Genomic DNA, 56,622 nt, shown 5'->3' with positions numbered 1-56,622 from the left:
GCGCCCGTAGCTCAACGGATAGAGCATCTGACTACGGATCAGAAGGTTAGGGGTTCGAATCCCTTCGGGCGCACCCGGTCGCCACGGCGACCACGCACTCTGAGTTGAGACAGACGGTGGGGCCCCCGCTCGCGGAAACGCGGACGGGGGCCTTACTCGTGCCCGGCCCGGCTGCGGAGCCGACTGAGCTGCCGCACGCCGGATGAAGCGCTGGGCGCTCAGTGAGCGTCAACCCACTCTCCGCCGGGCCCGGACAGTCGGTTGGCGCTCACTCAGCTGCCGGACCCGGAGTCCAGCGCTCCATGCGGGCCGCAGGGGGGAGAAGCGCGGGGTCTGCGGCCGGCCAGTGGGCCGGGTCGGGACCGAGCTGTACCAGCTGCTCGACCTGCTCGCGACACCAGGACGACACGACCCGGCGCCCGTCGAGGACCTCGTCCGCGAAGGTCGCCCACGGCACCCACTCGGCGCCGCCGACCTCGGTCGGGTCGAGCCCCAGCTCACGACCGGGCAGCATCCCCACGAACACCGGGCACCGCTCGTTCTCCACCACACCGTCCTGCTCGGCGACGTACGCGAACTCCGGCAGCACCAGCTGCAGCTCGCCCACCGTCACGCCCAGCTCGTCGAGCGCCCGGCGCCCGGCCGCCGCGTCGAGCGCCTCGCCCGGCCCGGGGTGGCCGCAGACCGAGTTGGTCCACACGCCGGGAAAGGTCGCCTTCGTCGGCGCCCGTTGCGTGACGAGCAGCATCCCGTCGGGGTCGACGAGGTATGCCGAGAAGGCCAGGTGCAGGGGCGTCGCGCCGTGGTGGACGGTCGCCTTGTCCTGGGTGCCCACCGCGCTGCCGTGGTCGTCGAGCAGGACGACCAGCTCGGTCATGCCGACCGTCCCAGCTCGTTGACGGCTGCCGAGAACACCCAGGGCGCGCGCGCCGCCAGGGGCACCAGAGCGCGCCGAGCGACCTGCGGACGGGTGGCCGCGAGCAACCCGTGGGTCAGCGCCGAGCACCGCCACGTGGCGGCCAGCCACCCGCGCTCGTAGTCACTCGGCCGGTCGGCAGCCACTGCGGCGACCGCCGCCCGTGCCTGGGCCAGCCCGAGCGAGATGCCTTCCCCCGTCAGCGCGTCGACGTAGCCGCTGGCGTCGCCGACGAGCAGCACCCGTCCGGCGACGCGGTGGCGGCTGCGTTGGCGGAGCGGGCCGGCCCCCTGCACGCCGGAGGCCGGCTCGGCCCCGGCGAGGCGCTCGGCCAGCGGCGGGAAGTGGGCCAGGTGCTGGGCGAACGAGCGGCGCTCGCGGCTGAGGACCGCCACCCCCACCAGGTCGTCGGCGACCGGGGTGACGTAGGCCTCGGCATCCGCGGCCCAGAGGACGTCGACGCGGCTCGACCACGGCGCGGTCGCGAAGTGCTGGCGCAGCCCGTACCTGCCGGGCCCGGACGAAGGCCGGTCGAGCCCGAGGTGTCGACGGGCCCACGAGTGCAGCCCGTCGGCGGCGACCACGTGCCGGGCCCGCAGGACTGGTCCGTCCGCACCACCGGACCGCCGGGTGGCCACGTCGACGCCGTCGTCGTCCTGGTGCAGGCCGGTCGCGGACAGGTGCTGCACCGGGACGCCGGCCTCCGCAGCCGCCGTGGCCAGCCTGCTGTGCAGCTCCGTGCGACGGACGCCGAGCCCGGGTCCCTGGGTGAAGTCCGCCACCGCGCTCGCGTGGGGGGACAGGTAGCGGATCCCGTTGAAGGAGTGGCCCTTCGGGTGCACGCCGAGGCCGGCGAGGGCGGCCAGGCCGCCGGGCATCAGGCCCTCACCGCAGGCCTTGTCCACGGGACCGCTGCGTGGTTCGAGCACCTCGACCGTGAGGCCACGCCGCACGGCATACAGGGCTGTCGCCAGCCCCACCGGGCCACCGCCGACGACGAGGAGGTCGACGCTCACGCGGCACCCGCGCGCAGCCCGAGGGCCTGCTCCTCGACGCGGATCCGGACCGACAGCAGGAGGAGGTTGAGGACCGTGAAGGCGGCTGCGGTCACCCACGCGGTGTGGACCAGGGGAAGGGCGAGGCCCTCGACGACGACGGCGACGTAGTTGGGGTGGCGCATGAGGCGGTAGGGACCGGCGGCGACCAAGGAGGCGCCCGGCACCACGATGACGCGGGTGTTCCACTGCTGACCCAGGGTCGAAATGCACCACCAGCGCAGGCCCTGGGCGAGGAGCACCAGGACGAGCATCGGCCAGCCCAGCCCGGGGACGAACGGCCGGTCGGCGACCACCACCTCGACGACCGCGCCGACGAGGAGGGCGGTGTGCAGCAGCACCATGACCGGGAAGTGGCCGCGTCCCGACTCCACCCCACCGCGCGCGAAGGCCCAGGCGGCATGCCGCTTCGACACGACCATCTCGGCAAGGCGTTCGAGCCCCACGGCGGCGACGAGCACGGTGAACAGGAGCTGGGAGGTGGTCATCGTCAGCCAGCCGCTCGGAGCAGCACCATCTCGAGGCAGAACCCGGGGCCCATGGCCATCAGGACGCCGTAGGAGCCCACCGCCGGTGGCCGGTCGCGCACCGTGTCGGCGAGGACGTGCAGCACGGACGCCGACGACAGGTTGCCGATCTGGTCGAGGGAGTCCCAGGTCACGCCGAGGGCGTCGCGCTCGACCTCCAGGGCGTCGGCCATCGCCTCCAGCACCTTGGGGCCACCCGGGTGGGCCACCCAGAACCCGATGTCGGCGCGAGTGAGGCCGTGCGCACCGAGGAAGCCGTCGACGTCCTCGCCGAGGTTGGCCCGCACCAGCTCCGGCACCTCGACACCGAGGACGATCCGCAGCCCGGACGCGCCGACGTCCCAGCCCATCGCGCGCTCGCTGTCGGGGTACATCCGGCTGCGGGTCGCCAGCACCTGCAGGTCGTGCCCGGTGTCGGGACCGAGCTCCGCAGCCCGGTCCGCGCCGACCATGACCACCGCAGCGGCCCCGTCGCCGAACAACCCGCTGGCGACGAGGTTGGCGGTGGACGTGTCGTCGCGCTGGACCGTCAGGCTGCACAGCTCGGCCGAGAGCAGGACCGCCACGTCACCGGGGTGGCCGAGCAGGTGGTCGTGGACGCGGGCCACGCCGGCCGCCCCCGCGACACAGCCCAGACCCACCATCGGCACCCGCTTCACGTCGGGGCGCAGGCCGATGCGGGCCGCGATCCGGGCCTCCAGCGAGGGGACCGCCAGCCCCGTCACGGTCGTCGAGACGATGAGGTCGACGTCGGTGGGGGTCAGGCCGACTGCCTTGAGCGCGTCGACGACCGCCTCCGACCCGAGGTTCACGGCGACCGCGATGAACTCGTCGTTGGCCTCGCCGAAGTCGCGCAAGGCGGCATACCTCTCGAGGGGCAACGCGAGGTGACGGTGGCCCACCCCGGCGTTCGCGTGGATCCGCTCGAGCAGCAGCCGGTCGACGCCGTGCGCGCCGAGCACCTCCGCGAACGCAGCGGTCACCTCGCCCTGGGCGTAGCGGTGCTCGGGCAGGACCCCGGCGACGGACACGATGCGGCTCACGAAGAGAGCCTAGGCACACCGACGGCGGTCCTGCCTCGCCGGGACCATCCGGGCCGGCCGGAGGCCGCCTAGGGTGGGGCCGTGTCCAGCGACCCGGTGTCCGCGTCGTCGACGTCGCGCACCGCGTTGGTGCGGGCCTGCCACCCCGGCCCGACGCTCGCCGTCACCGTGCTGGTGGCGCTGCTCTCGGTGGCGCTCGGCCTCGCCGTGACGAGGGGCCTGTTGGTCACCGCCGCGGTCTTCACCGGACAGCTGACCATCGGGTGGTCGAACGACCTCATCGACGCGGCGCGTGACCGGGCCGTCGCCCGGGACGACAAACCCCTGGCTCGCGGCGAGCTCTCGGAAGACCTGGTGCGCAAGGCCATCGGCCTCGCCGCTGCCCTGTGTGTCGTCCTCTCGCTCGCCTGTGGCTGGCGCTCGGCCGCGGTCCACCTGTTGCTCGGGGTGGCGAGCGGCTGGGCGTACAACCTCGGCCTCAAGCGCACCGCCTGGTCGGCGTTGCCGTATGCCGTCGCGTTCGGCGTGCTCCCCGGGGTGGTGTCGCTCGCGGGGCCCGACCGTGCCTGGCCGCCCGCGTGGATGATGGTCACGGGAGCGGTCCTCGGGGTGGGTGCCCACCTGCTCAACGCCTTGCCCGACCTGGCCGACGACGACGCCACGGGGGTCCGTGGCCTGCCGCAGCGACTGGGCGCCGGTCGGGTGCGGGTGCTCGCCCCGGTGGTGCTGCTGCTCGGCTCGGTGGTGGCGACGTTCGGGCCCGGTGGGGGAGTGCCCGTGGGTGCCTGGGTCGGGCTCGGCGCCTGCGTCGCGCTCGCGGTCGTGGCATTGCTCGGTCGGGGCAAGGCTCCCTTCGTCGCGGCCATCGGCATCGCGCTCGTCGACGTGGCCGTGCTCGTCCTGCGCTGAGTCCCACGGGCGGGGCGACTTCATGCGGCCGAGTGGGTGGTCTCGCTCGTGGCCGGTCGGGGTGGCTCGGCACGTGGATCGGCAGCACCCTGGGCATGGTCCTGGCCGACGCCCTCGCGATCATCGTCGGCGCCTACCTCGGCAAGAAGCTCCCGGAGCGCGTCATCAAGCTGGGTGCGACGGTGGCCTTCGTCGTCTTCGGCGTCGTCCTGATCGTGCAGGGCCTCTCGATGCGCTGACCCGGGTGGAAGGGCGGCCATCGGATCTTGCGGGCAAACGGCGCAAGCGCGACAACGAACCTTGACCGGCGGCATACGCAAGAGGACTCTCGCAAATGGACCCTCTGCGCGGTCCGGACGGAGGTCGCATCATGAGCTCGCCGGTGCTCGAGAACATCCTGCTGTTCGCCAACCCGGACGTCCCCGACCTGGGGTGCTTCGTGCGCCGGAAGCACGAGCTCGAGGTCAACGAATTCGACCGGAACATCCACGTCGAGCTGAACCCGTCGATCGACTTCCACCCCGCCCACCACCAGGTGTACTTCCGGGTGCAGTGCGGTCATGCCGGCCACTTCCAGCGCGCCCTGGTCAAGATGACCCCCGACCTGTCGATCCCGGGCCCGGTGCTCGAGCACTTCCCACCCGACTTCGTCCTGGGCGGCGACTTCCACCCGCAGCCCAGCAACTGGTTCAAGTTCCCGACCCAGTCGGGCCAACGGTTCTACTGGTTCTTCGGGCAGCACCGCGACCCGGCCGGCGGCGACTGGCTGTCCGACAAGCTCGTCGGTCACACCTACGACCTGTACGAGAACGGCACCCTGTCGACGGTCAAGTACGACGACACCGGCGGCGACCGGGACTTCGACGACTTCGTGCTCGAGGCGGCGGTCGTCGGGCGGCGGTCGTGGCGCGACATCCTGCAGGCGGTCGACCAGGCGAAGGTCAGCGAGCTCGTCGCCAAGGAGGGCCTCGCCGGGGTCCGCGAGCGGATGTATGACGAGAAGGCCGACTGAGCGCCATCCTGACGCGCCGCCCCTGACGCGCCGCCCCTGACGCGCCGCCCCTGACGCGCCGGTTCTGACGCGCCGGCCCGTCTGGCGTCGCTGGCCTCGGCGCCCGGCGGTCAGCGCTTGCGGCGTGCTCCGAGGGCGACGATGACGCCGACCAGGGCGACGAACGGCCCGATGACCGCCCAGATCGCGACGCCGCTCATGCTGCTGCCGCCCACGATGTCGAGCCCCTGCAGGGTCCAGAGGAGCCCGACGAGGACGAGCAGGATGCCGATGCCGAGCGCGAGGCGTGGGTTCACGTCGCGAGCCTATGCCCGCGGCCGGGCACCCGGCACGGACGCCCCGGTGCTGCCGGACCGGCCTCAGGCGGCGCGGTCGGCCGCGAGGTGGGCGCGGAGGGCGACGTAGACCTTGCGGACCCCGATGGCGCGTTGCAGGTCGTCCTGGATGCGCGTGAAGAACTCGCGGCGGTAGTTCTGGTCGATGACGGCCTGCACGGTGAAGTAGAGGCCGGCGAACGCCGACAGGAAGACCGCGACCGAGAACAGCTCGTCGCTGACCAGGTGCAAGGGCCCGGTGTAGTGCGGAGGGGAGCCGACCCACGTCTCGATCACGCTGGGGCGGATGGCGATCGAGCCGAAGACGACGAAGAACCCGAACACGATCAGCACCAGCGACAACATCTGGATCGCCTGGGCGATGAAGAGCATGAGCATCAGGTTGCGGCGCTGCAGAGGAGGAAGACGTATGCCGGCCACCTCGGTGGCGAGGTGCGGCTCGGCGAGGATCTCGCGCGCGGCCGAGGCCAGCGGGGTGCCGACGCAGGTGGCCGCGAGCATCTCGCCCTCCACCTCGGCGCCGACCCGCTCGATCTCGCTGCGGAACGACGGCGCGAGGAAGGCGACTGCGAGCAGGGCGAAGATCCCGACGCAGACCCACAGCAACGGCCGGGGCAGCGCAGCCGACACCTGCCAGACCTCCGTGTTGATGAAGAGGAAGGTGATGAACAGGAGCAGGAAGGGCAGGGCACGGGTCGCGAGGGGGCCGATCAGCGACCGGTTCTCCCAGGCGTGGGCCAGCGCCCAGCGGCCGATCCGCCCCACCCGGAACACCCTGACCGCCCGGCCGAGGGCGACGACTGCCGCGGTGAGCAGACCGGCTGCGACCGCTTCGCCGGGGCCGGCCTCGAGGTTGAGGGCGACCACCGTCACGAGCACGGCCGGGGCTGAGGCGAGCGCGGCCCAGAGGCCCACGGTCCGCGGCACGAGGGATCGCTGGATCGCCTCGTGCCCCGACTCGACGAAGTAGGGCAACCCGTGGGAGTCGAACCAGGCCTCGCACTTGGCGACGTCGTTCGTGGTGAGCACGACGTCAGCCTCTCAGGTGTCTGCGGCTGGGTCGTCACCCGACACCACAGTCACGCCACAAAGCCCTCACGCCACAACAGCTGTCACACCACGCAGAACTCGTTGCCCTCGGGGTCGCGCAACGTGACCGCGTAGTAGTCGGCTCCCTCGGGGGCGTTGACGTACGCGATGCTCGCGCCGAGGGCGACCAGGCGCTCGACCTCGGCGTCGACGCTGGCCCGCCGCGCGGCATACGGCATCGCCTCGCGGCCAGGGGTGTGCCTGAGGTCGAGGTGCAGGCGGTTCTTCACCGACTTGGGCTCCGGCACCTCCTGGAACCAGATGCGCGGCCGCACGCCCTCGGGGTCGACGATCGCGCCGCTGCCCTCCTCGGCACCCTCCAGCTCCTCGGCGGGCAGGCCGGCCGCGCGCCAGTAGGAGAGCCAGGAGTCCCAGCCGTCGGGGGCCGGCTCCGGCACGTAACCCAGCGCCTCGCACCAGAACCGCACGAGGCGGGAGGTGTCGGCGCAGTCGACGGTGAGGTGCCAGTTCGCAGTCATGCGGGGAGTGTCGCACCGCGGTGTGTCAGCCGGGCCCTCCCGCACGTCACGCGCCGTCGGCCGCGGCGGTGAACCGCGCCGACCACTGGCGCAACACCTCGAGCACCTCCGGCGTGGCTTCCTCGAGCGTGAACGGCGCGTCGATGACGCCGAGCCCGAACGCCGCCCAGCCCGGGTGCACGGCGTCCATCTCCAGCAGGCAGGACGTGTCGTCGATCGGCGTGACCTGCGCCCACCGACCGGTGCGGCGCTCGACGAGCGCGGCCGGAGCAGCGACCCGAGCGCGCACGACGACGCGGGTCTCGTTGCGGGACAGGCCCTTTCGCACGTATGCCGCCGCATCACCACCCGGCACCTCGCGGGGCCGGAAGCGTGACCGGGTGCCGAACGGCTCACTGAGGCGGTCGAGCCGGAACGAGCGCCAGTCCTGGCGGTCGAGGTCGTAGGCGAGCAGGTACCAGCGCCGGCCGACCGTCACCAGGCGATGCGGCTCGACGTGCCGCCGCACGGCTTCGCCGGCGCCCTGGCCCCCACGCGCGAGGTAGGTGAACCGGATCCGCTCGGTGTCACGGGTCGCTTGTGCCACCGCGGCCAGGACGTCGGCGTGCACGGCCGGCGCCTCGGAGAAGGGGGAGTCGTCGGTCACCGCTCGCAGCGCCTCGGCCCGCCGCCGCAGCTTGGGCGGGAGCACCTGCACGACCTTCGAGAGCGCGCTGACCGACGCCTCCGACAGTGCGCCGGCGGTGAGCTGGGCTGCTCCGTTGAGCGCCACCACCATCGCGATCGCCTCGTCCTCGTCGACGGTCAGTGGTGGCATCGTCGCGCCGGCCCCGAGCTGGTAGCCGCCCTCGATCCCGCGGACCGAGTCGACGGGGTAGCCGAGCTCGCGCAGCCGCTCGACATCTCGGCGCAGGGTGCGTTCGGACACCTCGAGCCGACCCGCGAGCTCGGGTCCGGCCCAGAACCGGTGGGTCTGGAGCAGCGACAGCAGTCGCAAGGTGCGGGAGCTGGTGTTGGCCATGGCTTCAGGATGCCCGACCTAGCGGTCAGAAAGTGGCCGGAAGTCTCCCTAGCGTCGGTCGTGACAGGAATCCCGAGAGTCCAGGCAGTGAGGAGAAGGACATGACCACCACCCTCGAGCTCCCCCACGAAGGTGAGCCCACGGCATACCCGCCGGTCGACAGCGCGCCCGGCGCGGCCGGTGCGGTCGCGACGCAGCCCGAGACCCGGGCGGTGGCCCGCGGGGCGCTCCCGCTGGGCCGGGCCCGCACGATCGCGCTGCTCAGCCTCTTCCTCGCGTCCACGATGGAGCTGCTCGACACCACGATCGTCAACGTCGCCCTGCCGACCATCGAGTCGGGTCTGCACGCGAGCGCCGCACAGCTGCAGTGGATGGTGGCCGCCTACCCGCTGGCGTTCGCTGTCGGGCTCATCACGGGCTCGCGACTCGGCGACCTGTGGGGTCGCAAGCGGGTCTTCCTCGGAGGCCTGGTCGGCTTCACCCTCATGTCGGCGGCCTGCGGCTTCGCCCCGAACGCCGAGGCGCTGGTCGGTTTCCGCGCCCTCCAGGGCCTGGCCGCCGCGGCGATGATCCCGCAGGTGCTCTCGAGCCTGCAGGTGATGTACACGCCGCACGAGCGCGCCAAGGCGATGGGGCTGTTCACCGGGCTGGCCGGGCTGTCGGCGGTCCTCGGGCCGGTCATCGGTGCCGTCCTGACCGAGGCCGACCTCGGTGGCCTGGGCTGGCGCTCGATCTTCCTCGTCAACGTGCCGTTCGGTGTGCTGGCGATCGTGGCGGCGCTGCGGTGGGTGCCGGAATCCGTTGCCACGCAACGCCCGCGCATCGACCTGCGCGGGGTCAGCGTGCTCGCCATCGGTCTCCTCGCGGTGCTCTACCCGCTCACGATGGGACGCGAGCTGGGTTGGCCAGCCTGGGTGTATGCCGCGATGACCGCCGGTGTCGTCGTGCTCGGCTTCTTCGCCCGGTCGCAGGTGCGGGCCGAGCGCGCGGGTGGCGAGCCGCTGGTCGCGCTCAGCCTCTACCGGGGTCGCGGCTTCGCAGCCGGCTCGGCGATGAACTCGCTGCTGTTCATGGCGATGGCCTCCTACTTCCTCTGCCAGACGATCTACCTCCAGGCCGGTCTGGGCTGGTCGGTGCTGAAGGCCGGGCTCGCGGCGATGCCGTTCGCCCTGACGACCACGGTCTTCGCCGGGGTCGGCGTGGCCGTGCTGGCACCGAAGATCGGCCGACGGGTGCTGCAGATCGGGGCGCTGACCTGGGCGGCGGGAGCGGTCGTCCTCGCCGTCACGGTCCACTCCGCCGCTGCCTCGACCTCGGTCTGGACGTTCCTGCCCGGGTTCGTGGTGGCGGGTGCCGGGTTCGGGCTGATGGTGTCGCCGATCGGCGTCTTCACCCTCGCGGACGTGCCGGTCGAGCAGGCCGGGTCGGCGTCGGGGCTGTTCAGCACGACGGGTCAGCTCTCCGGCGCGGCCGGGGTGGCAGTGCTGGGTTCGCTGTTCTTCTCCGTGGTCGACGCCCACGGGTCTGCCCTGGCGGTGGGAGCGGGGCGGGTGGCGGCGCCGGTCGAGATGTTCCGGCCCGCGATGGAGGTGGCGCTCGCGGTCCTGGTCGCGCTGATGGTGGTGGCGGCCGTCGTGGCCCGGCAGCTGCCCGCGGTGCCGAGCCGGCCCACGGAGCACTGAGCGGACGGTCGGGGGGCCGGGTCGGCGCCTCGCGTCCGGCTCAGTGAGCGCCAACCCACTCTCCCACCGCAGTCGTGAGTGGGTTGGCGCTCACTCGCGGCGGCCTCTCCGCGTCAGGAGGTGAGCAGGTAGCCGAGCCAGACGGCTGGCAGCCCCAGGCCGAGGGTGAGCGCGAGGTTGGTGACGAACGGCCGCCAGGCCCGCTCCTCCAGGAAGACCCACGTCTCGAAGGCCAGCGTGGAGAAGGTCGTCAGCGCCCCACAGAAACCGATGCCCACCAACGGCATCAACCAGTCCGCGGTGTGCGGGACCCCCGAGACCACGCCGAGGACGAACGACCCCACGACGTTCACGACCAGGGTGCCGAGGATGGTCCCCGCGCGGGTGTGCTCGCGCGCCCACCGGTCCACGAGGAACCGCAGCGGCGCCCCCACGGCAGCCCCCGCGAGCACCAGCAGGGCGTCACTCGCCCTCACGGTCGCCGCCCGAACAGCCGCTCGCCGAGCGTGATCCCGAGCCCCACGGCCACGAGGCCGACCACGAGCGACCCCACGAGGTATGCCGCGGCGACCAGTCCGTGCCCGGCCTGCACCATCGCGTGGAAGTCCAGTGCGTACGACGAGAAGGTCGTCCACCCGCCCAGCACCCCGACGCCGAGGAAGGGCCGCAGCCACGGGTGGGGGCGGGCCATCGAGAGCACCCACACCACGAGCACGCCCATGGCGAGCGACCCCGAGACGTTGACGAGGAAGGTCGCCCACGCGAACGTCCCGGAGGTGTGGGGAAGCGCCAGCCCCACGGCATACCGGCCGAGGGAGCCGAGCACCCCACCCGCGGCGACGGCCGCGAGCAGGCCGGAGTCGCCCCGCCGCACGAGGTTCATCAGGCGCGCTTGGTCTCCAGGAAGTCCGCGATCCGCCCGATGGCCTCGGTGAGCACCTCGACGTCGGGCAGCGTCACGAGCCGGAAGTGGTCGGGCTCGAACCAGTTGAAGCCGGTGCCGTGGGTCACGAGGATCTTCTTGGTGCGCAGAAGGTCGATGACGAACGCCTGGTCGTCGTCGATGGCGTAGACCTCGGGGTCGAGTCGCGGGAAGCAGTAGAGGGCGCCGTGGGGCTCGACGCAGGAGACGCCGGGGATCTCGTTGAGCAGCCGCCAGGCCGTCTTGCTCTGCTCGTAGAACCGGCCGCCCGGGTGGATGTACTCCTCGATCGACTGGTAGCCGCCGAGCGCGGTCTGGATCGCGTGCTGGCCGGGGACGTTGGCGCACATGCGCATGTTGGACAGCAGGGTCAGGCCCTCGAGGAAGTCCGAGGCCAGCTCCTTCGGCCCCGACACCATCACCCAGCCCGCGCGGTAGCCGCAGACCCGGTAGGCCTTGGAGAGCCCGCTGAAGGTCAGGCAGAGGACGTCGTCGCCCGCGAAGGTGGCCGTGTGGTGGTGGACCGGCTGGTTGACCTCGTCGGCGAACAGGATCTTCTCGTAGATCTCGTCGGACATCAGCACGAGGTTGTGGCGGCGGGCGATGTCGGCCATGCCCCGGACGACCTCGTCGCTGTAGACCGCGCCGGTCGGGTTGTTGGGGTTGATCACGACCAGCGCGTGGGTGTTCTCGGTGATCTTGGACTCGATGTCGGCGAGGTCGGGGTTCCACCCGTTGGACTCGTCGCAGCGGTAGTGCACGGGCGTCCCGCCGGCCAGCGTCACGGCCCCGGTCCACAGGGGGTAGTCCGGCGCGGGGACGAGGATCTCGTTGCCGTCGTCGACGAAGGCGGTCAGCACCATCGAGATCAGCTCGGAGACACCGTTGCCGATGTAGATGTCGTCGACGTGTGTGTCGGTCAGCCCCCGTGACTGGTAGTAGTGCGCCACGGCGGTGCGGGCGGAGTAGATGCCGCGGGAGTCGCTGTAGCCCTGCGAGTTCGGCAGGTGGTGCACCATGTCCTGGAGGATCGCCTGGGGCGCCTCGAACCCGAACGGCGCGGGGTTGCCGATGTTGAGCTTGAGGATCTTGTGCCCCTCGGCCTCGAGCCGCTGGGCCTCCTCGAGGATCGGCCCGCGCACGTCGTAGCGGACCTGGTGGAGCTTGCGGGACTGCGTGATACGGCGCACGAGATCAGTCTCCCAGCATCTCGACCGTCGTCACGACGCTGGTCACCGCCGGGCGGGTCGGCGTCGAGCTGAACCCGAACCGGCACGGCGGGTCGACCGGGGCCAGCCGGCCGAGCGGGGCTCCCCGCCAGGCGCCGGCCAGACTCGTCACGGAGCGCAGGTCGGTCGCGCCGTACCACTCGCGGCGGCCCTCGAGGGCGGTCCCGCGGGTGCGGACCCCGCGCATCACCACCCTCGCGACGGGGTCGACGACCGTGGCCCAGGCGGGTGCCGAGGCGATCCGGCGCGGCACCGCGCGCAGGAGCCACCCGAGTGGGCGGCGCGCTCCGACCTGCAGGTATGCCGCGAGGTGACCCTCCACGTGCACGTCCCAGCCGTCGCGGGTCACCCCCACCGACACGGGGGTGGTGCAGACCTCGTCGAACGCGTAGGTCTGCTGCACGAAGTCGACCACCTCGTCACTCGGCGCGAGCAGGGTCCGGTGGCCCGAGGCGTCCTCGACCATGACGTCGGAGAACGATCCCAGGGGTGACTCGACCCACCGCCCCACGACGAACCGCACGCCGCTGGTCGACCCGACCCCGGCGATGGCGCCCGTGAAACGAAGTCGCTGCACGGGCACCAGCCTGACAGGCGCGATCAGCAGGCCGTCAGTGGGTCGGCTTGGCGAAGGACAGTGCCGCGACGACCCCGATCAGGAGCACCGCGGCCGGGAGCAGCAGGGTCTGCGACATCGCGGTGGCGAACCCGTCCGCGATCTGCGGCGGGAGCTTCACCCCAGAGGTCCGCTGCGACATGTTCTGGGGCATGCCCGGGAGGTTGGCCGCGAGCCGCGCCTCGATGACGGCAGCGATGGCGGCGCTGCCGAGGACGGCCCCCACCTGGCGGGTGGTGTTGTAGATGCCCGAGCCGGCGCCGGCCGACGACAGCGGCAGGTTGCGGGTCGCGGTCGCCGCGAGGGGCGCCCACATGAACGCGTTCGCGACGCCCATCAGGGCCATCGGCAGGAGCAGCACCCAGATCTTGGTCTCGACCGTGGTCACGCGGCTCAACCAGAACAGCGAGGCCGAGCACAGCGCCAGCCCGAACGCCGTGATCGTCCGCGGGTGCACGCGGTCGGTCAGCTTGCCCGCGACCGGCGCCAGCGCTCCGGACAGGACGGCCATGGGCACGAGCAGCAGGGCAGCCCTGGTCGGCGTCAGGCCGCGCACCACCTGTGCGTAGAGCATGAACGGGAAGGCCATGCCGGTGATCGAGAAGCCCACCGCGCTGATCGCGATGTTGGACAGCGAGAAGTTGCGGTCGCGGAACAGCCCCAGCGGCACGAGCGGCTCGGTGCGGATCCGGCTCTGCCAGAAGATGAACAGCCCGAACACGACCAGGCCGGCGGCGATGAGCAGCGGCACGGAGATGACACCTTTGATCGTGCCCCAGTCGTAGGTCTCGCCCTCCTGGATGCCGAACACCAGCAGGAACATCCCGACCGCCGAGAGCGCGACACCGACCCAGTCGAAGCTGTGGCTGTGCGTCTCGAGCCGGGGCACCAGCCGCGTGGCGAGGGCGAAGGCGACGATGCCGATGGGCACGTTGATGAAGAAGATCCACTCCCAGCCCGGGCCGTCGACGAGCAGGCCGCCGAGCAGGGGGCCGACCAGGATCGCGACGCCGGCCGTGGCGCCCCAGAGCGACATCGCCTGGCCGCGCGAGGCAGCGGGGAAGGTGCGGGTGATGACCGCCATCGTCTGCGGAGTCATCAGCGAGGCGCCGAGACCCTGCACGACGCGGGCGATGATCAGCATCTCGATGGTGCCGGTCAGGCCGCACCAGAGCGAGGCGACGGTGAACAGCGCGAGCCCGGCCAGGTAGACGTGCTTCGGCCCGATCCGGTCGCCCAGGCGGCCGGTGATGAGCAACGGCACGGCATACGCGAGCAGGTAGGCAGAGGTGACCCAGATGACGGAGTTCACGTCGGCGTCGAGGCCCTGCATGATCGCCGGCGTCGCCACCGACACGATCGTGGAGTCGACGAGGATCATGAAGAAGCCGATCACCATCGCCCAGAGCGCGGGCCACGGCCGGTAGTCGGCGGGGAGGTCGGTCCTCACGGTTGTGGGTGCGGCCATGGCAGGTCGCCTTTCTCGAGTCGGGAGATGAAGCCGTTGATCCAGTCCTGCTGCGCCACGGTCATGTGGCGGATGTAGTCGGCGGTGACCCAGTACGCCTCGGCCACCTCGCGAGCCCTGGCCTTGTCGACCAGGCAGTCGATGTCGGCCAGCTCGCGCTCGATCACTGCGAGGTGGGCCCGCAGGTCGGCGCAGACGGCGCTCGCCGGGGCGTTGTGCGCCTCCGCGAGGGCGAGCGCGAAGGTGGGGAACTCGTTGACCGGCTCGCGCAGGATCTCGCGGATGCGCGAGACCAGGGCGGCCCGGCCGCTGTCGGTGATCGCATAGGTGGTGCGCTCCGGCCGGTTGCCCTCCCGTCGGGTCCCCGTCGCCTCTGCCATCCCGTCGGCAGTCAGCCGGTCGACCGTGCGGTAGAGCGACCCGGGCGTGACCCGGACGATCCGGTCCTCGTGGCGGTCCAGCAGCAGCTGGTACATCTCGTAGGGGTGCATCGACCGCTCGTTGAGCAGGGCGAGCGCCGAGATGGCGAGGGGGCTGAGGGTCACGCCGTGCTGTCCTTCGCTGCTGCTGCTGCTGCCTGGCGGGGTGGGGTGGAGTGGGGTCCGCTGGGACGGCATTCCGGGTGAAATATTCCACGCGGAATATACGACTGACCCCGACGGCCGTCAACCGCCACCCTCCTGCGCGCGTGAACCCGTCGACGGTCCCTGCAGCAGGCCATAGGCTCCCGTCCATGGCATCCACGTCCGACCTCGGTGAGCTCGAGGTCGAGCTCACCCGGCTGCTCCGGCGGGCCCGGAGCGCGCAGCAGCGCACCGCCGCCGAGGTGCACCCCGACCTCGACTCCGCCGGGTATGCCGTGCTCGTCGCCGTGCGAGAGCTGGCCGCCGCCGGCGGCGGCGCCCGAGGCGGCGACATCTCCGACGTGCTCGGTCTGCACAAGTCGACGACCAGCCGCAACCTCACCACCCTCGAGGACCTCGGTCTGGTGGAGCGGATCCCCGACCCGGCCGACGCGCGGGCCCGCCAGGTGCGGCTCACCGCGGCCGGCTCCGAGGCGCTCGACCGCACGGTCGCGGGTCGCAAGGAACGGCTCCGCGCCCGACTGGGCGACTGGGCAGCCAAGGACGTCACCGACCTGGCCCGGCTGCTGCGCCTGCTCAACGACACCGCCCCCTGACCCACCCGCAGCCCCACCCCGACCGGCAAGCCACCCCCGGCCTCACCGCCGAGCCCCCCGGCCTCACCGCCAAGCCCCCCGGCCTCACCGCCAAGCCCCCCGGCCCCACCTTGATCGGGTCCAGGGACAAAGGGCGGCTTCCCCCCGGAACGGCTCCGGGGTGAGGCATGCCGTTCCCGGGTGAGGCTGGTGTGGGCCGGTCAGGCGTTCCCCATACAAGTTGCGTGTAGCAACTAACTGGAGTTATGGTTGTGCTCTGCAACCAAAGGAACGCCCATGACCCCTTCCTTCCGCGAGCCCCGGACGAGCTCGCACCGCGCCGCTGGCGAGGTCGTCTCCGCGCTGTCCAGCCTGATCCGGGCCAGTCGCTCGGTCGCCCGACAGCGCCAGGCCGAGCTCGGCGCCTCCGGCACACCCCTGGCCATCCTCAAGGTGCTCGCCGCGCAGACCGGCGAGGACCGACCCGGCGACCTGGCCCAGGCGACCGGTGTCGCACCGTCGGTCGTCAGCCGCGCGCTCACCCGACTCGAGGAGGACGGACTGGTCGTCCGACGCAAGGACGAGTCCGACGCGCGCGCCTGCCACATCGCGCTCACCCCCGAAGGCCGTGCGCAGCTCGCCGCCATCACCGACCAGTACGTCGCCCTCCTCGGTGACGCGCTGACCGACCTCTCCGACGACGACGTCGAGCGACTCCCCGGCCTGCTCCGCACCCTCGAGCACGCCCTGCGCCGCGCCGGCGAACGCACCACGCCGCTGCGGCATACCTCGCTCGCGCCCAGTCTCGTCGCGGCCACCGCGCCCGACTCCGCGCACTGAACCACCTTCTCGATCACCCACCCGTACCCCACAGCCACTGAGAGCCTCGATGTCACCGACCACCGCACCCGCCCCCGCGCTCGAACCCGCAGCCCTGCCGGCTGCTCCCGCTCCCGCCGTCGACCACGGAGCGATGTCGCACCGCCAGATCCTCGAGGCGATGACCGGGCTGCTCGCCGGTCTCTTCACGGCGATGCTCAGCAGCACCATCGTGTCGACTGCGCTCCCGACGATCATCGGCGACCTGCGGGGCACCCAGCGGCAGTACACCTGGGTGATCACCGCATCCCTGCTCGCGACGACCGTCAGCACCCCGATCTGGGGCAAGCTGTCCGACCTGTTCAGCAAGAAGCTGCTCGTGCAGCTGTCGCTGCTGGTGTTCGTGGCCGGCTCGGTCGCGGCCGGGCTGTCGCAGTCGGTGGGCTTCCTGATCGCCTGCCGCGTGGTCCAGGGGCTCGGCATGGGCGGCCTCACCGCGCTGACCCAGTCGATCATGGGGGCGATGATCGCCCCGCGCCAGCGCGGTCGGTATGCCGGCTACATGGGTGCGGTCATGGCCGTCGCCACCGTGAGCGGCCCGCTGCTCGGTGGTCTCATCGTCGACAGCAGCCTCGGGTGGCGCTGGACGTTCTACGTCTGCATCCCGCTGGCCATCATCGCGCTGTTCGTCCTCCAGGCGACCCTGCACATCAGCACGCCGAAGCGGACGCCCAAGATCGACTACCTGGGCGCCGGCCTGATCGCGGTCACCGCCTCGTTGCCCCTGCTGTGGGTCACCTTCGCCGGCAGCGACTTCCCGTGGTGGTCGGCCCAGACGGTCTGGTACCTCGGTGGCACGCTGGTCGCGCTCGCCCTCACCCTGGTCGTCGAGCTGCGCGCCGCCGAGCCGATCATCCCGATCCGCCTGCTCAAGAACGCCACCACCGGTCTGGTCGTCGTCGCCAGCGCCGCGGTCGGTGTGGCGATGTTCGGTGGCACGACGTTCCTCACGCAGTACTTCCAGATCTCGCGCGACTACAGCCCGACGCACGCTGGCCTGCTGACCATCCCGCTGATGGCCTCGCTGCTCCTGTCGTCCACCGTCGGTGGCCAGGTCGTGAGCCGGACGGGTCGCTGGAAGGGCATCATCATCGGCGGGGCGGTGTTCCTCGTGGCCGGCACCGCCTGGCTCGGTCGGATCGACCACCTCACCCCGATGTGGCAGATCGGCCTCGCCATGGCGCTGATGGGCTTCGGCATGGGCGCGATGATGCAGAACCTCGTGCTCGCCGTGCAGAACACCGTCGACGTGGGCAACATCGGCGCGGCGTCCGCCACCATCGCGTTCTTCCGCACCCTCGGCGGAGCGATCGGTGTCTCGGTGCTGGGAGCCATCCTCGCCAACGACGTACGGGACAACATCGCGACGGGTCTGGCCCGGCTCGGCCCGAAGGCAGCAGCAGCGGCCCAGAGCGGCGGCGGCACCGGCACCCTCGACATCAAGGACATGCCGGCGCCGATCGGGCAGATCGTCCGGGCCGCCTATGGCGACGCGACCGGCCACATCTTCCTGATCAGCGCGGTGTTCGCGGTCGTGGCGCTCCTCGCGGTGCTCTTCGTCAAGGAGGTGCCGTTGCGCACGACGGTCTCGATGGGCGACGAGGTCAAGGTCGCGGCGACGACCGGGACCGGCGCCCCCTCGGTCTGACCCCTCGTCGTTCGGAGGATCCGCCGCGCCAGGACCGGGCGGATCCTCCGAACAAGGCAGGGCGCGTGACGAGGGCCACGGGCGCCGGCGGTTCCCGGGCTACCGATCGGTAACTAGGCTCCCGACCATGACGACGCTCTCCGGCAAGACCATCATCATGTCCGGCGGCAGCCGGGGCATCGGCCTGGCCATCGCGGTGCGCGCCGCCCGCGACGGAGCCAACGTCGCGCTGATCGCCAAGACCGACAGGCCCGACCCGCGGCTGGCCGGCACCATCCACACGGCAGCCGAGTCCATCGAGGCGGCCGGCGGGCACGCCCTGCCGATCGTCGGCGACGTGCGCGACGACGACCTCCTGCTGGCCGCGGTCGAGAAGACGGCGGCCCGGTTCGGGGGGATCGACATCGTCGTCAACAACGCCAGCGTCCTCAACCTCAGCCCGACCGCCCAGCTCGAGCCGAAGCGCTACGACCTGATGCAGGACATCAACGTCCGGGGCACGTTCATGCTGACCCGGGCGGCGATCCCCCACCTGCTGGCCAGCCCCGACCCGAAGGTCCTCACCCTCTCGCCGCCGATCAACCTGGACCCGCGCTGGTTCGCCGGCCACCCGGCATACACGATGGCGAAGTACGGGATGACGCTCGCGGCCCTCGGCTTCGCCCACGAGCTCGGGCAGAAGGGCGTGTCGTCGACCTGCCTCTGGCCGGCGACCCTGGTGGCGACCGACGCGATCGGCAACCTTCCCGGCGGCGACCAGATGGTCAAGGTCAGCCGCAAGGCCGAGATCGTCGCCGATGCCGCCTACGAGGTGCTCACCACCGACGGCCAGGCCCTCAACGGCCAGACCGTCATCGACGAGGACCTGCTGAGGGCGCGTGGCGTGACCGACTTCGCCGCCTACTCCATGACGGGCAAGGACGAGGGCCTGGCGCCCGACATCTTCCTGAGCTGAGCGAGCGGGGGTATGCCGCGCCGCTCACCTAGAGCTCGCGGAGCCGGCCGGCCTCGACGTGCCAGCGGCGGGTGGCCTGCACGTCCGCCAGCATCCGGCGGTCGTGCGTCACGAGGAGCACCGTGCCGCCGAACGAGTCGAGCGCCTGCTCGAGCTGTTCGATCGCCGACAGGTCGAGGTGGTTGGTGGGCTCGTCGAGGACGAGCAGGTTGACCTCGCGAGCCTGGAGCAGCGCGAGGGCGGCGCGCGTGCGCTCGCCGGGGGAGAGCGAGTCAGCGGCCCGGTGCACGTGCTCGGCGCCGAGCCCGAACTTGGCCAGCAGGGTGCGGACCTCGGCGTCGGGCCACTCGGGGAGGGCGTCGCCGAACGCGCGGGCGAGCGTCTGCGGTCCGAGGAACAGGCCGCGCGCCTGGTCGACCTCGCCGACCCGCACCGAGGAGCCCAGCCCCGCCGTCCCCTCGTCGACCGGCACGGTGCCGAGCAGCATCCCCAGCAGGGTGGTCTTGCCCGAGCCGTTCGCGCCCGTGACGACGATCCGGTCGGCCCAGTCCACCTGCACGTCGACCGGCCCGAGCGTGAAGTCGCCACGACGGACCACGGCTCCCGCAGCAGAGGCGACGACGGTGCCGGATCGCGGCGCCGCGGCGATCGTCATCCGCAGCTCCCACTCCTTGCGGGGCTCGTCGACCTCCTCCAGTCGCTCGATCATCCGCTCGGTCTGGCGCGCCTTCGCCGCCTGCTTCTCGGCTGACTCGGCGCGGAAGGCCGGGATGAACTTGTCGTTGTCGGTCTTCTTGCGTCGGGCGTTGCGGACGCCCACCGTCATCCAGTTCCGCTGGGTGACGGCGCGCTGCTCGAGCCGGGTGCGCGTGCCCGCGTACTCCTCGTAGGCCTCCCGCGCGTGCCGTCGGGCCACCTCGCGCTCGGCCAGGTAGCTGTCGTAGCCGCCCTCGTAGACCCCCACCTGCTGCTGGGCCAGGTCGAGCTCGACCACCCGCGTGACGGTGCGGGCGAGGAACTCCCGGTCGTGGCTGATGATGACGGCTGGGCTGCGCAGCCCGGCGACGAACTGCTCGAGGCGTTCGAGGCCGTCGAGGTCGAGGTCGTTGGTCGGCTCGTCGAGGAGGAGCACGTCGTAGCGCGAGAGCAACAGCGCCGCGAGCCCGGCCCGGGCCGCCTGTCCGCCCGACAGCGCGGTCATCGGGGTCTCGGGGTCGACCCCGAGACCGAGGGCGGCGAGGGTGACGGCGGCGCGTTCCTCGAGGTCGGCGCCACCCAGCGCGAGCCACGACTCCAGCGCCACGGCATACCGGTCGTCGGCGCCGGGGCCGCCCTCGCCGAGGGCGTGCGCAGCGTCGTTCATCTCGGTCTCGGCGGCGTGCACGCCGGTGCGGCGGGCGATGAACCCGGCCACGGTCTCCCCGGCCCGGCGCTCGGGCTCCTGCGGCAGGTGCCCCACCGACGCGGTGGGCGGGCTCAGCGTGACCGTGCCCTGCTCGGGCGCCAGCTCACCGGCCAGCAGCCGCAACAAGGTCGACTTGCCGGCGCCGTTGGCGCCGACCAGGCCGACCACGTCGCCCGCGCCCACGACCAGGTCGAGCCCCGAGAAGAGCTCCCTGGCGCCGTGGCCTGCGGCGAGGTCGGTGGCCTTCAGGGTTGCGCTCATGTCGGGGGCGACGCTACCCGCAGTGCACCGGTCGTCGACACAGGGTTTTGGTGGTCGACCCCGTCGTTCGCCGACTGGCCCCGCGGGGGGTTGTGGGATGGCGGTGGGCGCGGTGGGATGACGACATGACCACGCTGTCGCACACCGCGGGTGAGACCGACGTCCCGTTGCTCGAGCAGACCATCCCCGACAACCTCGACGCCACCGTGGCCGCCTTCGGTGGGCGCGAGGCGCTGGTCGACGTCGCGCAGGGGATCCGCTGGACGTATGCCGAGTTCGGCGCCGAAGTGGGTCGGCTCGCCCGGGCGCTGCTCGCCTCCGGGATCGCCAAGGGGGACCGCGTCGGCATCTGGGCCCCGAACTGCGCGCAGTGGACGGTGGTGCAGTACGCGACCGCCAAGATCGGCGCGATCCTGGTCAACATCAACCCCAGCTACCGCACCCACGAGCTCGAGTTCGTCCTCAACCAGGCCGGCATCCGGGCGGTGTTCCTGGCCGAGTCGTTCAAGACCAGCAACTATGTCGCGATGCTCGACGAGGTGCGAGCCGGCTGCCCGGAGGTGCAGGACGCCTACGTCTTCGGGCAGGACTCCTGGGACGCGCTGCTCGCGCGAGCCGACGAGGTCACCGCCGAGCAGGTGGCCGAGGTGCAGGCCGGGCTCGACCCCCACGACGCCATCAACATCCAGTACACCTCGGGGACCACCGGCTTCCCCAAGGGCGCGACCCTCAGCCACCGCAACATCCTCAACAACGGCTACTTCGTCGGCGAGCTCTGCCGCTACACCGAGGCCGACCGGGTCTGCATCCCGGTGCCGTTCTACCACTGCTTCGGCATGGTGATGGGCAACCTCGCGTGCACCACCCACGGGGCCACCATGGTGATCCCGGCGCCGGGTTTCGACCCGGCCGCCACCCTGAAGGCGACCGCCGACGAGCGGTGCACCTCGCTCTACGGCGTGCCCACGATGTTCATCGCGGAGTGGTCCCTGCCTGACTTCGCCTCCTACGACCTGTCGTCGGTGCGCACCGGCATCATGGCCGGATCCCCTTGTCCGGCAACGATGATGACCAAGCTCATCGACGCCGGGATTACCGAGATGACCATCTGCTACGGCATGACCGAGACCTCGCCGGTGTCCACCCAGAACCGCACGGACGACACCTTCGAGCAGAAGGTCGGCACGGTCGGCCGGGTCGGGCCGCACCTGGAGATCAAGGTCGTCGACCCGGTGACGGGCGAGACGCTGCCCCGGGGGCAGGCGGGGGAGTTCTGCACCAAGGGCTACTCCGTGATGCTCGGCTACTGGGAGCAGCAGGACAAGACCGACGAGGTGCTCGTCGACGGCTGGATGCACACCGGCGACATCGCCGTGATGGACGACGACGGCTACGTGCAGATCACCGGCCGGATCAAGGACATGGTGATCCGGGGCGGGGAGAACATCTACCCCCGCGAGATCGAGGAGTTCCTCTACACCCACCCCGACATCCTCGACGCCCAGGTGATCGGGGTCCCCGACGCGAAGTACGGCGAGGAGCTGTGCGCGTGGATCCGGATGAAGGAGGGTGCCGAGCCGCTCGACGCCGACGCCGTCCGGGCCTTCGCGACCGGCAAGCTCGCGCACTACAAGATCCCGCGCTACGTGACGGTCGTCGACGAGTTCCCGATGACCGTCACCGGCAAGGTGCGCAAGGTCGAGATGCGGGAGAAGACCGTGGCCGACCTCGGCCTGGCCACCTGACGCTGCCTGCGGGTCCTGCGGGTCCTGCCGGTCCTGCCCGACCTGGCCCACCTGCCCACCTGGCGCCGCCCTGACTGCCCTCTGACCTGCGCAAACGCGGTCGTCCTGGGTGGACGCAGCCCCGGGCCTGCCCTAGGTTGCGAGAGCCGGAGACCCGTTCCGGCCCAACCTGGAGGGCTCATGAAACCCGTCATCTGGATCATCCTCATCGTCGTCGTGCTCGTCGCCATCGCGCTGTTCGCCATGCTGAGCAGGAGCAGGCAGGTCGCGGCGCGTCGGGACGAGGCCGCCGACCTGCGGGCCACTGCCGCGGAGCACGACCGCGAGCACCGGGAGCGGGAGGCCGCCGCCGCGGAGGCGCAGGCCCAGGCCGACAAGGCCCGCGCGGAGGCCCAGGAGCAGCAGGCTCGCGCCCAGCGGCTGGAAGCCGAGGCGGAGCGCCGCGGCGAGGCGGCGACCGAGGCTCGCGCCACCCGTGACGAGCACCTGCAGCGGGCCGACGAGCGCGACCCCGACGTGAAGGTGGACGACGCCCGTGAGGTGGACGACACCCGAGGGGTGGACAACACCCGGGAGTCGGACGTGGATGCTGCCGAGCACGACCGGGTGGTCGACGAGGACCCCGAGGCCGTGCACCACGACACCGACGTCCGCGACACCGATGTCAGCGACACCGACGTCCGCGACACCGACGTCCGCTACACCGACGTCCGCGACACCGACGTCCGCGACACCGACGTCCGCGACACCGACGTCCGCGACACCGACGTCCGCGACACCGACGTCCGCTACACCGACGTCCGCGACACCGATGTCAGCGACACCGACGTCCGCGACACGGGCGACGAGCGGCCCCGGCAGGTCTGAGCCCAGGTCGTGTGCCTGGGTCGAGGCCTGGAGGCCTGCTCAGGCACACGACCGAGGTGGGAATGGGTTGACCGACGCCGTGGTTCTACGAGATAGTTGAAATTCGAACTAGATCGGGAGTGACCATGCCTGCTGTCTCCGTCGCCGACCTCACCGTCCTGCCCAGGGTGCCTGCTGTGGCCCCGGCCGCAGTGCAGCGCAAGGTCCGCTCCGTGACGAGCGCGCCCAGCGGCTTCGAGGGCGAGGGCTTCCCGGTGAAGCGCGCCTTCGCCGGTGTCGACCTGCGTGACCTCGACCCGTTCATCCACATGGACGAGATGGGGGCGGTCGAGTACGCGCCGGGCGAGCCCAAGGGCACGCCGTGGCACCCGCACCGCGGGTTCGAGACCGTGACCTACATCATCGACGGCATCTTCGACCACCAGGACTCGTTCGGCGGCGGTGGCACGATCACCGACGGCGACACCCAGTGGATGACCGCCGGCTCGGGGATCCTGCACATCGAGGCACCGCCGGAGCACCTGGTCGTCAGCGGTGGCCTGTTCCACGGCTTCCAGCTCTGGGTGAACCTGCCCAAGGTCGACAAGCTCAAGGCGCCGGCCTACCAGGACCTGCGCTCCAGCGAGGTGGGCCTGCTCACCTCGGCCGACGGCGGCTCGCTGCTGCGGGTCATCGCCGGCGAGGTCGGCGGCGTCGCCGGTCCGGGGTCGACGCACACCCCGATGGCCATGGTGCACGCGACCGTCGCCCCCGGCGGTGAGCTGACCGTGCCGTGGCGCCGCGACTTCAACGCCCTGGTCTACGTCATGAGCGGCGACGGCTTCGTGGGGCCCGACCAGACTCCGGTCGGTCCCGGCCAGCTCGCCGTGTTCGGCCCCGGAGACGCCCTCCAGCTCTCCTCGGCCCGCACCCAACAGGAGCGGTATGCCGCGGGGCTGGACGTCGTCGTCCTCGGCGGTCTGCCGATCCGTGAGCCGGTCGCCTGGGCCGGTCCGTTCGTGATGAACACCGAAGCCGAGGTCCGCAAGGCCTTCGAGGACTACCAGGCCGGTCGGCTCGGCCAGCCCGTGCCGCACGGCGACGTGGGCGGCACCGCCTGACCACGGCATACCCGCGACACGCCTGGACGACCCCGAGCCCACCGGCTCGGGGTCGTCTTCGAGAGGGCCGTTGACTCCGATGAGGGATATACGATACGGTCCGTAGCGTATTGAAAGGAGCGGATCCATGAGCCGTCACGCCGCCCGCAAGTACCCCCACGACTACCTGCACGAGAACCGCCCGTACGCCGAGAGCCAGTCGGACATCGGTGGTGGCCTGTTCCTCGGAGCCATCACGCTGATCGTGCTGATGACGCTGATCGTCGTCGGCCTCGTCTGACCGGACCCCCCACAGCCGCGCCCGTCGTCCACCGTGTGGACGGCGGGCGCGACTGTGCTCACATTGCGTCGCCATTGCGGCGGCGCACCCCCTAGGTTTGGCGACGTCACGGCAGGTTTTGCAGAGTCACGGCCAGCGACGGGAGCAAGGGTGCGCATCGGAGTTCCAGCAGAGTCCAAGCCGGGTGAGACCCGGGTGGCAGCCACGCCCAGGACCGTGGGCCAGCTGATCGGCCTGGGGTACGACGTGGTGGTCGAACGCGGGGCCGGTGCCCGGTCCTCGTTCGCCGACGAGGCGTATGCCGCGGCGGGCGCCTCCGTCGTCGACGCCACGCAGGCGTGGGCCGGCGATGTCGTCCTCAAGGTGAACGCGCCGAACGACGAGGAGATCGGCCGGCTGCGGGCCGGGTCGCTGCTCGCCTCGCTGGTCTCACCCGCGCTCAACCCCGACCTCGTCGAGAAGCTCACGGCAGCCGGGGTGACCGCGCTCGCGATGGACGCCGTGCCGCGCATCTCCCGAGCCCAGTCCCTCGACGTGCTGTCGTCGATGGCCAACATCGCCGGCTACCGCGCGGTGATCGAGGCGGCCCACGAGTTCGGCTCGCTGTTCACCGGACAGGTCACCGCCGCCGGCAAGGTCCCCCCTGCCAAGGTGCTCGTCGTCGGCGCCGGGGTCGCCGGTCTCGCGGCGATCGGCACCGCCAGCAGCCTCGGGGCGGTGGTGCGGGCGTTCGACGCCAGGTCGGAGGTCGGCGAGCAGGTCGAGTCGATGGGCGCGGAGTTCCTGCGGATCGCGGTCGAGGACGAGGGCCCGTCCGCCACCGGCTACGCCAAGGAGATGGGGGAGGACTTCAACCGCAAGGCCGCCGAGCTCTACGCCGAGCAGGCCAAGGACGTCGACATCGTCATCACCACGGCCCTGATCCCCGGCCGCCCCGCCCCGCGGCTGCTCACCGAGGAGATGGTGGCGTCGATGAAGCCCGGCTCGGTGGTCGTCGACCTCGCCGCGGCGAACGGCGGCAACGTCGCCGGCACGGTCGCCGACCAGGTCGTCACGACCGCGAACGGCGTCAAGCTGATCGGCTACACCGACCTGCCGGGGCGGCTCCCCACTCAGGCCAGCCAGCTCTTCGGCACCAACCTGGTCAACCTCCTCAAGCTGCTCACCCCGGGCAAGGACGGTCGGGTCGTCCTCGACCTCGACGACGTGGTGCAGCGCGGCATGACGGTGTGCCGTGACGGTGCGACCCTGTGGCCCCCGCCGCAGGTGCAGGTCAGCGCCGCCCCGGTCGCCGCGGCCAAGGCAGCCCCCGAGCCCAAGGCGCCTAAACCGCCGCCGGACCCGCGGCGCAAGTACGTCGCGATGGCCCTGGCCGCCGTCGTCTTCGGCCTCGTCGCGGCGAACTCACCCGCGGTCTTCCTCGGCCACTTCACGGTGTTCGCACTCGCGGTCATCGTCGGGTTCTACGTCATCTCCAACGTCGCCCACGCCCTGCACACGCCACTCATGGCCGAGACCAACGCGATCAGCGGCATCATCCTGGTCGGCGGTGTCCTGCAGCTCGGCAGCTCCAACGCCGTGATCCAGGTCCTCGCGTTCCTCGCCACGCTCGTGGCCAGCATCAACATCTTCGGAGGGTTCGCCGTCACCGGCCGGATGCTCCAGATGTTCCGGAAGGACTGAACCGGTATGAGCGGCAACGTCACCACCAACCTGGTGCAGGCGGCATACATCGTCTCGGCGGTGCTCTTCGTGCTGTCCCTCGCGGGTCTCTCGAAGCACGAGAAGGCAAAGGAGGGCAACGCCTTCGGCGTGGCCGGCATGGCCCTCGCGCTGGGTGCCACGATCTGGCTGTCGGTCGACCGGGCGGCGCATCCGCTGCTCACCATCACGCTGATCGCCGTCGCCATGGCGGTCGGCGCGGCGATCGGGCTGTGGCGGGCCCGGGTCGTCGAGATGACCCAGATGCCGGAGCTGGTCGCGATGCTGCACAGCTTCGTCGGCCTGGCCGCCGTCCTGGTCGGCTACAGCTCCTACCTCGAGTCCCGCGACGCCGGCACCGACGACAAGCTGCACCTCGTCGAGGTGTTCATCGGGGTCTTCATCGGTGCCGTGACGTTCACCGGGTCGATCGTGGCCTTCCTCAAGCTGAGCGCCCGCATCAAGTCCTCGCCATTGATGCTCCCCGCCCGGCACTGGCTCAACCTCGCCGCGCTGGTCGTCTCGGCCGGGCTGCTGGTCTGGTTCGTCCAGTCGCACTCGGTGGTCCCACTGCTGCTCATGACGGTGGTCGCGCTGGCCTTCGGCTGGCACCTGGTGGCCTCCATCGGTGGCGGCGACATGCCCGTGGTCGTGTCGATGCTCAACAGCTACTCCGGCTGGGCCGCGGCAGCAGCGGGCTTCATGCTCGGCAACGACCTGCTCATCGTCACGGGCGCTCTCGTCGGCTCCTCCGGTGCGATCCTCAGCTACATCATGTGCAAGGCGATGAACCGGTCGTTCTTCTCCGTCATCGCGGGCGGGTTCGGCCAGGAGGTGTCGGTCAGCGACGACACCGACTACGGCGAACACCGCGAGACCATCGCCGCCGACGTCGCCGAGCTGCTGCGCGACGCCTCCACCGTCGTCATCACCCCGGGCTACGGCATGGCCGTGGCCCAGGCGCAGTACCCCGTCGCCGAGCTGACCAGCCAGCTGCGCAAGAAGGGGGTCAACGTCCGGTTCGGCATCCACCCGGTCGCCGGTCGGCTGCCCGGCCACATGAACGTCCTGCTCGCCGAGGCCAAGGTGCCCTACGACATCGTCCTCGAGATGGACGAGATCAACGGCGACCTCGCCGACACCGACGTGGTCCTCGTGATCGGCGCCAACGACACGGTGAACCCGTCGGCGGCCGAGGACCCCACCAGCCCGATCGCGGGCATGCCGGTGCTCGAGGTCTGGAAGGCCCGCAACGTCGTCGTCTTCAAGCGGTCCATGGCGACCGGCTACGCGGGCGTGCAGAACCCGTTGTTCTTCAAGGAGAACAGCCAGATGCTCTTCGGCGACGCCAAGGAACGCGTCGAGGACATCATCAAGGCGTTGTGACCTCGGGGGGCGGGTGGCCCTGGTCGGCGACCACGCAGAACTCGTTGCCCTCCGGGTCGGCCATCACCTGCCACCAGCTGTCGATCGCCTCCAACAGGTCGGTCACCGGTGCGCCGATCCGCTTGCCGCCCAACGCCTCGAGCCGTTCGACCAGGGCCGGGACGCCGAGGTCCAGCGGGGGGTGGACGTCGACGTGCATGCGGTTCTTGCCGGCCTTCGCCTCCGGCACCCGCTGGAGGATGAACACCGGACCGGGCGGCTCGCCCTCGCGGGGGCGCAGCACCTCGAAGTCAGGCAGCGAGAACACCGCGTCGTAGCCGAGGGCCGCCGTCCAGAACCGCACGAGCAGGGGCAGGTCACGTCCGTCGAGGACCATCGAGAGTCGCATGGCTCCCACGATGCCGTATGCCGCGTGGTCGCCACGCGGCATACGGCAGAGCTCCTGGGGCCAGACCCCCGAAGGGGCGCCTGCGTCAGGTGCTGGTGAGGCTGGGCAGCTCGCCCTCCTTGGCTCTCCCCGACAGCCGGCTGTTGTGCATGCCGTAGGTGAAGTAGACGACGAACCCGATCGCCATCCAGGCCAGGAAGCGGATCCAGGTCTCGATCGACAGGTTCATCATCAGGTAGATCGAGGCGAGCGCGGCCGCAGACGGGAGCCACGGTGAGAACGGCACGGTGAAGGCACGCTCGAGGTCGGGGCGCTTGTGCCGCAGGATGGGGACGGCCACCGACACCAGGGTGAAGGCGGCCAGGGTGCCGATGTTCACCATCTCCTCGAGGTCGATGTGGTTGCCCAGCCACGAGCCGATGAACGCGACCACGAGCCCCACCGCGATGGTGATGCGGACGGGGGTGCCGGTCCGGGCGTTGGTGCGCCCGAACGACGGTGGCAGCAGCCAGTCGCGGCACATCGCGAAGAGCACGCGGGTCGCGCCGATGATCAGCGTCATGACCACGGTCGTCAGGCCTGCGACGGCGCCGCACGAGATCAGCGTGCCGTAGCCGCTCTTGCCGACGTCCTTGAAGGCGGTGGCCAGGGCCGCGTCCGGGTCGATCTTGTCGTACTTGACCATGCCGGTGATGACGAAGGCGACGGCCACGTAGAGGACCGTGCAGATCACCAGCGAGGCGATGATCCCGATCGGCAGGTCACGCTGCGGCTTCCGTGCCTCCTCGGCGGTGGTGGCCACGACGTCGAACCCGATGTAGGCGAAGAAGACGATCGAGGCGCCCGCGAAGATGCCACCGATGCCGTAGGTCGTCGGGGTGAACCCGAAGATGGCCTGGATGAGTGGTTGCTTGATGCCCTCGCTGCCGACTCCGGCCTTGGCCGGCGGGATGAACGGGTGGTAGTTGGCCGACTTGATGTAGGCGATGCCGGCGAAGATGACGAACAGGACGACGAAGAGCTTGATCGCCACGAGGACGAGGTTGACCCGCATCGACTCCTTGATGCCCCAGGCCACCAGCGCGGTGAGCACCGCGATGAGCAGGAACGCCAGCAGGTTGAACTGACCGCCCGGGTTGTCGTCGGTGCGAGGGGCCAGGGCGTCGGGGAGGTTGATCCCCATGTCGGTGAGCAGCAGGTTGGCGTACTGCGACCAGCCCTGCGAGACCACTCCGGCGCCGAGCGCGAGCTCGAGGAGAAGGTCCCAGCCGATGATCCAGGCGATCAGCTCACCCAGCGACGCGTAGGAGAACGTGTAGGCCGAACCCGACACCGGCACGGTCGAGGCGAACTCGGCGTAGCAGAGTGCGGCGAGCCCGCAGACGACGGCGGCCACCACGAAGGAGATGACGATGGACGGCCCCGCGTAGGCCTGGGCCGCCTTGCCGGTGAAGGTGAAGATGCCCGCGCCGATGATGACGCCGATGCCGAAGACCGTGAGGTCCAGCCAGGACAGGCTCTTCTTGAGGGCGAAGTCCGGGTCCTCGGTCTCGCGGATCGACTGCTCGATCGACTTGGTCCTCATGACGGACATCGCATCGCCTCCGTGCTTGGTGTCAGGCCCTTTCGGGTCAGCCGCCTGTGCGGCCCGATTCGAGCCAACCTAGCGCCGGTGTGTCCGCCTCGCTCCTCGGGAATCCGGCATACGAAACGTCCGGGCCGGCCCCTGCGGGCCGACCCGGACGTCGGTCGTGCGGTGGTGGTTCGCGGTCGCGCGGTCGCGCGGTGGTGGTGCGCGGACGCGCGGCCGTGCTACCGGTCAGACGAGGTCGTAGCGGTCCAGCTCCATGACCTTCACCCAGGCCGCGACGAAGTCCGTCACGAACTTGTCGGCGGCGTCGTCGCTGGCGTAGACCTCGGCCAGGGCGCGCAGCTCGGAGTTCGACCCGAAGACCAGGTCGGCCCGCGTGCCGGTCCACTTCACCGCGCCGGAGGCGTCGACCCCCTCGTATGCCGTGGAGTCGGGTGCGGAGGCGCGCCAGGTCGTGTCCATCGAGAGCAGGTTGACGAAGAAGTCGTTCGTCAGCGTGCCCGGCCGCTCGGTGAGGACGCCGGCCGTGGACTGCTGGTGGTTCGCGCCCAGCACCCGCAGGCCACCGACGAGCACCGTCATCTCGGGGGCGCTCAGGGTCAGCAGGTTGGCCCGGTCGACGAGCAGGAACTCCGCCGGCAGGCTCACGCCCTTGCCGAGGTAGTTGCGGAACCCGTCGGCACGCGGCTCCATCTCGGCGAAGGAGTCGACGTCGGTCTGGTCCTGGCTGGCGTCGGTGCGACCCGGGGTGAAGGGCACCTCGACGTCGCGTCCGCCGGCCTTGGCGGCCTGCTCGACGCCCACGCCGCCGGCCAGCACGATCAGGTCGGCGATCGAGACCCGCTTGGCGCCGGACTGCGCGCTGTTGAACGACTCCTGGATGCCCTCGAGCGTCCGCAGGACCGAGGCGAGCCGGGCCGGGTCGTTGACGTCCCAGCCGCTCTGCGGCGCGAGGCGGACGCGTGCGCCGTTGGCGCCACCGCGCTTGTCGCCACCGCGGAACGTCGAGGCCGAGGCCCAGGCCGTGGAGACCAGGTCGGCGACGGACAGGCCCGAGGCAGCGATCTGCTCCTTGAGGGAGGCGATGTCAGCCGCATCGACCAGCTCGTGGTCGACCGCCGGGATCGGGTCCTGCCAGAGCTGCACCTCGCTCGGGACCTCGGGGCCGAGGTAGCGGGCGATCGGGCCCATGTCGCGGTGGGTCAGCTTGAACCACGCCTTGGCGAAGGCGTCCGCGAACTCCTGCGGGTGCTCGAGGAAACGGCGCGAGATCTGCTCGTAGACCGGGTCGACGCGCAGGGCGAGGTCGGTCGTCAGCATGTTGGGGGCGATCCGCGCGGAGGGGTCGTGGGCTGCGGGGACGGTGCCCTCGCCGCCGCCATCCTTCGGCTTCCACTGATGCGCGCCGGCCGGGCTCTTGGTGAGCTCCCACTCGAAGCCGAAGAGGTTCTCGAAGAAGTGGTTGCTCCACTGGGTGGGCGTCTGGGTCCAGGTGACCTCGAGGCCGCTGGTGATGGTGTCGGCGCCCTTGCCGGTGCCGTAGGTGTTGCGCCAGCCCAGGCCCTGCTCGGCGAGCTCGGCGCCCTCGGGCTCGTCGCCGACGTACTTCTGGGGGTCGGCAGCACCGTGGGTCTTGCCGAAGGTGTGGCCGCCGGCGATCAGCGCCACGGTCTCCTCGTCGTTCATCGCCATCCGGCGGAACGTCTCGCGGATGTCACGGGCCGCGGCGAGCGGGTCCGGCTGGCCGTTGGGACCCTCGGGGTTGACGTAGATCAGACCCATCTGGACCGCGGCGAGCGGGTTCTCGAGCTCGCGGTCGCCGGTGTAGCGCTCGTCGCCGAGCCACTCGGTCTCCGGACCCCAGTAGACGTCCTCGTCGGGCTCCCACACGTCCTCACGGCCGCCGGCGAACCCGAAGGTCTGGAAGCCCATGTTCTCCAGCGCGACGTTGCCGGTGAGGACCATCAGGTCGGCCCACGACAGGCTCTGGCCGTACTTCTGCTTGACCGGCCACAGCAGGCGGCGGGCCTTGTCGAGGTTGGCGTTGTCGGGCCAGCTGTTGAGCGGGGCGAACCGCTGCTGGCCGGAGCCCGCACCGCCGCGGCCATCGCGGATCCGGTAGGTGCCGGCGCTGTGCCAGGCCATCCGGATCATGAACGGGCCGTAGTTGCCGAAGTCGGCCGGCCACCAGTCCTGCGAGGTGGTGAGCACCTGGGCGATGTCCTGCTTCACGGCGGCCAGGTCGAGGCTCGAGAAGGCCTCGGCGTAGTCGAAGTCGGCACCGAGCGGGTTGGCCACGACCGGGTTCTTGGCGAGGATCCGCAGGTTGAGCCGGTCCGGCCACCAGCCGCGGTTGCTGCCGCCGCCCTGGGTGGGGTGCGGGGTGGAATGGGCGACCGGGCACTTGCCCTCGGAGGCGCTGTCACCGGTGAGCCCGTCGGCCTGGGCGTTCGTCTCCGCGGTCAGGGGCTGGTCGGGGTCCCACCCCGCGGCGTTGGCCTCGTCAGCACGGGCATTGGGGGTCTGGGGCTGGTCGGTGTCCGACATGTGGTTCCTTCCACGGTTGGTCGAGTGCAGGGCGGTGGTCGGGTCTGGTTTCGTCTTCCGGGCTGGGTCGGTCTTCAGGGCTGGGGTGGTCTTCAGGGCTGGGGTGTCTTCAGGTCCGGGTCGGTCTTCAGGGCTGGGGTGGCGTTCAGGCGATGGCGGTGCTCGCGGCGTCGGCGGCGCAGTCGGGGCACAGGCCCCAGTAGACGACCTCGGCCTCGTCGATCACGAAGCCGTGGTCGTCCGACGCGGTGAGGCAGGGGATCTCGCCCACCGCGCACTCGACGTCGGCGATCGTGCCGCAGCCACGGCAGACGACGTGGTGGTGGTTGTCGGCGACCCGGGCCTCGTAGCGCGCGACCGACCCGGCGGGCTGGATGCGGCGCAGCAGTCCCGCGGCGGTGAGCACCCGCAGGACGTCGTAGACGGCCTGGTGCGAGACGTCGCCGAGGCCGGCGCGCACGGCGCCGATGATCGTGTCGGTGTCGGCGTGCGGGTGGTCGTGCACGGCGGTCAGCACCGCGACCCGAGGGCGGGTCACCCGCAGCTCGGCGCCACGCAGCACCTGCTCGAGCTCGACCGTCGTGGGCATGGCCCGAGCCTGTCCCATTCTCTTGAATGAGTCAAGAAAACTTCTGTCGCGTGAGACACCCGTCCACGACTCCCGGCCACGCGTATCGACAGGGGTGCCCGGATCCGGCCCCCGACCAGCACCCGTGGCCGGAAGTGCGGTCAGTCGTGGCCCACGTCGCGGCGGCGGGGGCGGATCGGGATGGGTCCGGTGTCGGCGCTCCGGTCCCTCGCCCGCAGGTCGGGGCTGCGGTAGAGCGAACCCTGGCCACCTGGGGCGGGGGACGTCGGTGCGGCGGGACTGTGCCGCGGGTCGTCCCACCCGGCATACGGGTCGGGGAGGCTGCCACCCGGGTGACCGCCGCCGGGCGGCGGCTCGTCCCAGTCGTCGGTCTCGTCGAACGGGCCCTCGAAGGGGTCGTCGAACAGGTCTCGCCGGTCGCCCACGCCGAAGATCTCGGAGCAGATGACCCGGTAGTGGTGGTCGGGGTCGGGCACGAAGGTGACCTTGTGGAGGGCCTGGTCCTGACCGGCCGACTCGAGCACGAACCGGCCGTAGCCGAAGATCCGTCCCGGCACTGATCGCTCGTAAGCCATGTCGGTGACCTTGGTCAGCGGCATCATCGGCACGCGCCGGGTGATGAAGCCGTGGAACAACAGCAGTCGCTTGTCGGTGGCGATGAACCAGTCGTGGCGCCAGTTGACGACCTTCCAGGCCGCCCGTGCGACGACCGCGAACCAGGCCCACCAGAGGATGCTGCTGAGGGTGCCCAGCGACGGGTCGATGCGGGCGTCGACCCAGAACGCGAGCACCAGCCCGACCACGGCGGAGCCGACGGGCTCGGCGACCCGGCCCCAGTGCTGGTGGACGGCGAAGACGATGCGTTCCCCGTCGACCAGGTAGCGGTCGATCTCGCCGCGGCTGGGCGTCGGGCCCATCGGGGTGGGCCTACCGGCCGAGCAGGGCGTCGAAGAAGTTGCCGATGTTGCGCGCCCCGTCGGCGAGGATGCTGCCGGAGGTCTTGACGATCTGGGCGGCCTGGTCGGGTGACGTGAAGATGGCGTAGGCGGCGAACGCGACGAGGACCCACAGCAGGATCTTCTTCACGCGCGTCATGCTCAGCTCCTCGAGAGGTCAGGGTCGGTCGTCAGGGTCGGTCGTCAGGGTCGGTCGCCAACAGCGGGCTCAGGCCGCAGGCACGTGGTTCGGGCGCACCACTGGTGTCCATCCTGACCGATGCCATCGGCTGAACGGGTGAGGCGCGCCGCGCGGCCCGGCCACGCGGCATACCCGGTCGGTGGGGTCAGACGACGCCGTAGAGCCGGTCACCCGCGTCACCCAGGCCGGGCACGATGTAGCCCTTGTCGTTGAGCTTCTCGTCGAGCGCGCCGGTGACGAGCGTGATCGGGATGTCGAGGTCGGCCAGCGAGTCCTCGACGTGCTTGATGCCCTCCGGAGCCGCGAGGAGCGTGACGGCCGTGATGTCGTCGGCGCCGCGGTCGGCGAGGTAGCGGATGGCGTCGACGAGGGTGCCGCCGGTCGCGAGCATCGGGTCGACGACGTAGCACTGCCGGCCCTTGAGGTCGTCGGGCAGCCGGTTGGCGTAGGTGATCGCCTCGAGCGTCTCCTCGTTGCGCTGCATGCCGAGGAAGCCCACCTCTGCGCTCGGCAGCAGGCGGACCATGCCCTCGAGCATGCCCAGCCCGGCGCGCAGGATGGGCACGATCAGCGGCTTGGGGTTGGACAGCTTGATGCCCGTGGTCGGGGCCACCGGCGTCTCGATGTCGAACGGCTCCACGCGCACGTCGCGGGTGGCTTCGTAGGCCAGCAGCGTCACCAGCTCCTCGGTCAGCCGCCGGAAGGTCGGGCTGTCCGTGCGCTTGTCGCGCAGGTAGGTCAGCTTGTGCGTGATGAGCGGGTGGTCGGCAACGTGGACGCGCATAGCCGAAACCTAGCGCGTGGCGCGCCCTGCGCGTCCACGTCCGCGGCCCGGGCTCAGCCCACCGGGTCGCGGAAGGGCCAGCCCGCACGGGTGCAGGGGGCCGACCCGCACCGGCCCGCACCGGCCCGCACCGGCCGGCACCCGGCCCCGAGGGCCGGCATGGGCGACACTGGGCGGGTGACCTCGACCCGTGGCCCCGCGCTCGACCAGCGGTATGCCGCGTGGATGGGCCTGGCGCTCGACCTCGCCGCCGCAGCGGCGCGTGACGGCGACGTCCCGGTCGGCGCCGTCGTGGTGTCGCCGTCGGGCGACGTGATCGGTGAGGGGCGCAACCTGCGCGAGGTCGAGGGGGACCCGACTGCGCACGCCGAGGTCGTCGCGCTCCGCGCTGCTGCGCGCACGCTCGGCGAGTGGCGGCTCGAGGACTGCACCCTCGTCGTCACCCTCGAGCCGTGCCCGATGTGCGCCGGCGCCCTGATGCTCTCGCGGATCTCCCGCCTGGTGCTCGGCGCCTGGGACCCGAAGCTGGGGGCGACCGGTTCGGTCTGGGACATCGTGCGCGACCGCCGGGCCACCCATCGGGTCGAGGTGGTCGGCGGGGTGCGGGCTTCAGAGTGCTCTCAGCTGCTGCTGTCATTCTTCGAGGGGCACCGCACGGCCGGAGCCCCCGGCGGGACTCGCGCGGGGGCCTCGCCGGTCGGGCAGTTCGAGCAGGGGGAGCGCGCGTGAGCGGGATCGTCAACAGCCTGGTCAACCAGGTGCTGGGTTCGCCGCCATGGCTCGTCTACCTCATCATCGCGCTCGTGGTCTTCGCCGAGGACGCGCTGTTCGTGGGGTTCGTGCTGCCCGGCGAGACGCTCGCGATCATCGGCGGCGTGACCGCGAGCCTGGGCCACACCTCGCTCACCTGGGTGCTGGTCGTCGTCATCCTCGCGGCCATCATCGGCGACTCGGTGGGCTACGAGATCGGGCGGTTGTTCGGGCCGCGGGTGATGGGGCTGAAGATCCTCGAGCGTCGTCAGGCCAAGCTCGACTCGGCCCAGGACTTCCTGCGGCGGCGGGGTGGCTCGGCGGTCTTCCTGGGTCGGTGGACGGCGTTCTTCCGGGCCGTCATGCCGGCGCTCGCGGGGCTGTCGGGCATGCGCTACCGGGTCTTCCTCCCTTGGAACGCCGTCGGCGGGATCGCCTGGGGCGCAACGGCCGTGACGGCCGGCTACCTCGCCGGCGAGTCGTACCACCGGGTCGAGAAGTGGCTGGGTCGCGGCGCCGCCGGGATCGTCGGGCTCATCGTCGTGGTGGCCATCGTGGCCTGGGCGGTCCGCAGGCATCGCCACCGCGCCCGCGCAGGCTCCGCCTGACCCGCGCCCGCACTTGTTGCCACCTGGCTGTCACGGACGGCCCGGATCAGGGGTCTCGTGACGGCTGGAAGGCAACAAGTCGTGGGGCGCTCGCACTTGTTGCCACCTGGCTGTCACGGACGGCCCGGATCAGGGGTCTCGTGACCGCTGGATGGCAACAAGTCGTGGGGCGCCCGCACTTGTTGCCACCTGGCTGTCACGGACGGCCCGGATCAGGGGTCTCGTGACCGCTGGAAGGCAACCAGTGGCCGTCAGGCGGGTGCCTCAGCCGCGGTCCGAGTCGGCGGCGGTGGCCTTGGGCATGAGGAGCGCCGCGACGATCGTCACGAGTGCGGCCACCAGCACGCCGACGAAGACGGCTGCGCCCGCGTCGGTCGCGGTGCCGGGGTCGGTCTCGGGGTGGCCGGAGCGGGCGATGACGCCGTTGGCGACGGCACCCAGCACCGCTGCACCGACGGCGCTCCCGATCGAGCGCGCGAACATGTTCGTCCCGGTGGCCACCCCCCGCTCGTGCCACTCCACGCTGGCCTGGGCCGCGATCAGCGACGGGCTGGCGACCAGCCCCAGGCCGAGCCCCGTGACGAAGCACGAGACGGCGACCAGCGCCACCGAGGGGTGCTGCGCCGTCAGGGCGAGGGTCCCCGTGCCGAGGACGACCAGCGCCATCCCGACGAGGATCGCGGGTCGGAAGCCGAAGCGGAGGTAGAGCAGGCGGCCCGACAGGGTGGCCGAGATCGGCCAGCCGATGGTCAGGGCCGCCAGCGCGAGACCGCCGACGAGGGGGTCGATGCCGAGCGAGTTCTCGAGGTAGGTCGGGACGAACGACGTCAGGCCGATGAGGATGACACCGACGCCCAGCGCGAGCATCGTGGTCGTGGCGAGCAGCCGGCGGCTCAGCACCCACAGCGGCAGCACCGGCTCCGCTGCCCTGCGCTCGACCAGGAGGAAGGCGAGCAGCAGGAAGGTGCCGGAGCCGAGCACCGCGTAGCTCGTCGGTGACGACCACGACCAGGCCTGGCCGCCCTCGAGGATGCCCAGGATGAGCAGGGACATGGCGGCCGTGAGCAGCGCGGCGCCCGCGTAGTCGATCCGGTGCTCCTGGCGAGCGACCCGCTCGTGGAAGTTGCGGGCGATGAGCGTGCCGGCGACCAGGCACAGCGGCACGTTGACGAAGAAGATCCAGCGCCAGATGCCGAGCTGGGAGAAGATCCCGCCCAGCGTCGGGCCGACGACCGACGACACCGCCCACACGCTCGCGATGTAGCCCTGGGCCTTGGCCCGCTCCGCCACCGTGTAGATGTCACCCGCGATCGTGATGGCCATCGGCTGCACCGCCCCGGCGCCCAGACCCTGCACGGCGCGGAAGACGATCAGCGAGGTCATGCTCCAGGCGAAGCCGCACAGCACCGACCCCGCCAGGAAGAGGCCGATCCCGAACAGCATGAGCGGCTTGCGCCCCACGAGGTCGGCGAGCTTGGCGTAGATGGGCACCGAGACGGCCTGTGCCAGCAGGTAGACCGAGAACAGCCACGGGAACTGGGAGAAGCCGCCGAGGTCGCGCACGACCGAGGGCACCGCCGTCGCGAGGATGGTCGCGTCCATGGCGATCAGCCCGGTCGAGACCATCAGGGCCAGCAGGATCGGCCCGCGGTCGGAGCGCAGGCCCACTCCGGCGCTGGTCGTGGTGGTGGAGGTCATCTTCGGTGACAAGTGCCGACGCCGGCTGTGCATTCCCTGGCCGACCTCCGGGTATGCCGCGGCGGCACCTGTTCGCGTGCGTCTCCGGGGGGCTTCGGGGCGATTTCGTCGCCGTCGACCGCTCTAGTAACCTGCTCCGCGGTGGCGTGTCCGAGCGGCCTAAGGAGCACGCCTCGAAAGCGTGTGTGGGTGAAAGCCCACCGTGGGTTCAAATCCCACCGCCACCGCCAGCTGGAGCCCCCGGGAGCACGTGACCCGGGGGTTTCCTGTTTCTACCGCCCTGCGAGAAACCGGCCCATCGCCCGGTTCCGGGCGCCGCTCCACGGCGACGGTCCCGGAAGTCGGCCCATCGCCCGGTTCCGGGCCTCGCCGGGCGCGTCGGCTGACTGTCCAAGCGGGCTGCGGCATGGAACGGTGGGGTCGTGACCCCGGAGCCCGCTGAGCCAACCGCCCCCACGCCGGTGTTCTTCCTCGCCGGCGGCACGGGGATCTCGGCGGAGACACTCGGCAACCTGATGCTGGCGCAGTTCCCCAGCCTCACCTTCGCGCGACGCAAGATCCCGTTCATCACGACGGTGGAGCAGGCCCGCGCAGTGGTCACCGAGCTCGACGCGGCCACGACCGACTCGGTGACGGCCCTGGTCTTCTCGACCGTCTCGGACGAGGAGATCCGCAAGGAGCTGCAGAAGACGCAGTGCGCGTTCATCGACCTCTTCGGCTCGCACCTCGACACCGTCGAGCGGGTGCTGCACGTCAACGCCACGCACGGGGTCGGCGCGCTCCACGGTGTCGGCGACACCCGTCGCTACGACCTCCGGATGAAGGCGATCGAGTTCGCGATGGAGCACGACGACGGCGCCAGCCTGCGCAACCTCGAGCAGGCCGACCTGATCCTCGTGGCGCCCTCGCGGTGCGGCAAGACGCCGACCTCGATGTACCTTGCCCTCCAGCACGGCCTCAAGGTCGCCAACTACCCGCTCGTCCCCGAGGACTTCGACACCGACAGCCTGCCGCGACCGGTCAAGGGCCTGGTCTCGAAGTGCTTCGGCCTGCTGTCCACCCCCGCCCGGCTCAGCCAGGTGAGGGGGGAGCGGCGCCCGGGTTCGACGTATGCCAGTCTCGCGCAGTGCAGCTACGAGCTGCGCCGGGCCGAAGCGCTCTACCGGCTGCACCGCATACCGTCGATCAACTCCGCCTCGATGTCGGTGGAGGAGATGGCGGCAGTCATCATGCAGACCAGCCGGCTGGGCAACCTTGCCTGAGTCAGTGTCAGATCGCGGCCCGCGCCGCTTGTCGAAAGGATCGCCGTGAGCGGCAACATCTCCTGGTTCAAGGACCTCGGGTTGGGCGACGTCGAGTCCGTGGGTGGCAAGAACGCCTCCCTGGGCGAGATGGTGCAGCACTTGTCGAAGGCGGGCGTGCGCGTCCCCGGCGGGTTCGCCACGACGGCTGACGCCTACCGCCGCTTCCTGGCGCACGAGGGGCTCGCCGACCGGATCAGCGCCACGCTGGCCGGCCTCGATGTCGAGGACACCCGTGCGCTGGCCGAGGCCGGCGCCCAGATCCGCGACCTCGTGGAGGAGCAGCCGTTCCCGGCGGACCTCGAGACCGACATCCGCGCGGCGTACGAGGAGCTCGTGGCCGGTGCGCCCGGTGAGGTGAGCTGGGCGGTGCGTTCGAGCGCGACGGCGGAGGACCTGCCGGACGCGTCGTTCGCGGGGCAGCAGGAGACCTTCCTCAACGTGCTGGGGATCGACAACATCCTGCTGGCGATCAAGAAGGTCTTCGCCTCCCTCTACAACGACCGGGCGATCGCCTACCGCGTGCACAGCAACTTCGACCACGACGTGGTGGCGCTGTCGGCGGGCGTGCAGCGGATGGTGCGCTCGGACATCGGGTCGTCGGGGGTGATGTTCACGATCGACACCGAGTCCGGTTTCCCGGACGCGGTGTTCGTCACGAGCAGCTACGGCCTGGGTGAGGCGGTCGTGCAGGGTGCGGTGAACCCGGACGAGTTCTACGTCTACAAGCCGGCGCTGCGCGCGGGCCGGCCGGCGATCCTCAAGCGTGGGGTCGGCGGCAAGGCCACCAAGATGGTCTACACGCAGGACTCCGCGGTGGGTCGCTCGATCGACTTCGTGCCGGTCGACGAGGCCGAGCGTGGGCGCCTGAGCCTGACTGACGACGAGGTCACCGAGCTCGCCCGGCATGCCCTCAAGATCGAGGAGCACTACGGGCGGCCGATGGACATCGAGTGGGGCAAGGACGGCGTCGACGGCCAGCTCTACATCCTGCAGGCACGCCCTGAGACGGTGAAGTCGCGACAGTCGGGCTCGACGCTGCAACGGTTCCGGATGGACGTGCCGATGAAGGAGCGCGGTGAGGTGCTGGTCGAGGGTCGCGCGATCGGCCAGAAGATCGGGGCCGGCGCGGTGCGGGTGCTGACCAGCGCCGAGTCGATGCACGAGTTCCAGCCCGGCGAGGTGCTCGTCGCCGACATGACCGACCCCGACTGGGAGCCGGTGATGAAGCGCGCCAGCGCGATCGTCACCAACCGCGGCGGGCGCACGTGCCACGCGGCGATCATCGCCCGGGAGCTCGGCATCCCCGCCGTCGTCGGCACCGGCACGGCGACGCGCGCGCTCTCGGACGGCCAGGAGGTCACCGTCTCCGCGGCCGAGGGCGACACCGGCCTGGTCTACGACGGGCTGCAGGAGTTCTCGGTCACCGAGACCGCCCTGGACGACATGCCCGACGTGCCGGTCAAGATCATGATGAACGTCGGCACCCCCGACCAGGCGTTCGAGTTCTCCCGCTTGCCCCACAAGGGAATCGGGCTCGCCCGGCTCGAGTTCATCATCAACCGCCAGATCGGGATCCACCCGAAGGCGCTGCTCGAGCTCGACGACCAGGAACCCGCGATCAAGGCCGAGATCGAGGCCCTCATCGCGGCCTACGACAGCCCCCGCGACTACTTCGTCAAGCGTGTTGCTGAGGGCGTCTCGATGCTCGCGGCCGCGTTCGCGCCCGAGCCGGTGATCGTGCGGATGAGCGACTTCAAGTCCAACGAGTACGCCCACATGCTCGGCGGCCAGCGGTACGAGCCGGACGAGGAGAACCCGATGATCGGGTACCGCGGCGCCGCCCGCTACCTGTCTCCGGAGTTCGCCGAGTGCTTCGCCATGGAGTGCGAGGCGCTGCGGCTGGTGCGCGACGAGATGGGCCTGACCAACGTCAAGGTGATGATCCCCTTCGTCCGCACGCTGAAGGAGGCCGAGGGCGTCATCGACCTGCTCGGGCAGAACGGGCTCAAGCGCGGCGAGAACGACCTGCAGGTCGTGATGATGTGCGAGGTCCCCTCGAACGCGGTCAACGCCGACGCCTTCCTCGACCACTTCGACGGGTTCTCCATCGGGTCGAACGACCTCACCCAGCTCACCCTCGGGCTGGACCGCGACTCCGCCCTCGTCGCCGGGGGCTTCGACGAACGCGACCCGGCCGTCAAGAAGATGCTCACCATGGCCATCGAGGCCTGCCGGGCGAGGGGCAAGTACGTCGGCATCTGCGGGCAAGGTCCCTCCGACCACCCCGACCTCGCCGACTGGCTGATGGACCAGGGCATCGAGTCGATGTCGCTCAACCCCGACACCGTCGTCGAGACCTGGCTCCGCCTCGCCCGGAGATCGCCCGGGGCCTAGGAGCAGGGGCGGGGCGACGGCCGGGTCCGGCCGCGTGCGCGCGGCCGGAAGTCCGGCGATTCGGGAATGAACGCCCCGCCCGATAGGGTTGCAACCACTGCGTGCGCACCGTCGTGCACCACAGGTCGTCTGCTCCGCGCCCCAACTACTGGTTGGCGCCGTCAGCTCACAGCAACTCGTGAGTGGTCCAGCATCTTCGGCCACTCCCTACTGCTGAACTGAGTTCTCTGTGTCTTCGCACGTCGTGTCCCCGAACCACGCCCCGGTGGCCTTTGCCGACCTCGGCATCCACCCCCGCGTCATCACGGCTCTCAAGGAACGCGGCATCGACGCGCCGTTCCCGATCCAGGCCGCGACCCTCCCCGACTCGCTCGCCGGTCGCGACGTCCTCGGCCGTGGCCGCACCGGCAGCGGCAAGACGGTGGCGTTCGCGCTGCCGATGGTCTCCGCGCTGGCCAAGTCGGGCCGCCGTCGGGCGCCGCACACCCCGCGGGCCCTCGTGCTCGTCCCGACCCGTGAGCTGGCGATCCAGGTCGCCGAGACGGTGACCCCGCTCGCCGCAGCGCTGGAGCTGCGCACGATGACGATCTTCGGTGGCGTGGGCCAGAACCCGCAGGTCTCCGCGCTCCGCCGCGGGATCGACATCGTCATCGCGACCCCGGGTCGCCTCGAGGACCTGATCGGCCAGGGCCACGTGCGCCTGGGCGACATCGAGGTGACCGTGCTCGACGAGGCCGACCACATGGCCGACCTCGGCTTCCTCCCCGCCGTCAAGCGCCTCCTCGACGCGACCCCGCGGGACGGCCAGCGACTGCTCTTCTCCGCGACGCTCGACAACGCGATCGACCAGCTGGTGAAGCGCTACCTGCACAACCCCGTCACCCACAGCGTCGACAGCGCCGCGTCGCCGGTGCCGGCGATGACGCACCACCTGTTCAACGTGAGCCGCGACAACAAGCCGGCCGTGGTGCGCGAGCTCGTCGCAGGGCAGGGCCGCACGCTGGCCTTCACCCGCACCAAGCACGCCGCCAAGAAGCTTGCCAAGCAGCTCACCGCGTCGGGCATCCCCGCGGTCGACCTGCACGGCAACCTGTCCCAGGCCGCGCGCCAGCGCAACCTCGCTGCCTTCAGCGAGGGTCACAGCCGGGTGCTCGTGGCCACCGACATCGCGGCCCGCGGCATCCACGTCGACGACGTGACCCTCGTCGTGCACGTCGACCCGCCGGCCGAGCACAAGGCCTACCTGCACCGCTCGGGCCGCACCGCCCGCGCCGGCGCCGAGGGTGTCGTCGTCACCGTCAGCACCCCCGAGGAGCGCGGCGACACCCGCACCCTGATGCGCCAGGCCGGCATCAAGCCGACCGCCGTCGACGTCACCCCCGGACACCCGGCCATCGGCGACCTGACCGGACCGGTGGCCGCCCTGGTCACGCCGGCCCCGGTGGTCGAGCAGGCCAACAGTGGCAACGGCGGACGCTCGCAGCGTGGTCGCGGCGGCTCCGGCGCGCCCCGCCAGCAGGGCGGCGCCGGTCGCGCCCCCGGCGGTGCCGGTCGCGCGTCGGGCGGCGGCGCTCGTGGTCGTCGCGGTGGCTCGCAGTCCTCGAGCACCGAGTCCTACCGCACCGAGACCCCGCGGTCGGGCGGTGCGCGCGGACAGGGTGGCCGCACGGCCGGCTCGTCGGGTGGATCGCAGCGTTCGTCGTCCAGCCGTCAGGGATCCTCGTCGCAGGGCACCTCCCGCTCCGGTGGCGGCATCGCCGCCTTCTCCTCGAGTCGCCGCGGTCGCTGAGCCCGCGCGCCGCGGTCGCTGAGCCCGCGCGCCCACCGGGGCACCCGGCATACCCGCTCGGGGTGACCCTGGGTCGCACGTCGTCCATCCGCACGCAAGGGTGGACCCATGCACGACGACACCACCCTCACGACCGGTCGCGTCACCCGCGTCCTCACCGAACGCCTCTGGCCCGCGGTCCACGCGGTCTGCGTGCCGTTCACCGTCGAGGCGCACACCCTCCCGGGTGAGCCGGTGTCGCCGAGCGAGGGCCTTGCCCTCGACTTCGAGCCGTATGCCGTGGGCTCGCCCTGGGGGGCAGCCTGGGGCACCACGTGGTTCCGGCTGACCGGCACGGTGCCGGCCGAGTGGGCCGGACGCCGCGTGGAGGCTGTCGTCGACCTCGGGTTCGACGTGGCCGAGCCGGGCTTCCAGTGCGAAGGGCTCGTCTACCGCCCCGACGGCTCGCCGGTGAAGGCGGTCAACCCGCGCAACCACTGGGCGCTCGTGACCGCTGCCGCGGGTGGCGGCGAGCAGGTCGAGCTCTTCGTGGAGGCAGCGGCCAACCCGGTCGTGTTCGGCCCGGTGCGCTTCAAGCCGACCAACCAGGGCGACCTGCTCACCGCCTCGCCCGACCTGCTCTACACCACCCGGCGGATGGACCTCGCGCTCTTCGACGAGGAGGTCCACGCCCTCGCGCTGGACCTCGACGTGTTGCTCGGGCTCCAGGCGGAGCTGCCGGCGGGACAGCGGCGAAGCCGCATCCTCCAGGCGCTGGACGACGCCCTCGACGAGCTCGACCTCGCCGACGTCTCCGGCACGGCCGGGGCCGCCCGGCAGGAGCTGGCCGAGGTGCTGGCCCGCCCTGCCAGCGCCTCCGCCCACGTGGTGTCGGCCGTCGGCCACGCCCACATCGACTCGGCCTGGCTGTGGCCGGTGCGCGAGACCGTGCGCAAGGTGGCCCGGACCACCGCCTCGATGGTGGCGCTCATCGATGAGACCGACGACTTCGTCTACGGCATGTCGAGTGCCCAGCAGTACGCCTGGGTGAAGGAGCACCGGCCCGAGGTGTGGTCGCGGATCGTCGCAGCGGTGCAGTCCGGGCGCTTCCTGCCCCTGGGCGGGATGTGGGTGGAGAGCGACACCGTGATGCCGTCGGGTGAGTCGATGGTGCGCCAGCTCCTCTACGGGCAGCAGTTCTTCGAGGAGGAGTTCGGGATGCGTTCGAAGGGCGTCTGGCTCCCCGACAGCTTCGGCTACTCCCCGGCCCTGCCGCAGCTGTTGCGGCGGGCCGGATTCGAGTGGTTCTTCACCCAGAAGATCTCGTGGAACCAGGTTAACACCTTCCCCCACCACACCTTCCTCTGGGAGGGCATCGACGGATCGCGGGTGCTGACCCACTTCCCGCCGATGGACACCTACAACTCCGAGCTGTCCGGCGCCGAGCTGGCCCTGGCCGAGCGCCAGTTCCGCGACCACCGCATCGCCTCGGGCTCGATCGCGCCGGTGGGCTGGGGGGACGGCGGGGGAGGGACCACCCGGGAGATGACCGGCCGGGCCGAGCGCCTCGCCGACCTCGAGGGAAGCCCGCGGGTGCGGTGGGAGCACCCCGACGACTTCTACGCGCGCACCCGCGACGAGCTGGTGGACGTGGACGGGCAGCCGCGCCCCGGTACGCCGGTCTGGGTGGGTGAGCTCTACCTCGAGCTGCATCGCGCCACCCTCACCTCGCAGCACCGCACCAAGGCGGGGAACCGTCGGTGCGAGCACCTGCTCGTCGAGGCCGAGCTGTGGGCCGCCACCGCTGCGGTCCGGGCCGGCGCTGCGTATCCGCACGACGAGCTCGACGCTCTCTGGAAGCAGGTGCTGCTGCAGCAGTTCCACGACATCCTGCCCGGCACCTCCATCGCCTGGGTGCACCGCGAGGCCGTGGAGCAGTACGCGCGCGTCGAGCGGGCCGCCGAGGAGCTCGTGAGCAGCGCACTGGCGGCCCTCGTGGGCGAAGGGCGTAAGCGGGTCACCGCCAACGGCGCAGGGTCGGAGCGCGATGGTGTGCCGCCGGGCGCGGCCGTGGTCGGCGGCAGGCCCGGCGTCGAGGACGGGCCGGGTGAGGCCGTCGTGTCGGGTGAGGCGGTCGGGTCGGGCTTGCGCCCGGGCGCTGGGTCAGGAGCGGTCGAGCTCACGCGGACAGGTGAGGACCTGGTGCTCGACAACGGCGTGGTCCGGGTGACGCTGTCGGCGCAGGGTCTGGTCACGTCGGCCGTCGACCTCGGCTCGGGACGCGACGCCGTCGCGCCGGGTGGGGCCGCCGGCCTGCTGCAGCTGCACCCCGACCTGCCGAACAAGTGGGACGCCTGGGACGTCGACCGGTTCTACCGCAACAGGGTCCGCGACCTCCGGGACGCCGATGGCCTCGACGCAGCAGTGGACGAGGACGGCGTCGCCCGGATCACCGTTCAGCGCACCATCTCGGCGGAATCGACTGTGCGACAGGTCTTTTCGCTGGCGCCGGGCTCGCGGACCCTCCAGGTCGAGCAGGTCACCGACTGGCACGAGGTGGAGACCTTCCTCAAGGTGGCCTTCCCGCTCGACGTGCGCGCCGACCACACCAGCGCCGAGACCCAGTTCGGCCACCAGCGCCGTGCGACCCACGTCAACACCAGCTGGGAGGCCGCGCGGTTCGAGACCTCGATGCACCGGTTCGTGCACGTCGAGGAGCCCGGTTTCGGCGTCGCCCTCGTCAACGACTCCACCTACGGCTACGACGTCACGCGCGACTGGGTCGGCGACGGCACGGTCGCGACGACCGTGCGGCTCTCGCTCCTGCGTGCACCGAGGTTCCCTGACCCCGACACCGACCACGGAGCCCACACCCACCGCTACGGTCTCGTCATCGGCACGGGGCTCGAGGGTGCGGCCCGAGAGGGCGGCTGGCTCAACACCCCGGCGCGCGAGGTGGAGGGCGCCCGAGGGTTCGAGCCTCTCGTCCGCGTCGAGGGTGCCGGGGTGGCGCTGTCGGGTGTCAAGCTCGCCGCCGACCGCTCGGGCGACCTCGTCGTCCGGGTGCACGAGGTGCTGGGCGGCCGGGCGCCGGGCACCGTCCGGGTCGACACGGACGTGGCGTCCGTCGCCGAGGTCACGCTGCTGGAGGAGCCGCTGCACCAGCCCGCTCGTGGGGTGGCGAGCACGGGGCGCGCCACTGTCGTCGAGGTGGAGCTCGGGCCGTTCGAGGTGCGGACGCTGCGGTTCAGTGGTCGTCCTGCGAAGTCACGTCAGGACGGTCCCGAACACACTCGTTGAGTCCGTCCGCGGCATACGCCCGCGGGAGTATGCCGCGCTGCCACCCTCGTGGGACGCCGGGCCCCGGCGTGGTTGCCTACGCTGGCAGGCATGCCCGAGCCCGACGACCTCGCCTGGGGTCCGCCATGGATGCGCGGCGCCCGGGCAGGATCCGGTCGGGCACACCCAGCGGCGCGCTACGTCGTCGCGCTCGTGGTCGCGGTCATCCAGGTAGCCGGCAGCTTCGGCGCCTCGCACGCGCAGCCCGACCGCCGCTCGCTCGACGCCCTCGCCGTGGCGCTGCTCCTGGTGGCGCCGGCGGCCATCACGGTGCGGCGGCGGTACCCGGTGCCCGCCATGGTGGCGGCCGCGCTCGCCGCCGCCGGGTTCCTCGCGCGCGGGTACGCCTACGGACCGGTGTTCCTGGGCCTGGCGATCCTGCTGGTCGTGACGGTCGTGCGTGGTCACCGGGTGGCGGCCTGGTCGGGAGCCGTCGCGGTGCTGGCCGGTGATGCCGTCGGCCGGCTCGCCTTCGGCTCGGCGGCGTGGTCGTGGCAGGCGGTGGGCGGGCTGCTCGCCTGGATCCTGGTCGTGCTGGCCGTTGCCGAGGTCGGGCGCAGCTGGCGCGACCGGGCCGTCACCTACCGGCAGGTCGCCCGCGAGACGAGGCTGCGGCAGGCCGGGGAGGAGCGCCTGCGCATCGCCCAGGAGCTGCACGACGTCGTGGCCCACCACATGTCGCTCATCAACGTGCAGGCCGGGGTCGCCCTGCACCTCGCCGACCGGCGGCCCGAGCAGGTCGAGCCTGCGCTGATCGCCATCCGGGACGCGAGCAAGGAGGCGCTCTCCGAGCTGAGGTCTCTCATCGACGTCCTGCGGCTGGACGGAGCGCCGGCCCCTCGCTCGCCGGTCGCCAACCTGGCGGGGCTCGACGACATCGTCGAGCGCAGCGGGCACGCCGGCCTCGAGGTCAGCAAGACCGTGACCGGTCAGGAACGTGGCCTGCCCGCCGCCGTGGAGCTGGCGGCATACCGGATCGTGCAGGAGGCGATCACCAACATCGTGCGGCACGCGGCCGCGACGCGAGCCGCGGTGACCCTCGACTACGGTGAGGACGTGCTCTCCCTGACGATCGAGGATGACGGCAGCGGCGCAGCCACGCTGCAAAACCTCGTGCAGGGCAACGGGATCAGCGGCATGCAGGAGCGGGCGCGGGCGCTCGGCGGCGAGCTGCGCCTCTCTCCCGCGACCGGCGGCGGCCTGCGAGTCGAGGCCGACCTCCCGACGGGTGGCCCGGGGTGATCCGGGTGGTGCTGGCCGACGACCAGGCACTGCTCCGGGCCGGGATCCGCGCCCTCCTCGACGCCGAGGACGACATCGAGGTGGTGGGCGAGGCGGCTGACGGTGCCGAGGCGGTGACCGTCGTCAGGCAGACGGCGCCCGACGTCGTGCTGATGGACATCCGGATGCCCGGCACGGACGGGCTCGAGGCGACCCGGCAGATCGTCAACGACGAGAGCCTCGCCGGGACGCGCGTGGTGGTGCTCACGACGTTCGACCTCGACGAGTACGTCTTCGAGGCGGTGCGGATCGGGGCCAGTGGGTTCCTCGTCAAGGACACCGAGCCGGCCGAGCTCCTGCGCGGTGTGCGTGCGGTCGCGGCGGGCGACGCCCTGCTGTCGCCCGGGGTAACGCGGCGGCTGATCGGCGAGTTCGCGACCCGCAGCCGCCCCAGCGCCACCCCGGCCGCGGACCGACTCGGCGAGCTGACCGAGCGCGAGCGCGAGGTCGTGGCGCTCGTGGGCGAGGGGCTCAACAACGACGAGATCGCCCAGCGGCTGTTCCTCAGCCCTGCGACGGCCAAGACCCACGTGAGCCGGTCGATGGTCAAGCTGCACGTCCGCGACCGCGCCCAGCTCGTGGTGCTCGCCTACGAGTCGGGTCTGGTGCGCCCGGGGTGGTCGCAGGAGTAGCTGCCGTCGAGGGGTGTGCGCCCTGGGGAGCAGGTGAGGTGTCGCCCGCGGTGGGATTCGGAAGGTGCTCTCCCACAGGAGGATCGAGGAGTCAGCTCAACCCGACCGAGGAGTCACCATGACGACCGTCATCGCCACCGCGGCAACCGCAGCCACCCTGGCTGCCGACCACGACAGCTGGAACGGGCCCGGCCCCTGGTGGCCGCTGTTCCCCCTCTTCTGGCTGCTCTTCATCGTCGGCATCTTCGCCGCCTTCCGCTTCTTCGGCTTCCGTCGCTGGCGCCAGGTGCAGGGCTACGCCGGCACCCGCGCAGGGGAGGCGAGGCTGGCCGAGCGCTACGCCGCCGGTGAGATCGACGAGCAGGAGTACGAGCGTCGGCTCGCCACCCTCCGGCGGATGGGGTCGTCGTGACCTCGTAGCCAGCTGGCGAGCCGGGCTGGACGCCCTCCAAGACGTGCGCGGCGGGGTCACTGGAGGCGGGGAGGATGGTCAAATCCGTTGGGCGGGAGGAGAATCAAGTTGTTCGGCCCGCCTCGGATCGACGGACCGCCTTCAAGGAAAGGTGGTTGTGACCACCATGAAGCGATGGAACCATCCACAGGATCTCATTGCTCTGATCGCCGGCGCCTACGCAGCCCTCTCACCGTTGTGGACCACCACGACGAACCGGGCGACCTGGACCATGGTCGTGCTGGGCGCCGTCACCGCAGTCCTGGCTCTGATCGAGCTGTTCAGACCGGACATGATGTCCATCGAGGGACTCACGGCCCTGCTCGGTGCCTGCCTGATCGCGGCTCCCTGGGTCATGGGCTTCAGCGGCACCCGGCCGATGGCGTGGACCGCCTGGATCGCCGGCGCAGTCGTGCTCGTGGTCGGCGCCGCCGACCTCCAGGTGACCCGGTCGCACCACAAGGGGACCATGGCGACCACCCACTAGGCCACCGACCAGGCGTCCTCAGGTGAGGCTGAGGAGGGCCAGCGCGTAGGCGCACTCGGCGTCCGGGTCCGTGTACGTCTCGCGCCCCTCCTCGGTCTCCACCGTCACCAGCCACTGCGAGTCCTCGCGGCTCAACGACACCAGCCGCTCGCCGATCAGGTCGCGCAGCTGGTCCTCGCGGGGCATCCAGAGCGCGGTGTCGAGGGTGACCGAGTCGAGGGCCCACTCCGTCGTGCCGTTGAAGCCGAGCAGCGGCTGACCCTTGAACGTGTGCACGTCGATCGTGAGGTGGCTGATCCAGAACACCTCGCCGACCACGTTGGGCTGGTCGATGGTGAACCGGTCACCGGGCGTCGGCTCCCACAGCACCCCGCCCTGGTTCAGGCTGCGCGAGAGCTCGACCGTGATCATGGGGCGAGCCTACGTCGCGCCTGCTTCGAGCGCCGCTCCGCGGCCAGAGGTATGCCGCGCGGCCAGTGGCGCACGCGGCATACCCCGGTCTGTGCCGGGCACTAGAGCAGGTCGAAGACCCGCAGCTCGTCCTCGCTCATCAGCCGTGAGCGGATCAGGAACCGCACGCCTTCCGGCGCCTCGACCGAGAAGCCGCTGCCACGCCCCTTGACGACGTCGACGGTGAGGTGGGTGTGCTTCCAGTACTCGTACTGGGAGACCGACATCCAGAACTCGATCGGGTCGAGCAGCCCGCCGACGGGCAGGCTGGCGAGGTGGATGTCGGCGTCACCGGTGATGAACTCGCCCGCGGGGAAACACATCGGGGAGCTGCCGTCACAGCAACCGCCGGACTGGTGGAACATGAGCGGGCCGTGCTTCGCGGTGAGGCGGCGGAGCAGGTCCGCCGCCTCACCCGTGAAGTCGACCCGGCTGTGCTGGGTCTGGTCCACGCCGGCCTAGAAGAAGCCGAGGGCGTCGGGGGAGTAGGAGACCAGGAGGTTCTTGGTCTGCTGGTAGTGGTCGAGCATCATCTTGTGGTTCTCGCGGCCGATGCCCGACTGCTTGTAGCCACCGAACGCGGCGTGTGCCGGGTACTGGTGGTAGCAGTTCGTCCAGACCCGTCCGGCCTTGATGCCGCGACCCATCCGGTAGGCACGGGCGCCGTCGCGGGTCCACACCCCGGCGCCCAGGCCGTAGAGGGTGTCGTTCGCGATCGCGAGGGCGTCGGCCTCCTCGCTGAAGCTCGTCAGCGACACGACCGGTCCGAAGATCTCCTCCTGGAAGACGCGCATGGAGTTGTTGCCCTCGAAGACCGTGGGGGTGACGTAGTAGCCCTCGGCGAGGTCGCCGTCGAGCACGTTGCGCTCGCCGCCGGTGAGCACCTTGGCGCCCTCCTGGCGGCCGATGTCGAGGTAGGACAGGATCTTCTCGAGCTGGTCGTTGCTGGCCTGCGCCCCGATCATCGTGTCGGTGTCGAGCGGGTTGCCCTGCTTGACCTTCTCCACGCGCTCGATGGCGTCGCCCACGAAGTCGCTGTAGATAGACTTCTGCACGAGGGCGCGCGACGGGCAGGTGCAGACCTCGCCCTGGTTGAGCGCGAACATGGTGAAGCCCTCGAGGGCCTTGTCGTAGAAGGCGTCACTCGTCGCGGCGACGTCGTCGAAGAAGACGTTCGGGCTCTTGCCGCCGAGCTCGAGGGTCACCGGGATGATGTTCTGGCTGGCGTACTGCATGATCAACCGCCCTGTGGTGGTCTCACCCGTGAAGGCGACCTTGGCCACGCGGCTGGAGCTGGCGAGCGGCTTGCCGGCCTCGACGCCGAAGCCGTTGACCACGTTGAGCACCCCGGCCGGGATGAGGTCGCCGATCAGCTCGAGCACCTTGAGGATCGACCACGGGGTCTGCTCGGCGGGCTTGAGCACCACGGCGTTGCCGGCGGCCAGCGCCGGGGCCAGCTTCCACGTCGCCATCAGGATCGGGAAGTTCCACGGGATGATCTGGGCGACGACGCCCAGGGGCTCGTGGAAGTGGTAGGCCACGGTGTTCTCGTCGATCTCCGAGCTGCTGCCCTCCTGGCCGCGCAGCACGCCGCCGAAGTAGCGGAAGTGGTCGATCGCGAGCGGCAGGTCGGCGGCCAGGGTCTCGCGCACCGGCTTGCCGTTGTCCCACGTCTCGGCGATCGCCAACGCCTCGAGGTTCTCCTCGAGCCGGTCGGCGATCCGGTTGAGGATGAGCGCGCGCTCGGCGAGCGACGTCTTGCCCCAGGCCGGTGCGGCAGCGTGCGCCGCGTCGAGTGCGGCCTCGATGTCCTCGGCGGTGCCGCGACCGACCTCGGTGAAGGCCCGCCCCGTCACCGGTGAGATGTTCTCGAAGTACTCGCCCTTCTTCGGCTCGACCCAGTTGCCGCCGATGAAGTGCCCGTAGCGCGGCTCGACCGTGACCTTCGAGCCCTCGGTACCGGGGGGTGCGTAGACCGTCATCGTTGTTCTCCCAACGTCCTTGGTGGTGCCCCGCGTGTGGGGGATGCCGTGACGGTAGGCAGTGCAACGTTGCGACGACGTTGCGCGGTGTCCCAGCAGCAACCTTTGCTAGCAAAGCGACCTCATTGATGGACAGGTTGCAGCCTGTCCGTGAGCGAGCAACCCTTGCTAGCAAAGGTTGCTTGGGGCCCGAGTCGGGGCGGGTCAGGCGCCGAGCTCGTGGTCGAGGCGCGCGATCTGGCCGATGACCAGTGGTCGCAGCGGGGAGGTGCTCCCGAGACTGGCGAGCTGGGCGGTCCACATCTCGTGGTCGTCGGCGCCCCACGCCGAGCGGGTCCAGGTCGACATCAGGTCGGCCTCGCCGCTGGCGAGCAGCGCGCGCCGCAGCTGGCCCTCCACGCTGCCCCGCAGCCGCACGACCCCGGGTGACGTCGAGGCGGGGAGCAGCGGGCCGCGGTAGCTGCGCAGTGCAGCACCGACGGCTCCCGCAGCGAGGTGGGCCTCGACGGCCAGCCAGTCCGCGGTGACCTCGGCGGCGAGCCGGTAGGGCCGCGAGGCGAGGAGGTCGTCACCGAGGAGGGACCGCAGCCGGTTGAGCTCGGCCCGCAGCGTCGACGACGTCACGTCCTCCTCGTAGAGCAGCACGCCGAGCTCGTCGCCCGAGAGGCCGCGGGGTGCCGACGCCAGCAGGAGCAGGATCTCGCTGTGCCGGCGACTGAGCCTGATCGTGCGCCGGTGGGAACGACCGTCGTCCACGGTGAGCAGCGCCTCGTCACGACCGAGGGCGTGCACGGCCGCAGTCAGTCGGGAGGACGACTGCACCGGTGGGTCGGTGCCCCTGGTGAGCAGCTCACGGGCGAGCTCGGCCTCGGCCATCCGGGCCGCGGCGCGGACCATCGCCATGGTCTGCGGGACGACGATCTGGTCGCCGCCGGTGATGTCGAGGACGCCGAGGAGCGAGCCGTTGGTCGGGTCGTGGATCGGCGTCGCGGCACAGCTCCAGCGCTGGACGGACCGTCGGAAGTGCTCGGCGCCGATGATGTTGACCGACTGGTCGAGGGCGAGCGCCATGCCGGGCGCATTGGTGCCGGCGAGCCGTTCGTCCCAGTTGCTGCCCTCGACGAACCCGATGCTCTCCGCCCGGCGCAGCACCCCGGGCGTGCCACACACCCAGAGGAGCTGTCCCGAGGCGTCGGAGACCGCCATGATCGCGTCGCACTCGCGCGCGGCCCGGCCGAGTACGTCATCGAGCAAGGGGAACACCTGGGCCAACGGGTGCGCCTCGCGGTGGTCGCGCAGGGCGTCGGCGGGCAAGGTGATCGGCGCCTCCACGCGGTCGGCCTCGACGCCGGCGGCGGCGGACCGCACCCACGAGTCGGCCACTTGCGCGCGCACCGCCGTCATCGGTTCCACCGCCTCAGTGTGGGTGGGGCGCGGACGCCTGTCCACGGTCGTCCGCACTGTGTGCCGCCCAGTGGCGGACTGCCGCGCCGAGCGGTCCGCGCCGTCAGACCGACGTCGGAGGGTCGGCGTCAGCAGGTGGGCGTCAGCGGGTGGGCCTCAGGGGGGCCGACCTCAGTGAGCGGACCTCAGCAGGGCGGGGTGGTCGCGGCGGCCGGCTTCTTCTTCGGTGGGGGCGTCAAGGCGGTGAACTTCGCGCCGAGCACGAGGTCGACGGAGGAGTCGGTGCGGCTGTCCTTGACCGCCTTCGCCCCCTTCACCAGGGCCAGCACGAGCTTGCTCGACGCTGCGCCGGTCGGCCCGAAGCGCACCTCGGCGGCGACCGTGACGTCTCGCTGGAGCGGGTCGTTGCTGACCGTGGAGATCCGGAAACCGCGCTTGCGCACGTCGGCCGCAGTCTTGGCCGCGAGGCCGTTGCGGTCGGTGGCGTTGTAGACGTTGACGGTGACCTGCGACGGCGTCTTCACGGTGGAGGTCGCGGTGCAGGTCGGCGCGGGGGAGGCCTTCGCCTTGTTGCTGTCCTCGTAGTAGGAGTAGGCGTACCAGAAGGCGAAGAACAGCATGAGCGCGACGAGCCCGAGGGTGATCAGCGCCCGGCGGCGGCGGGCGCGGCGGGCGCGCGAGGACCCCGACTCCACGACGTAGCTCACGAACCCACCTCCGCCCGCGTCCTCGCGGCCCCGATCTTCCTGGGGTCAGTCAAGCACGAGGACGCGCGCGTGGAGGGTAGGTCGCTGCTGAAGTGCGGCGCGCAGGGCGCGGTGCAGGCCGTCCTCGAGGTAGAGCGTTCCCTTCCACTCCACCACGTGGGCGAAGAGGTCGCCGTAGAACGTGGAGTCCTCGGCGAGCAGGTGGCCGAGGTCCAGCGTGCGCTTCGTGGTGACGAGCTCGTCGAGCCGCACCATGCGCGGAGGCACGTCCGCCCAGTCGCGCGGCGTCTGCTTCCCGTGCTCCGGGTACGGCCGCCCTTCACCCACCTTCTTGAAGATCACCCAGCCACCATAGGGGTATGCCGCGTCCCGCCGACGCCCACTTCTCACCTGCCCACGTGGTGGGGCCCGCACTAGAGTGCCGAAGGTGACCGAGACCACGCCTTCGCAGACCCCTTCAGCGCCGCCCGCCGCGGCCAGCGCCCAGCTCGACGAGATCCGCGCCGGGTACTCCTTCGAGGGCGGGGCCCTCCACTTCGGTGCCGCAGTGGTCGACGGCAAGGCGTATCCCGATGCGCCCGTGCGCATTCCGCTGTCCACCCTCAACCGGCACGGCCTGGTCGCAGGCGCGACCGGCACGGGCAAGACGAAGACGCTGCAGCTGATGGCCGAGCAGCTGTCCGGTCAAGGTGTGCCCGTGTTCCTCGCCGACATCAAGGGTGACCTCTCCGGCCTCGCGACGGCGGGGCAGGCCAACGACAAGGTCACCGCCCGCGCCACGGACGTGGGGCAGCAATGGGTCGGCACGGCATACCCGACCGAGTTCCTGTCGCTCGGCGGGCTCGGCAACGGCATCCCGATCCGGGCCACGATCACGTCGTTCGGTCCCACGCTGCTGTCCAAGGTGTTGGGGCTCAACGAGACCCAGGAGTCCAGCCTCGGTCTGGTCTTCCACTACGCCGACAAGAACGGCCTCGCGCTCCTCGACATCAAGGACCTGCGCGAGGTCATCTCGTTCCTCGGGTCCGACGAGGGAAAGGCCGACCTGAAGGCGCTCGGCGGCCTGTCGTCGGCGACGGCCGGCGTCATCCTCCGTGAGCTGGTCGCGTTCTCCGACCAGGGGGCCGAGGCGTTCTTCGGCGAGCCGGAGTTCGACACCCAGGACCTGCTGCGCACCGCTGCCGACGGCAAGGGACTGGTCACCTGTCTCGAGCTGCCCGCGGTGCAGGACCGGCCGGCCCTCTTCTCCACCTTCCTCATGTGGATGCTGGCCGACCTCTTCCACGACCTGCCCGAGGTCGGTGACGTCGACAAGCCCAAGCTGGTGTTCTTCTTCGACGAGGCGCACCTGCTGTTCAACGACGCGAGCAAGGCGTTCCAGGACGCCATCGAGCAGACCGTGCGATTGATCCGGTCGAAGGGCGTCGGTGTCTTCTTCGTGACCCAGTCACCCAAGGACGTGCCGTCCGACGTGCTCGCCCAGCTCGGCAACCGCGTGCAGCACGCACTGCGCGCCTTCACCCCCGACGACGCCAAGGCGCTCAAGGCCGCAGTGTCGACCTACCCGCGCAGCGGCTACGACCTCGCCGAGCTGCTCACCTCGCTCGGCACCGGTGAGGCGGTCGTGACCGTGCTCTCCGAGCGGGGCGCGCCCACACCGGTCGCGTGGACCCGCATGATCGCGCCGCAGTCGCTGATGGCGCCGTCGGACGAGGCGACCGTCAAGCAGGTCATCGCCTCGTCCGCGATCGGCTCGAAGTATGCCGCGATGGTCGACCGCGAGTCGGCCTACGAGAAGCTCCAGGCCCGGCTGCAGGCGGCGCCCGCCCCGGAGCAGGCGCCCGCCCCCGCGCCCGCGCCGAAGGCGGAGGCGCCGGCCCGCGCTCCTCGGCCGGCGAAGGAGGAGCCGAGCATGGTCGAGCAGGTCGTGCGGTCGACGGCATTCAAGTCGATGGTCCGCTCGGCCGGCACGGTCATCGGTCGCGAGATCACCCGCTCGATCTTCGGCACCGCCCGCCGCTCGCGCTAGTCGCAGCCGCCGACCCCGCGGCATGCCCGACCCCGCATGCCCGACCCCGCATGCATACCAAGGTCCGGCGGCTCAGCCGAGGAGGACGGCCACCAGCAGGATGACGGGGACGGCGCCGATCGTCGTGATGAGGATGGTGTCGCGGGCCAGGACGGTCGCCCGGTCGTAGCGGGTGGCGTGCACGAAGATGTTCTGGGCCGTCGGCAGCGCCGAGGTGACGACGATCGCCAGCAGCGCGTGGCCATCGACGCCGAGCACCACGCTGGCCACGAACCACGCGACCAGGGGTTGCACGAACAGCTTGAGGGACGACGTGGTGACCAGCTCCGGCACCGAGCCCGCGCGCCCCAGCCCCGGACCGAGGCGCAGCGCGATGCCGTAGGCGACCAGCATGGACGGCACGGCCATGTTGCCGAGCAGGCCGAGCGGTGCGGCGACCGTGGTGGGCAGCGTCCACCCGGTGAGCGACAGCCCGAGCCCGATGAGCGAGCCGACGGTCAGGGGGTTCGTGAACGGCTTGGAAAGCAGCTGCCACCAGGAGGAGCGGCCGCCGCGCGCGTCCGCGTCGAGGAAGCCCAGCGCGAGGGGCTGGAACACCAGCAGCTGGAACAGG

55 protein-coding genes and 2 tRNA genes (1 of these 57 only partly in view) are annotated in these 56,622 nt (G+C 71.1%); 27 read left to right on the top strand and 30 right to left on the bottom strand.

From position 1 onward, the window contains the following. A tRNA-Arg gene (locus ABD262_RS11975) sits at positions 1-73 on the top strand. Between the two features lie 195 nt (positions 74-268). On the opposite strand, the gene idi is transcribed toward ABD262_RS11975, so the two are convergent. The 4 genes from idi to ABD262_RS11955 are packed head-to-tail and all read right to left on the bottom strand — an operon-like array spanning position 269 to position 3,541. After that, the gene (gene idi, locus ABD262_RS11970) at positions 269-877 is read right to left on the bottom strand and encodes an isopentenyl-diphosphate Delta-isomerase (protein WP_344136141.1); all 609 of its coding nucleotides are present in this window, start codon (positions 875-877) and stop codon (positions 269-271) included. After that, positions 874-1,932, bottom strand: a complete 1,059-nt coding sequence (locus ABD262_RS11965) for an NAD(P)/FAD-dependent oxidoreductase (protein WP_344136138.1) — start codon at positions 1,930-1,932, stop codon at positions 874-876. Before ABD262_RS11965 ends, idi begins: the two co-directional genes overlap by 4 nt. Next, positions 1,929-2,459, bottom strand: a complete 531-nt coding sequence (locus ABD262_RS11960; protein WP_344136135.1) for an isoprenylcysteine carboxyl methyltransferase family protein — start codon at positions 2,457-2,459, stop codon at positions 1,929-1,931. The genes ABD262_RS11965 and ABD262_RS11960 overlap by 4 nt, the downstream gene beginning before the upstream one ends. A gap of 2 nt (positions 2,460-2,461) precedes the next feature. Continuing rightward, the gene (locus tag ABD262_RS11955) at positions 2,462-3,541 is read right to left on the bottom strand and encodes a type III polyketide synthase (RefSeq protein ID WP_344136132.1); all 1,080 of its coding nucleotides are present in this window, start codon (positions 3,539-3,541) and stop codon (positions 2,462-2,464) included. Between the two features lie 81 nt (positions 3,542-3,622). On the opposite strand from ABD262_RS11955, the gene ABD262_RS11950 reads away from it, so the two are divergent. The 3 genes from ABD262_RS11950 to ABD262_RS11940 all read left to right on the top strand — a co-directional run bounded on the left by ABD262_RS11950 (position 3,623) and on the right by ABD262_RS11940 (position 5,462). Continuing rightward, complete coding sequence (locus ABD262_RS11950) at positions 3,623-4,450, top strand: UbiA family prenyltransferase (RefSeq protein ID WP_344136129.1); 828 nt, start codon at positions 3,623-3,625, stop codon at positions 4,448-4,450. A 32-nt stretch (positions 4,451-4,482) separates the two neighbouring features. After that, positions 4,483-4,689, top strand: a complete 207-nt coding sequence (locus ABD262_RS11945) for a TMEM165/GDT1 family protein (RefSeq protein WP_344136126.1) — start codon at positions 4,483-4,485, stop codon at positions 4,687-4,689. Between the two features lie 131 nt (positions 4,690-4,820). Continuing rightward, on the top strand, positions 4,821-5,462 hold the full coding sequence (locus ABD262_RS11940) for a hypothetical protein (RefSeq protein ID WP_344136123.1): 642 nt from the start codon (positions 4,821-4,823) through the stop codon (positions 5,460-5,462). Between the two features lie 110 nt (positions 5,463-5,572). On the opposite strand, the gene ABD262_RS11935 is transcribed toward ABD262_RS11940, so the two are convergent. From ABD262_RS11935 to ABD262_RS11920, 4 genes are all read right to left on the bottom strand, one after another. Beyond that, entirely contained in the window at positions 5,573-5,758 is a 186-nt protein-coding gene (locus tag ABD262_RS11935) for a hypothetical protein (protein ID WP_344136120.1), read from the bottom strand. 63 nt (positions 5,759-5,821) lie between these two features. Then, a complete protein-coding gene (locus ABD262_RS11930) occupies positions 5,822-6,826 on the bottom strand; it encodes a hypothetical protein (RefSeq protein ID WP_344136117.1) in 1,005 nt (334 codons plus the stop codon). Positions 6,827-6,909: 83 nt separating this feature from the next. Continuing rightward, entirely contained in the window at positions 6,910-7,365 is a 456-nt protein-coding gene (locus ABD262_RS11925) for a VOC family protein (protein WP_344136114.1), read from the bottom strand. Positions 7,366-7,411: 46 nt separating this feature from the next. Further along, positions 7,412-8,386 (bottom strand): helix-turn-helix transcriptional regulator, encoded by a 975-nt coding sequence (locus tag ABD262_RS11920; protein WP_344136111.1) that lies wholly within the window; start codon positions 8,384-8,386, stop codon positions 7,412-7,414. A 101-nt stretch (positions 8,387-8,487) separates the two neighbouring features. Between ABD262_RS11920 and ABD262_RS11915 the strand changes: the two genes are divergently transcribed. After that, positions 8,488-10,068 carry an MFS transporter gene (locus tag ABD262_RS11915; RefSeq protein ID WP_344136107.1) on the top strand — a complete coding sequence of 527 codons (1,581 nt, stop codon included), beginning with the start codon at positions 8,488-8,490 and terminating at the stop codon, positions 10,066-10,068. A gap of 113 nt (positions 10,069-10,181) precedes the next feature. On the opposite strand, the gene ABD262_RS11910 is transcribed toward ABD262_RS11915, so the two are convergent. The 6 genes from ABD262_RS11910 to ABD262_RS11885 are packed head-to-tail and all read right to left on the bottom strand — an operon-like array spanning position 10,182 to position 14,848. Beyond that, positions 10,182-10,544, bottom strand: a complete 363-nt coding sequence (locus ABD262_RS11910; RefSeq protein ID WP_344136104.1) for a fluoride efflux transporter FluC — start codon at positions 10,542-10,544, stop codon at positions 10,182-10,184. Continuing rightward, positions 10,541-10,951, bottom strand: coding sequence for a fluoride efflux transporter FluC (locus ABD262_RS11905; protein WP_344136101.1), 411 nt, complete (start codon positions 10,949-10,951; stop codon positions 10,541-10,543). The genes ABD262_RS11910 and ABD262_RS11905 overlap by 4 nt, the downstream gene beginning before the upstream one ends. Then, a complete protein-coding gene (locus tag ABD262_RS11900; RefSeq protein ID WP_344136098.1) occupies positions 10,951-12,180 on the bottom strand; it encodes a pyridoxal phosphate-dependent aminotransferase in 1,230 nt (409 codons plus the stop codon). Before ABD262_RS11900 ends, ABD262_RS11905 begins: the two co-directional genes overlap by 1 nt. Positions 12,181-12,184: 4 nt before the next feature. Beyond that, positions 12,185-12,796: a hypothetical protein gene (locus ABD262_RS11895; protein ID WP_344136095.1), complete on the bottom strand. Its 612-nt coding sequence runs from the start codon at positions 12,794-12,796 to the stop codon at positions 12,185-12,187. Between the two features lie 34 nt (positions 12,797-12,830). Continuing rightward, positions 12,831-14,303 (bottom strand): DHA2 family efflux MFS transporter permease subunit, encoded by a 1,473-nt coding sequence (locus tag ABD262_RS11890; RefSeq protein ID WP_344136092.1) that lies wholly within the window; start codon positions 14,301-14,303, stop codon positions 12,831-12,833. Beyond that, complete coding sequence (locus ABD262_RS11885) at positions 14,282-14,848, bottom strand: PadR family transcriptional regulator (protein WP_344136089.1); 567 nt, start codon at positions 14,846-14,848, stop codon at positions 14,282-14,284. Before ABD262_RS11885 ends, ABD262_RS11890 begins: the two co-directional genes overlap by 22 nt. 188 nt (positions 14,849-15,036) lie before the next feature. Between ABD262_RS11885 and ABD262_RS11880 the strand changes: the two genes are divergently transcribed. The 4 genes from ABD262_RS11880 (at position 15,037) to ABD262_RS11865 (ending at position 18,944) form a co-directional block, all read left to right on the top strand. Further along, positions 15,037-15,483 carry a MarR family winged helix-turn-helix transcriptional regulator gene (locus ABD262_RS11880; RefSeq protein ID WP_344136086.1) on the top strand — a complete coding sequence of 149 codons (447 nt, stop codon included), beginning with the start codon at positions 15,037-15,039 and terminating at the stop codon, positions 15,481-15,483. A gap of 276 nt (positions 15,484-15,759) precedes the next feature. Continuing rightward, positions 15,760-16,302, top strand: coding sequence for a MarR family winged helix-turn-helix transcriptional regulator (locus ABD262_RS11875; protein ID WP_344136083.1), 543 nt, complete (start codon positions 15,760-15,762; stop codon positions 16,300-16,302). Positions 16,303-16,351: 49 nt separating this feature from the next. After that, entirely contained in the window at positions 16,352-17,989 is a 1,638-nt protein-coding gene (locus ABD262_RS11870) for an MFS transporter (protein WP_344136080.1), read from the top strand. Positions 17,990-18,116: 127 nt separating this feature from the next. Further along, on the top strand, positions 18,117-18,944 hold the full coding sequence (locus ABD262_RS11865; RefSeq protein ID WP_344136077.1) for an SDR family oxidoreductase: 828 nt from the start codon (positions 18,117-18,119) through the stop codon (positions 18,942-18,944). A 28-nt stretch (positions 18,945-18,972) separates the two neighbouring features. Here the strand turns inward: ABD262_RS11865 and ABD262_RS11860 are convergent, their stop codons facing one another. Then, positions 18,973-20,610, bottom strand: a complete 1,638-nt coding sequence (locus tag ABD262_RS11860) for an ABC-F family ATP-binding cassette domain-containing protein (protein WP_344136074.1) — start codon at positions 20,608-20,610, stop codon at positions 18,973-18,975. A gap of 125 nt (positions 20,611-20,735) precedes the next feature. Between ABD262_RS11860 and ABD262_RS11855 the strand changes: the two genes are divergently transcribed. From ABD262_RS11855 to pntB, 6 genes are all read left to right on the top strand, one after another. Next, positions 20,736-22,355, top strand: coding sequence for an AMP-binding protein (locus ABD262_RS11855; RefSeq protein ID WP_344136071.1), 1,620 nt, complete (start codon positions 20,736-20,738; stop codon positions 22,353-22,355). Between the two features lie 180 nt (positions 22,356-22,535). Continuing rightward, positions 22,536-23,222, top strand: coding sequence for a hypothetical protein (locus ABD262_RS11850; RefSeq protein WP_344136068.1), 687 nt, complete (start codon positions 22,536-22,538; stop codon positions 23,220-23,222). A gap of 125 nt (positions 23,223-23,347) precedes the next feature. Beyond that, positions 23,348-24,322, top strand: a complete 975-nt coding sequence (locus ABD262_RS11845; RefSeq protein WP_344136065.1) for a pirin family protein — start codon at positions 23,348-23,350, stop codon at positions 24,320-24,322. A 127-nt stretch (positions 24,323-24,449) separates the two neighbouring features. Further along, positions 24,450-24,602 carry a hypothetical protein gene (locus ABD262_RS11840; RefSeq protein WP_344136062.1) on the top strand — a complete coding sequence of 51 codons (153 nt, stop codon included), beginning with the start codon at positions 24,450-24,452 and terminating at the stop codon, positions 24,600-24,602. Positions 24,603-24,752: 150 nt separating this feature from the next. After that, the gene (locus ABD262_RS11835; RefSeq protein WP_344136059.1) at positions 24,753-26,285 is read left to right on the top strand and encodes a Re/Si-specific NAD(P)(+) transhydrogenase subunit alpha; all 1,533 of its coding nucleotides are present in this window, start codon (positions 24,753-24,755) and stop codon (positions 26,283-26,285) included. Between the two features lie 6 nt (positions 26,286-26,291). Then, entirely contained in the window at positions 26,292-27,689 is a 1,398-nt protein-coding gene (pntB, locus tag ABD262_RS11830) for a Re/Si-specific NAD(P)(+) transhydrogenase subunit beta (RefSeq protein ID WP_344136056.1), read from the top strand. Here the strand turns inward: pntB and ABD262_RS11825 are convergent. The 7 genes from ABD262_RS11825 to upp all read right to left on the bottom strand — a co-directional run bounded on the left by ABD262_RS11825 (position 27,676) and on the right by upp (position 34,725). Next, on the bottom strand, positions 27,676-28,119 hold the full coding sequence (locus tag ABD262_RS11825; protein WP_344136053.1) for a VOC family protein: 444 nt from the start codon (positions 28,117-28,119) through the stop codon (positions 27,676-27,678). The genes pntB and ABD262_RS11825 overlap by 14 nt on opposite strands. Positions 28,120-28,162: 43 nt before the next feature. Then, positions 28,163-29,671, bottom strand: a complete 1,509-nt coding sequence (locus tag ABD262_RS11820) for an amino acid permease (protein ID WP_344136050.1) — start codon at positions 29,669-29,671, stop codon at positions 28,163-28,165. 225 nt (positions 29,672-29,896) lie between these two features. Continuing rightward, positions 29,897-32,215: a catalase/peroxidase HPI gene (katG, locus tag ABD262_RS11815; protein ID WP_344136047.1), complete on the bottom strand. Its 2,319-nt coding sequence runs from the start codon at positions 32,213-32,215 to the stop codon at positions 29,897-29,899. Between the two features lie 145 nt (positions 32,216-32,360). Further along, the gene (locus ABD262_RS11810) at positions 32,361-32,804 is read right to left on the bottom strand and encodes a Fur family transcriptional regulator (RefSeq protein WP_344136044.1); all 444 of its coding nucleotides are present in this window, start codon (positions 32,802-32,804) and stop codon (positions 32,361-32,363) included. Between the two features lie 140 nt (positions 32,805-32,944). Continuing rightward, positions 32,945-33,721 carry a PH domain-containing protein gene (locus ABD262_RS11805; protein WP_344136042.1) on the bottom strand — a complete coding sequence of 259 codons (777 nt, stop codon included), beginning with the start codon at positions 33,719-33,721 and terminating at the stop codon, positions 32,945-32,947. 10 nt (positions 33,722-33,731) lie between these two features. Further along, on the bottom strand, positions 33,732-33,899 hold the full coding sequence (locus ABD262_RS11800; RefSeq protein WP_344136039.1) for a hypothetical protein: 168 nt from the start codon (positions 33,897-33,899) through the stop codon (positions 33,732-33,734). A 187-nt stretch (positions 33,900-34,086) separates the two neighbouring features. Then, positions 34,087-34,725 carry a uracil phosphoribosyltransferase gene (upp, locus tag ABD262_RS11795; protein ID WP_344136036.1) on the bottom strand — a complete coding sequence of 213 codons (639 nt, stop codon included), beginning with the start codon at positions 34,723-34,725 and terminating at the stop codon, positions 34,087-34,089. 225 nt (positions 34,726-34,950) lie between these two features. Between upp and tadA the strand changes: the two genes are divergently transcribed. Together tadA and ABD262_RS11785 are read left to right on the top strand one after the other, a co-directional pair. Then, positions 34,951-35,454, top strand: a complete 504-nt coding sequence (tadA, locus tag ABD262_RS11790; RefSeq protein WP_344138170.1) for a tRNA adenosine(34) deaminase TadA — start codon at positions 34,951-34,953, stop codon at positions 35,452-35,454. Next, the gene (locus tag ABD262_RS11785) at positions 35,451-36,083 is read left to right on the top strand and encodes a DedA family protein (protein WP_344136033.1); all 633 of its coding nucleotides are present in this window, start codon (positions 35,451-35,453) and stop codon (positions 36,081-36,083) included. Before tadA ends, ABD262_RS11785 begins: the two co-directional genes overlap by 4 nt. A 264-nt stretch (positions 36,084-36,347) precedes the next feature. On the opposite strand, the gene ABD262_RS11780 is transcribed toward ABD262_RS11785, so the two are convergent. Further along, complete coding sequence (locus ABD262_RS11780; RefSeq protein WP_344136030.1) at positions 36,348-37,781, bottom strand: MDR family MFS transporter; 1,434 nt, start codon at positions 37,779-37,781, stop codon at positions 36,348-36,350. A 140-nt stretch (positions 37,782-37,921) separates the two neighbouring features. Between ABD262_RS11780 and ABD262_RS11775 the strand changes: the two genes are divergently transcribed. The 9 genes from ABD262_RS11775 to ABD262_RS11735 all read left to right on the top strand — a co-directional run bounded on the left by ABD262_RS11775 (position 37,922) and on the right by ABD262_RS11735 (position 49,437). Next, positions 37,922-38,011, top strand: a tRNA-Ser gene (locus tag ABD262_RS11775). Between the two features lie 192 nt (positions 38,012-38,203). Continuing rightward, entirely contained in the window at positions 38,204-39,043 is an 840-nt protein-coding gene (locus tag ABD262_RS11770; protein ID WP_344136027.1) for a pyruvate, water dikinase regulatory protein, read from the top strand. A gap of 45 nt (positions 39,044-39,088) precedes the next feature. Further along, positions 39,089-41,479, top strand: a complete 2,391-nt coding sequence (ppsA, locus tag ABD262_RS11765) for a phosphoenolpyruvate synthase (RefSeq protein ID WP_344136024.1) — start codon at positions 39,089-39,091, stop codon at positions 41,477-41,479. A 229-nt stretch (positions 41,480-41,708) separates the two neighbouring features. After that, the gene (locus ABD262_RS11760; protein WP_344136021.1) at positions 41,709-43,268 is read left to right on the top strand and encodes a DEAD/DEAH box helicase; all 1,560 of its coding nucleotides are present in this window, start codon (positions 41,709-41,711) and stop codon (positions 43,266-43,268) included. A gap of 108 nt (positions 43,269-43,376) precedes the next feature. After that, positions 43,377-46,547 carry an alpha-mannosidase gene (locus tag ABD262_RS11755; RefSeq protein ID WP_344136018.1) on the top strand — a complete coding sequence of 1,057 codons (3,171 nt, stop codon included), beginning with the start codon at positions 43,377-43,379 and terminating at the stop codon, positions 46,545-46,547. 90 nt (positions 46,548-46,637) lie between these two features. Beyond that, positions 46,638-47,828, top strand: coding sequence for a sensor histidine kinase (locus ABD262_RS11750; RefSeq protein ID WP_344136015.1), 1,191 nt, complete (start codon positions 46,638-46,640; stop codon positions 47,826-47,828). Beyond that, a complete protein-coding gene (locus ABD262_RS11745; RefSeq protein ID WP_344136012.1) occupies positions 47,825-48,499 on the top strand; it encodes a response regulator transcription factor in 675 nt (224 codons plus the stop codon). The genes ABD262_RS11750 and ABD262_RS11745 overlap by 4 nt, the downstream gene beginning before the upstream one ends. A gap of 118 nt (positions 48,500-48,617) precedes the next feature. After that, the gene (locus tag ABD262_RS11740) at positions 48,618-48,911 is read left to right on the top strand and encodes an SHOCT domain-containing protein (RefSeq protein WP_344136009.1); all 294 of its coding nucleotides are present in this window, start codon (positions 48,618-48,620) and stop codon (positions 48,909-48,911) included. A gap of 166 nt (positions 48,912-49,077) precedes the next feature. Next, a complete protein-coding gene (locus ABD262_RS11735; RefSeq protein ID WP_344138168.1) occupies positions 49,078-49,437 on the top strand; it encodes an SPW repeat protein in 360 nt (119 codons plus the stop codon). An 18-nt stretch (positions 49,438-49,455) separates the two neighbouring features. Here ABD262_RS11735 and ABD262_RS11730 read toward each other — a convergent pair whose 3' ends face one another. The 6 genes from ABD262_RS11730 to ABD262_RS11705 all read right to left on the bottom strand — a co-directional run bounded on the left by ABD262_RS11730 (position 49,456) and on the right by ABD262_RS11705 (position 54,322). Further along, the gene (locus ABD262_RS11730; protein WP_344136006.1) at positions 49,456-49,848 is read right to left on the bottom strand and encodes a hypothetical protein; all 393 of its coding nucleotides are present in this window, start codon (positions 49,846-49,848) and stop codon (positions 49,456-49,458) included. A gap of 101 nt (positions 49,849-49,949) precedes the next feature. Next, positions 49,950-50,339 (bottom strand): DUF779 domain-containing protein, encoded by a 390-nt coding sequence (locus tag ABD262_RS11725; protein WP_344136003.1) that lies wholly within the window; start codon positions 50,337-50,339, stop codon positions 49,950-49,952. A 6-nt stretch (positions 50,340-50,345) separates the two neighbouring features. After that, entirely contained in the window at positions 50,346-51,869 is a 1,524-nt protein-coding gene (gene exaC, locus ABD262_RS11720; RefSeq protein ID WP_344136000.1) for an acetaldehyde dehydrogenase ExaC, read from the bottom strand. Between the two features lie 204 nt (positions 51,870-52,073). Beyond that, on the bottom strand, positions 52,074-53,273 hold the full coding sequence (locus ABD262_RS11715; RefSeq protein ID WP_344138165.1) for a GAF domain-containing protein: 1,200 nt from the start codon (positions 53,271-53,273) through the stop codon (positions 52,074-52,076). 185 nt (positions 53,274-53,458) lie between these two features. Continuing rightward, positions 53,459-53,980 (bottom strand): LytR C-terminal domain-containing protein, encoded by a 522-nt coding sequence (locus ABD262_RS11710; protein ID WP_344135997.1) that lies wholly within the window; start codon positions 53,978-53,980, stop codon positions 53,459-53,461. Positions 53,981-54,025: 45 nt separating this feature from the next. Then, entirely contained in the window at positions 54,026-54,322 is a 297-nt protein-coding gene (locus tag ABD262_RS11705; RefSeq protein ID WP_344135994.1) for a type II toxin-antitoxin system VapB family antitoxin, read from the bottom strand. Between the two features lie 85 nt (positions 54,323-54,407). Between ABD262_RS11705 and ABD262_RS11700 the strand changes: the two genes are divergently transcribed. Beyond that, on the top strand, positions 54,408-56,009 hold the full coding sequence (locus tag ABD262_RS11700) for a helicase HerA-like domain-containing protein (RefSeq protein ID WP_344135991.1): 1,602 nt from the start codon (positions 54,408-54,410) through the stop codon (positions 56,007-56,009). A gap of 72 nt (positions 56,010-56,081) precedes the next feature. Here the strand turns inward: ABD262_RS11700 and ABD262_RS11695 are convergent, their stop codons facing one another. Further along, positions 56,082-56,622, bottom strand: partial view of an AEC family transporter gene (locus tag ABD262_RS11695; protein ID WP_344135988.1) — the 3' portion only. 383 nt of this gene lie beyond the right edge of the window; the window shows 541 of its 924 coding nt (coding positions 384-924); its start codon lies beyond the right edge, outside the window; the stop codon is at positions 56,082-56,084.

Source organism: Pedococcus bigeumensis (genome assembly GCF_039531795.1).
Classification (GTDB): Bacteria; Actinomycetota; Actinomycetes; order Actinomycetales; family Dermatophilaceae; genus Pedococcus; species Pedococcus bigeumensis.
This window is presented reverse-complemented; position numbering and strand designations above follow the sequence as displayed.

Coding starts and splice junctions, on each gene's coding strand:
- idi (WP_344136141.1), bottom strand. CDS start 877: ATGACCGAGCTGGTCGTCCTGCTCGACGACCACGGCAGCGCGGTGGGC.
- ABD262_RS11960 (WP_344136135.1), bottom strand. CDS start 2,459: ATGACCACCTCCCAGCTCCTGTTCACCGTGCTCGTCGCCGCCGTGGGG.
- ABD262_RS11940 (WP_344136123.1), top strand. CDS start 4,821: ATGAGCTCGCCGGTGCTCGAGAACATCCTGCTGTTCGCCAACCCGGAC.
- ABD262_RS11925 (WP_344136114.1), bottom strand. CDS start 7,365: ATGACTGCGAACTGGCACCTCACCGTCGACTGCGCCGACACCTCCCGC.
- ABD262_RS11920 (WP_344136111.1), bottom strand. CDS start 8,386: ATGGCCAACACCAGCTCCCGCACCTTGCGACTGCTGTCGCTGCTCCAG.
- ABD262_RS11915 (WP_344136107.1), top strand. CDS start 8,488: ATGACCACCACCCTCGAGCTCCCCCACGAAGGTGAGCCCACGGCATAC.
- ABD262_RS11905 (WP_344136101.1), bottom strand. CDS start 10,951: ATGAACCTCGTGCGGCGGGGCGACTCCGGCCTGCTCGCGGCCGTCGCC.
- ABD262_RS11890 (WP_344136092.1), bottom strand. CDS start 14,303: ATGGCCGCACCCACAACCGTGAGGACCGACCTCCCCGCCGACTACCGG.
- ABD262_RS11880 (WP_344136086.1), top strand. CDS start 15,037: ATGGCATCCACGTCCGACCTCGGTGAGCTCGAGGTCGAGCTCACCCGG.
- ABD262_RS11875 (WP_344136083.1), top strand. CDS start 15,760: ATGACCCCTTCCTTCCGCGAGCCCCGGACGAGCTCGCACCGCGCCGCT.
- ABD262_RS11870 (WP_344136080.1), top strand. CDS start 16,352: ATGTCACCGACCACCGCACCCGCCCCCGCGCTCGAACCCGCAGCCCTG.
- ABD262_RS11865 (WP_344136077.1), top strand. CDS start 18,117: ATGACGACGCTCTCCGGCAAGACCATCATCATGTCCGGCGGCAGCCGG.
- ABD262_RS11860 (WP_344136074.1), bottom strand. CDS start 20,610: ATGAGCGCAACCCTGAAGGCCACCGACCTCGCCGCAGGCCACGGCGCC.
- ABD262_RS11855 (WP_344136071.1), top strand. CDS start 20,736: ATGACCACGCTGTCGCACACCGCGGGTGAGACCGACGTCCCGTTGCTC.
- ABD262_RS11850 (WP_344136068.1), top strand. CDS start 22,536: ATGAAACCCGTCATCTGGATCATCCTCATCGTCGTCGTGCTCGTCGCC.
- ABD262_RS11845 (WP_344136065.1), top strand. CDS start 23,348: ATGCCTGCTGTCTCCGTCGCCGACCTCACCGTCCTGCCCAGGGTGCCT.
- ABD262_RS11840 (WP_344136062.1), top strand. CDS start 24,450: ATGAGCCGTCACGCCGCCCGCAAGTACCCCCACGACTACCTGCACGAG.
- pntB (WP_344136056.1), top strand. CDS start 26,292: ATGAGCGGCAACGTCACCACCAACCTGGTGCAGGCGGCATACATCGTC.
- ABD262_RS11825 (WP_344136053.1), bottom strand. CDS start 28,119: ATGCCGCGTGGCGACCACGCGGCATACGGCATCGTGGGAGCCATGCGA.
- ABD262_RS11820 (WP_344136050.1), bottom strand. CDS start 29,671: ATGTCCGTCATGAGGACCAAGTCGATCGAGCAGTCGATCCGCGAGACC.
- katG (WP_344136047.1), bottom strand. CDS start 32,215: ATGTCGGACACCGACCAGCCCCAGACCCCCAATGCCCGTGCTGACGAG.
- ABD262_RS11810 (WP_344136044.1), bottom strand. CDS start 32,804: ATGCCCACGACGGTCGAGCTCGAGCAGGTGCTGCGTGGCGCCGAGCTG.
- ABD262_RS11805 (WP_344136042.1), bottom strand. CDS start 33,721: ATGGGCCCGACGCCCAGCCGCGGCGAGATCGACCGCTACCTGGTCGAC.
- ABD262_RS11800 (WP_344136039.1), bottom strand. CDS start 33,899: ATGACGCGCGTGAAGAAGATCCTGCTGTGGGTCCTCGTCGCGTTCGCC.
- upp (WP_344136036.1), bottom strand. CDS start 34,725: ATGCGCGTCCACGTTGCCGACCACCCGCTCATCACGCACAAGCTGACC.
- tadA (WP_344138170.1), top strand. CDS start 34,951: ATGGGCCTGGCGCTCGACCTCGCCGCCGCAGCGGCGCGTGACGGCGAC.
- ABD262_RS11780 (WP_344136030.1), bottom strand. CDS start 37,781: ATGACCTCCACCACCACGACCAGCGCCGGAGTGGGCCTGCGCTCCGAC.
- ABD262_RS11755 (WP_344136018.1), top strand. CDS start 43,377: ATGCACGACGACACCACCCTCACGACCGGTCGCGTCACCCGCGTCCTC.
- ABD262_RS11750 (WP_344136015.1), top strand. CDS start 46,638: ATGCCCGAGCCCGACGACCTCGCCTGGGGTCCGCCATGGATGCGCGGC.
- ABD262_RS11740 (WP_344136009.1), top strand. CDS start 48,618: ATGACGACCGTCATCGCCACCGCGGCAACCGCAGCCACCCTGGCTGCC.
- ABD262_RS11735 (WP_344138168.1), top strand. CDS start 49,078: ATGAAGCGATGGAACCATCCACAGGATCTCATTGCTCTGATCGCCGGC.
- ABD262_RS11730 (WP_344136006.1), bottom strand. CDS start 49,848: ATGATCACGGTCGAGCTCTCGCGCAGCCTGAACCAGGGCGGGGTGCTG.
- exaC (WP_344136000.1), bottom strand. CDS start 51,869: ATGACGGTCTACGCACCCCCCGGTACCGAGGGCTCGAAGGTCACGGTC.
- ABD262_RS11715 (WP_344138165.1), bottom strand. CDS start 53,273: ATGACGGCGGTGCGCGCGCAAGTGGCCGACTCGTGGGTGCGGTCCGCC.